Consider the following 57,053-nt stretch of genomic DNA (forward strand, 5'->3'; position numbering starts at 1 on the left):
AATGCAAGCTTTACTTCTCTCATTGCTTCTTTTATATCTTTTTCATTAAGCTTTCCTTTTCCTCTAAGTTTTTTAAAGGTATTTTGAAGCTTTTCTGATAATCCTTCAAAAGCCATATTAAACCTCCTAAATTTTATAAATCTTCTAGTTCTTCTTTAAGCATATCACACTCTACATCATTTATAGAATATTTTTTTCTTAAATTCTCTAAAAGTTTTATAATTTTTTCTTCACGATTTAAGCTCTTTTGAAGTAAGTTTAATTTACTTTCATAGGTTAAAAGTTGTTTTGAACATCTTTTAATCAAATCATGGATTGCTTGCCTACTTGTTTCATTTATCTCTGCAATCTCTGCTAAGGAAAAATCTTCGTTGTAGTACATCTCCATAATATTTTTTTGTTTCTCTGTTAATAATGGTGAATAAAAATCCATTAACATTGAAACTTCAAACCTATCTGTCATAATAATCACCTTACCCACAAAAGAGATTATATATAATATTTCTAAAGGTGTCAAGTATTTTTACTTAACACCTTTGCTTTTTTTAAAATAATGCTTCTGCAAAGCTTTCTGCATCAAATTCTTGAAGGTCGTCAACCCCTTCTCCTACTCCAATATATCTAACTGGTATATCTAATATTTGTTTTATTGAAATAACAACCCCACCTTTTGCAGTTCCATCTAATTTAGTTAATATTATCCCATCAATAGGACATGCTTCCATAAACTGCTTTGCTTGTATTACTGCATTTTGACCTGTTGTTCCATCTAAAACTAAAAGTGTTTCTTTTTTAGCATCTTTATATTCTCTATCTATAATTCTGTTTATTTTTTCTAGTTCATTCATTAAGTTTTTCTTATTATGAAGTCTTCCTGCTGTATCACAGATTAAAATATCAGTATTTCTAGCTTTTGCAGCTGTTACTGCATCAAAAACTACTGCTGCTGGATCTGAACCTTCACCTTGCTTTATTATATCTACGTTAGCTCTTTTGCTCCACACCTCTAATTGATCTATTGCGGCTGCTCTAAAGGTATCTGCTGCTGCAAGTAATACTTTTTTACCCTCAGCCTTGTTCTTAGCTGCAAGCTTTCCTATAGAAGTTGTTTTACCAACTCCATTAACTCCTATAACAAGTATTACTTCTTTCTCTTTTTTCTCATCCTCTTCTTTTTCTTCTGTTCCTTCAAGCATCATGTTCTTTATAACTTCTTTTAATGCCGGCTTTACCATTTGAGGATCATTTATTTTTTCTTCTCTTATTTTCTTTCTAAGTCTTTCTATTATTTCAACAGTTGTATCCATTCCAATATCAGAAGTTATTAACACCTCTTCTAATTCTTCATATAAATCTTCATCAATAGTTACAGCTAGATTTAATGCTTCATTTATCTTGTCTGTAAGTCCATCTCTTGTTTTTGTAAGTCCTGTTTTTAATTTATCAAATAATTTTCCAAACATTTATTATTCCTCCTTATTTTCCATATCAACTGAAACTACTTTAGAAATTCCTTTTTCCTCCATAGTAACTCCATACATTACATCACTTACTTCCATTGTACCTTTTCTATGAGTAATTACTATAAACTGTATTCTTTCTGAGAACTTTCTTAAAAATTCAGCATATCTATTTACATTTGCATCATCTAATGCAGCTTCAATCTCATCAAGTATACAGAATGGTGTAGGCTTCATTTTTAAAATACCAAAAAGCAAAGCAATTGCTGATAATACTTTTTCTCCACCAGACATTAAGTTTATATTTTGAAGTTTCTTTCCTGGTGGTTCTACATTTATTTCAACTCCTGATGTTAATTCATCACCTTCACCTAAAATAAGTTCTGCACTTCCACCTTTAAATAATTCCTTAAAAGTTTCATTAAAGTTTTTATTGATTATTTTGAAATTCTCTTTAAATAAGCCTCTCATTTCTTCAGTCATTTCTTCAATTACCTTTAGAAGTTCTATTTTAGATTTTTCTAAATCATCCCTTTGAGTAGACATAAATTCAAATTTTTCTTTTACCTCTTCAAATTCTTCAATTGCTGCTAAATTTACCATTCCAAGTGCTGATATCCTTCTTTTTAAACCTTGAACCGTATCTCTAAATCCATCAATATTTTCAATTGGTTCAGAAATCTCTATAGCTTCAGCAAATGTTAATTCAATTTCTTCATTAAGTTTTTTATAAAAACTTTCTTTTTCCATATCTTTTTTAGCTTTTTGAATTTGTACTTTATTTAATTCACCTTCATCTTTAGTTATTATTTCTCTAACTTCTAAGATTATAGTATCGATTTTTCTAAATTCATCTTTTAGAATAGCTTTTTTTACTTCATCATCTTTAAATTCTAACTCAAATTTAGCTATTTCTTCTTCATTTTCAAAAATACTATTTTCACTTACTTTAATTTCTTCTTTAAACTTCTCAATATCTAAGCTTGCATTTTCACAAATTTGAGTAAGATTTTTTATTTTATCTTTATTTTCACAATATTCTCTTTCATTTCTTTCAATTTCTCTAATGTTATTATTGTGAGTTTCATCTAGTGTTGCTTTATTTATTTTTAGTTCTACTAAATTTGATTTTAATCTTTCAAGAATTTCTTTATGCTTTTCTAAATTTAAATAAATCTCTTCTTCTTTTTCTTTATTACCCTCTGTAAATTTAGATACTTCTAGAAGCTTTTCTTCTTTTTCTTTTTTACTTCTTGATAATTCCTTTAACTCAGTTTCAATTTCTTTAAATTTACTTTTATTTTGTTGTATACTCTTTTCTACCTTACTTTGTGTGTTCAAGCTATTTGTATACTCATTTTTAGTAGTTGCCATTTGAATTTTCACATTATGCAATTTATCTGTAATATCTAATATATTTTCATCTAAAATACTTCTTTCATTTTTAGATACCTCTAACTCTTCAGTTAAAACTTTTAATTCTTCAGATAATTTAATAATATTTTTTTCAAGCTCTTCAATCTCTCTTTTTCTTCCTAAGACATTTCTAACTTTCCCCTTTATACTTCCACCAGTTAAGGCTCCACCAGCATTTAACACTTCACCTTCTAATGTTACTATTCTAGTTTTATATAAAGTTTCTTTTGCTATTTTAAATGCACTATCCATATCCTTTGCAATTATAGTTCTTCCTAAAGAATATTGGACAATATTTAAATATTTTTCATCAAACCCTACTATCTCAGAAGCTAAACCTATAAATCCATCCATACTAAGGACATTCTTATTTAAATTAAGTTTATTTCCTTTTATTATATCTAAAGGTAATAAAGTTACTCTTCCAAGCTTTTCTCTTTTAAGATAATTTATGATATTTTTTGCATTTACTTCTGTTTCTGTTATAAGATTTGATATCGCATTTCCTAAAGTAGTCTCTATAGCTAATTCATATTCCGGTTTTATAGTTAATATTTCTCCAAGAACCTTAACCTTGCCTTCATTTATTCTCTTGCTATCTACTCTTTCCATCAGGTTTTTAACAGATCTATTATAACCTTCATACTGGTTTTCTAAATCTTTAAGTAAGGCTACATTTGCATTCAATTTACTTATATTTATGTTTTTACCTTTAAGCTCTGTTTCTTTTTTATTTATATCACTTGTTTTCTTTTGAATCTGACCTTTACTTTCTATTAAATCTCCATTTAATTTTTTAAAGTCTTCTTCTAAAGTTTTTATTTTTATACTTAAGCTATTTATAGAGGCCTTATTTATATTAAAGTAATTATTATTTTCTTCTAACTCTTTTAATATTCTTTCTCTTTCTTCTTCCTTCCCTCTATACCTTTCCTTAAATCTTTCTAGCATATTAGTTATATTAGAGTTATTTTCTAATATTTTTATTTCTTCTCTTTTTATTTCTTTAAGAGATTCTTCTAATCTATTTATTTTAGTATTATATTCTCTACTTTCTTTTTCTAATGCTAATATCTCATCTTCTTTTTCTCTTATTAAAGCATTACTATCTAATATTAATTTTTCTAATTTTTCTTTTTGATTTTTAAAATCTTTTATTTTCTCATTTAAGCTATATTCTTCTAATTTATTTTTTTCTATTTCATTTTTTAAATTTTCAATTCTTTCTTTAAGTATTTGAATATTACTTTTAAATTTAGTTATATCTTCTTTTTTCTTGAAATATCTAAACTTTTTATCTGTAGTATTTCTTTCTAATTCTTCTAGTTTTTCTTCTAATTCTCTTAAGCCCTTTATTTTCTCTTCTAATTTTTTTCTTTTTTCTTCAATTCTTTCTTCTTTTTCTCTTAATTCTTCATTTATCTTTTTAAGCTCCACATCAATATCTTTTATGCTATGAACTATTAAAGATACTTCTTTTCCTTTTAATTCTTTTGAAAGGTCTCTAAATTTTAATGCTTTTTCCCTTTCAATTCTTAAAGGCTCTATCCTTTCTTCTATAGTCCCTAATATATCTCTTATACGAACTAAATTATCTTCTGTATTGTTAAGCTTCTTTTCAGCTTCATTTTTTCTATACTTATATTTAACTATTCCAGCAGCCTCTTCTAATAATGCTCTTCTTTCTTCTGGTCTTCCACTAAGTATGGCTTCTATCTTCCCTTGTCCTATTAATGAATATCCTTCTTTCCCTATTCCAGTATCCATAAATAGATTTGTAATGTCCTTTAATCTTGCTTTACTATTATTTATTAAATATTCAGTTTCTCCTGACCTAAATATTCTTCTTGATATTGTAACTTCACTGTAATCTGTACTTAACCTTCCATCTTCATTGCTAAGAGTTAATGATACCTTTGCAAGTCCTACAGGCTTTCTATATTGAGTTCCTGCAAAGATGACATCTTCCATCTTTCCACCTCTTAAGGTTTTAGCGCTCTGTTCTCCTAAAACCCATCTCACTGCGTCTGATATATTACTCTTACCACTTCCATTTGGTCCTACTACTGATGTTACTCCTTTTTTAAACTTTAATTCTGTCTTATCTGCAAAAGATTTAAAGCCTCTTATCTCTAAAGATTTTAAAAACACTAACTCCAACTCCTATCTATGCAAATAACGGTATTAACGTCATAAGAAATATAATCACTAAAAATATTGCTACTACTACCACCATTTTTTTTCTTGTTCTTTCTTTCATAACCTTCACCTCATATTTTCACTTTATTATTTAACAAAACGAGAGTTATTCCCTCTCGTTTTGCATTTTAGTTATTCTCTTTTTCTTCTACTACTAAAAAGCTTCCACGCTTTATTTCGTCATCTATTGTAACTTTAAGCTTATAGCCAGATTCTAAAAGTTTATTAAAATAATTCTTTTTATTTGCATAAAGCTTACTTAAATCTTTAGAATTTATTTTAATTTCACCTTTCTTTTCTTTAGCTAAAGCCTCTTTTATATTCTCATTTATGATAGAACTTTCGACAAGTTCTCTAAAAGCTGGATGAAATGGTCCACTTACCACATCTCCATTAACATTTATAGTGTCTGTTGGCTGAAGACCAACTCTTATTATATTTATATTTTCTTTTTCATATATCTTGTATATTTCTTTAGATACCTCTACAGCTTCTTCTAATGTATATGGAATATATTCTCCTCTTTCATACATCTTTTCCATTGGTGTATCTTTTATTACAAGTGATGGATATATTCTAACTAAATCCGGCTTCATCTGCACTGATTTTTCAGCAGACATTATATCTAACTCTCTATTGCTTCCTGGAAGCCCTGGCATTAATTGATGTCCAAGTGTTATCCCATATTTTTTTATAAGCTTTGATGCAGTATAAACTTCAAAGACCGTATGTCCTCTCCCTGCACTTTTTAATACGTTATCATCTAAAGACTGTACGCCTAACTCTATTATATCTACTTTATAATCTAATAAATAGCTTAAGATATAGTCACTAATAGCATCTGGTCTAGTTGACATTCTTATTTTCTTAACTATCCCTAAATCCTTGAACTCTTTAGCTACACTTAAAAGTTCTCTTTGCTTTTTTTCATTTATTGCTGTAAAAGTTCCCCCAAAAAATGAAACCTCTATCATTGCATCTTTATTTTCTATAGTTTCATAATATTCTTTTATTATTTCTCTAACTTTTTCACCATCAACGCTATCTTTTACACCTGTAATTCTATCTTGATTACAAAATACACACTGATGCGGACATCCTTCAAAAGGAACAAAGATAGGTATTATATAGTGGCTTTTACTCATTTATTACCTCCAGGTTAACTAGAGCTTGTTTTGCAGACTTCTGTTCTGCTTCTTTTTTAGAGTATCCTTCACCTTCACCCATAACTTCGTTATTAATTAACACTCTTGTGTAAAATTTTCTTCTGTGTGGTGGTCCTTCAAACTTAACAAGCTCATATGTTATGTCTACTTCTCCATTCTGTTGTAAGAACTCTTGAAGCTTTGTTTTAAAATCTAGTATTATTTTATTGTGTATAGCTTTATCTATTATGTCGCTAAATTTATTTAATATAAACTCTCTAGCATATTCAAAGCCCTTATCTAGATATATAGCTGCAATTACCGCTTCTATAGCATCCGCTTGTATAGATACACGATTTCTACCACCTGTAAGTTCTTCTCCTCTGCTCATTCTTATATAAGCTCCTATATTCACACCTTTAGCTACTTCATATAAAGAATTTTCACAAACGATTAAACTTCTTATTTTAGTAAGTTCTCCTTCGCTTTTTTCTTTATAATTTTTATATAAATATTCTGTAACACTTAATTGTAATACTGAATCTCCTAAAAATTCTAATCTTTCATTGTACTCTGAATCTTTGTACTGATTTGCAAACGAACTGTGTGTTAGTGCTATTCGCAAGTAACTTAGATTAGTAAATGTAACACCTAATGTGTTCTCCATTTCTTTTAACTTTAATTTGTTCATCTTCCCCTACTCCTCTAAGTTTATTCTTCAATTTCCTCTTAAAAAGGTCAAATTCAAGAATAAACTATTTAATTTTAGTCAATTAAAATCCCGCTTTTTATTGCGGGATTTTTTTACTCTTCTACGTGGTTTTTTACGTAAGTAACTACGTCACCAACTGTTTTGAATCCTTCAACGTCTTCATCAGGTATTTCCATATCTAGCTCGTCTTCTAAAGCCATTATAAGCTCAACTATATCTAAAGAGTCTGCATTTAAATCCTCAAGGAATGATGATTCTAAAGTTATCTCTTCAACATCAACACTTAACTTCTCAGCTATTATATCTCTAATTTTTTCGAACATCTTTTTTCACCTCCTAATCTCTATACAATTAGATAATAGTATATATTAAAATACTAGTCAATATCATAGGTAATAAAAGTTACTTATTTTCATTAATTTCTCTTTTTATTTTCTCTACAACATTAGATTCATGGAATATTCTTGTTTGTTTTATTGCATTTTTAAATGCTTTTCCATCTGAACTTCCATGTGCTTTTATACAAATTCCATTTACTCCAACAAAAGGTGCTCCACCAACTTCTTTGTAATCGAATTTTACTTTTAATTTATTAAAGACTGGTTTTAAAAGCATAGCTCCAACTTTAGGCATAAATGATGCACCCATTATTTCATCTTTTATTATTCCTAGAAGATTTTTTGCTGCTCCTTCATAAAGTTTAAGAACTGTATTTCCTACAAAACCATCACATACCAATACATCAACTTCACCTTTAGGAATTTCTCTTGGTTCAACATTCCCTATAAAGTTTATATGCTTTTCTTTTTTTAATAATTGATGAGTTTCTTTTGTTAAATCATCACCTTTTTCTTCTTCTGCTCCAATGTTAACTAATCCTACTGTTGGATTTTCTTTATTGAATACACTTCCATAATAAATTGATCCCATATTTGCAAACTGAACTAAATATTCTGGTTTACAATCTACATTAGCTCCTGAATCGATCACCATAAAGTTTCCATTTCTTCCTGGCATAATTGGTGCTAAAGCCGGTCTTTCAACTCCTTTTATTCTTCCAACTATTAAAGTACATCCTGCTAAAAATGCTCCTGTACTTCCTGCTGATATTATAGCATCGCATTCACCTGTCTTAACAAGATTTAATGCCTTTACTATACTAGAGTCTTTCTTTCTTCTTACTGCCATAACAGGATGTTCGTTTGTTCCTATTACTTCTTTGGCATCTACTACTTTTATTCTATCTATATTTAAACTTCTTTTTTTAAGTTCTTCATTTATTTCATCTTCTGGACCTGTAATATATATCTCTATATCATTATATAGCTTAATAGCTTCTGCTACACCATCAATAACAGCTCCTGGTGCGTTGTCTCCACCCATTCCATCAATTACTATTTTCATACTTACACCTCACTACCACTAATTTTTCTTTATATTTATCTGGATATAAAGAAAAGAAAGTCAAAAGACTTTCTTTTATTCTGCTGAAGCTACTACTTCTTTACCTTTATAGAATCCACAGTTCTTGCAAACTCTGTGAGCAAGTTTCATTTCATGACATTGTGGACATTCAACTATTCCTGGTAAGCTCGCCTTAAAAGTTTGAGCTCTTCTTGAATCTCTTTTAGCTCTATATGTTTTTCTCGCTGGATTTCCCATGCTTACACCTCCTTATTTTCTAGTAGCGCCTTAAGTCCTGCAAATCTAACGTCTATATTCCCATCATCATTGCATGTGCACGATGACTTGTTTAAGTTTTCTCCGCATTCTTGACATAAGCCTTTACAATTGCTACTACAAATTCTCTTAATCGGTAAGGTTGAAATTATTTCACTTTCAACTATATCTGTGATATTTATCGTATCACCATCTACAAATGAAACATCTTCACTTTCGATTTCAGTATCATTTGTAAACCTTTCTTCTATATCAATATCTATTGGATAGATAAAGGTCTCTAAACATCTTGAACATACTAATTTTAATTTAGTTTTTATGTTTAAGTCAAGTAAAACTTCACCATTATTAGAAATAATGTTTCCTTTTACTATTGCCTTTTCTACTGGAACTATATCTTCACCCGAAAAAGTAAAGTTTTCCATATTAAACTCATAATTTATTTCTTTTTTTCTTTCTTTCTTTGAAATTAAATCTGAAAATAATATTTGCATATTCTTTAGCTCCTATTTTTTTAAATTAAGCCTACTTACAAAATAAATTATTAAGTAAATACACAAGTTGCCCCTTAATAATAAATTATTTTATAAACAAACACAACTTATTATATAAAGGGGCAAGATAAAAGTCAAGATTTTTCGTGTTTTTTCTCTATTTTATTAATTCTAAAGTATCTCTTGCTATAACTAACTCTTCATTTGTTGGTATAACATAAGCTTCTACTCTTGAATTTTCTGTAGATATTTTTGCAATCTTTCCTCTTACATTATTCTTTTCAGTGTCTATTGTAACACCTAAATAATCTAAATCTTTTAATATAGCTTCTCTACAAGTTACTGAATTTTCACCAACTCCTGCAGTAAATACTATTGCATCAGCACCATTTAATGCTGCCATGTATGCACCAATTTGCTTTTTAACAGAATATCTAAATAATTCTAATGCAAGTTTTGCTCTTTTATTTCCTGCATTTGCAGCTTCTTCTATATCTCTAAAGTCTGAACTTACACCTGAAACTCCAAAAACACCTGATTTTTTATTTAAGATAGTGTTTATTTCATCTACTGAATATCCTAAATCAGTAGCCATATATACAACTACAGCCGGGTCTATACTTCCTGTTCTAGTTCCCATTACAATACCATCTAATGGTGTGAATCCCATACTTGTATCTATACACTCTCCACCTTTTATAGCCGCAACTGATGAACCATTACCTAAATGACAAGTTATTATTTTTAAATCTTTTATGTCTTTATTCATAACTCTAGCCACTTCTGCTGAAACAAATTTATGCGAAGTTCCATGGAAACCATATTTTCTTACAGCATGGTCTTCATATATTTCATATGGTAATGCATACATATATGCTCTCTCAGGCATAGTTTGATGGAATGCAGTATCAAATACAGCAACCATTTTTGTATTTGGCATAAGTGCAGTACACGCTTCAATCCCTATTATGTTAGGTGGATTGTGTAATGGTGCAAGTTTAACACAGTCTTCTAATTCTTTCATAACTTCTTCAGTTATTATTACTGATTTAGAATATTTTTCTCCACCATGTACCACTCTATGTCCTACAGCATTTATTTCATCCATTGATTTTATAACGCCATTTTTTTCATCAACTAATGCATTTAAAACTAATCCAATAGCATCTTTGTGATCTTTCATTTCAGTTTCGATTACATATTTGTCTCTACCTTCTACCTTTTGTGTTAAGATAGATCCTTGTATTCCTATTCTTTCTACTAATCCTTGTGCTAAAGCTTCTTCATTTCTCATATCTATTAACTGATACTTTAACGATGAACTTCCACAATTTATTACTAAAATTTTCATAACCTTAATACCTCCGTTACTAGCTTTACTACTTTTCTATTTTTGTGCTTGCGCTTGAACAGCAGTTAGTGCTACAACGTTAACTATATCATCTGAACTACATCCTCTTGATAAATCGTTTATTGGTTTTGCAAATCCTTGACATACTGGTCCTATTGCTTCTGCATTTGCAAATCTTTGAACTAATTTATATCCTATATTTCCTGCTTGTAAGTCTGGGAATACTAATACGTTAGCATTTCCTGCAACTTTACTGTTTGGAGCCTTTTGATCAGCTACTTTTTTAACTATAGCAGCATCTAATTGTAATTCACCATCTATTAAAAGATCTGGTCTTAATTCTTTAGCTTTTTCAGTTGCTGTTCTTACTTTATCAACTAATTCGTGATCTGCACTTCCCATAGTTGAGAATGAAAGCATAGCTACCTTTGGCTCTACTTGACAAAGATTTTTAGCTGTTTCTGCAGTTGCTATTGCTATTGCAGCAAGTTGATCAGCATTTGGATTTGGATTAACAGCACAGTCTGAGAATAATAACATTCCCTCTTCTCCATACTTTGATCCTGGTACAAGCATAATGAAGAAGCTTGATACTACTGAAACTCCTGGAGCTGTTTTTATTATTTGAAGACCTGGTCTTAAAAGGTCACCTGTTGTATGTACGGCACCTGATACCATTCCATCTGCATCATCTAATTTAACCATCATAGTTGCAAAGTATAATGGATCTCTAACTATTTTATCTGCTTTTTCTATAGTCATTCCTTTATTTTTTCTTAACTCATAAAATGCATTTATATATGCTTCTAAGTTTTCAGATGTTTCTGGATCTATTATTTCTACTCCCTCTAAATCAACACCTTGCTCTTTTGAAGCCTTTAATATACTTTCTTTATTTCCTACTAGTATCGGATGTGCTAATCCTTCCTCTACTATTTTTTGTGCTGCAACGATAGTTCTTTGCTCGTCACCTTCTGGAAGAACGATCTTCTTTTTATCACCTTTTGCAGCTTCCCAAATTTTATTCATAAGTTCCATGTTCATTTCTCCTTTCAAGATACGGTAGTATTCTTAGTTAATACTATACTCCTATTTTACTATTTTTCAACAATATTTAAAGACATTTCATTGAAGTTTTTAGATTTGCAATACTACGAATTTTCAGAATATTAACCTCTATTTATTATATTTCCTATTTTGTGCTATACTATCCTTAACAAATTTTAAGAGAGGATGTTTTTAATAGTGAATATTACAGGTATAGTTACTGAATATAATCCCTTCCACTTAGGGCATAAATTACATTTAGAAAGTTCAAAAGAAAATACAAATTCTACTCATACCATTTGTATAATGAGTGGACATTTTATGCAAAGAGGTGTTCCCTCTTTTATCGATAAATGGTCTCGTGCAAAAATGGCAGTTTTAAATGGAGTTGACTTAGTCATTGAACTTCCTTTAATCTATTCGCTTTCATCAGCTGAAGGCTTTTCTTTTGGTGCTATGAAAATTTTAAATGCAACTAACATTGTTAATTCTATCTACTTTGGAAGTGAACATGGAAGTATCGAAAATTTATCAGTTATTTCTGATGTACTTTCTAAAGAGCCCTTAGAATACAAAAGTCTTTTAAAAGAAAACTTAAATTTAGGGCTTCCATTTCACAAAGCTCGTGAAATAGCCTTAACTTCTTATTTAAAGGATGATTCGATCTCTGAAATACTTAAAAATTCAAACAACATTTTAGGTATTGAATATATGAAGGCATTAAAAAGACTCCATAGCAAAATGATTCCTATAACTTTAAAAAGAGAAGGTTCTCTTTATAATGATAAATCTTTATCAAAGACATTTTCTTCTGCAACTTCAATCCGCGAATCATTTTTCAAGGATTCTTCTTTAGAAAATATACAAAAAGATTTACCACCACAGACTTTCCAGTTAATCAAATCATTACAAGACTCTAATTATAATTTTCCTAAAGAAGAAGATATATTTCCATTTTTAAAATATAAAATTTTAACTTCTCCAAATATATTTTCTAATATTCCTACTTTAAGCGAAGGTCTAGATAAAAAAATTTTAAAAGAAATTTCTTCTTCAAATTCTTTATCAGAGCTTATAGAAAAGGTTAAAAGTAAAAGATATACTTATACTAGAATTTCTCGTGTACTTCTGTATATTTTTCTTTCTTTAAATGATTATGATTTAGAAAAGGCCTATGCCGATGCCCTTTACATAAGACCTTTAGCCTTTAATTTAAAAGGAGCTGAAATTCTTAAGCACATAAAAGAGCATTCTGAAATAGATATTTTCACAAAATTACCTAAAAAGATTTGTAACGCTTCTCTAGAGTTAGATATCTTAGGTACAAAAGCTTACTCACTTTTAACAAACTCTATTTCTCCAATGGATGATTATAAAAAATCTCCATTTATCTTAAAAGAGATGTAATATAAGTTATGGTTTAAAACATATAATTTACTATGATTGGAGGTATTTTTATGATTAGTATTTTTGTTTTAGCCATACTTATTTTCTTTTTATTATGTTATTTACTTAAGAGATTCAAAGTAAATAACACTTTTTTAATATGTTTTTTTATTACCATTTTTTCTATCTTATTTTTTTTAGATATCAATACTTCACTTCAAGGTATAAAAAACGGATTCTACCTTTGTTTTAATTCTATCATTCCAAGTATTTTTTCATTCTCTGTAATATGCAATCTTTTAATCTCTTACGATGGGATTTCTATATATGCCAAATTACTCGGTCCACTTATTTGCAAACCTCTTAGGTTAAGCTTAAACTGTTCGTTCATTCTAATTTCTAGCTTTTTATGTGGATATCCTTTAGGTGCAAAATATGCAACTGAAGCCTATAACTCTAATTCTATTTCTAAAGAAGAATACTTTAGAGTATTAAACTTAGCTTCAAATGCAAGTCCTATTTTTATTATAGGTGTTTTAGGTTCTTCCATGCTTGGCAATATCCAACTAGGTTATATTTTACTTTTATCTTCCTTTTTATCAATTTTATTTTTATCTTTTTTTATAAAGCCTAGTAAAACTGATTATCCAAAAGCTTTTATCTACACTAATCATACACCACCTAAATTTGGTTTTGCTTTACAGTCTGCTATTGAAAATGGAATTAAAACCACCTTAAATGTTTGTGGCTATGTAGTTTTATTTTCCCTAGTTTTATCTATTTTAAAGAATCTTACTCTTTTTAGCTCATTATTCTTCACTTTAGAAGAGCTACTTTCCTTACCTAAAAATTTACTTTATGGAATTTTTCTAGGTAGCTTTGAGATAACTAATGGTTGTAATTTAATTTCTTCCATTAATCTTTCCATTCATCTAAAGCTATCTATACTTAGTTTTTTCATATGTTTTGGTGGTATGTCAATTTTTTGTCAAACAGCCTCCTTCTTTAATGAGATTGTTTCTATCAAAAAATATTTCTTTTTCAAATTTATCCAAGGAATTCTTGGCTTTTTAATTACTTTTATTTTATCCTCTACTTTTTTAACATATACAACAGCTTCTCAAGGCTTATATAAAACACCTTCTATTTCTTTATATGTACTTTTTTCAAGCTTAATTTTAATTTTAATTTTTATTATTTCAAAACTTAAAAAAATGTTAGGTAGCTAAAATCTACCTAACATTTTTACTTAAAGCTTCTTAATTCTTTTACGTTTTCTTTTATAGTTGAACATGCACCAACTAAATTGTCATCTATTTCACTTGCAGCTCTTTCAAATGAGATCTGTAAGGATTTGATAAGCTCTATTCGCTTTCTTTCAATCTCTTTTTCCAAATCACTTAAAACACTTTCTGAATACTCTCTTGACCCAATTCTTATAGCTTTAGCTTCTCTTTGAGCTGCCCCTACAATTTCACCGGCTCTTAGCTTAGCTTCTCTAACAAAATCATGATTTTCTACACCATCTCTTTTTATTTTTTCCGCTTCTGCCTTTATTTCTACACTTTCTTTTCTTGCATCATTTATAATTTTATCCCTATTTTCCTCTACCCATCTAGCTTTTTTAAACTCACTTGGAAAATAATTTATTATTTCATCTATTGTATCATGCATTTCACGCCTATCCACCATAACTTTCCCACTCATAGGAACCTTAGCCGCCTTATCAATAGTTTCTTGAAGAAATTCTAAAAGTTCTAATACACCTGTTTCTTTTTTCATTTATTCCACCCCTAATCTTTTATCCTTACTTTTCTCTCAATATCCTCTTTAATGCATGGAGGAACCATAAATGATATATCCCCATTAAACTTACATATTTGTCTTACCGCTGATGAACTAACACATATATTTTTTTCACTACTTATTAGGTATACCGTTTCTATATTTTTATTTAGTATCCTATTTATCGCTTCCATATTTCTTTCATATTCAAAGTCTATTGTATTTCTAAGTCCTTTTAAGACATAGCCAACATTCTTTTCTTTAAGTAAATCTACAAGCATCCCATCAAAACTTATGACTTCTACATTTCCTAAATCTTTTGTGCATTCTCTAATTAATTTAATTCTTTCATCTATTGAAAATAAGCCTTTTTTATCTACATTTATTAATACAGCTACAATAACTTTATCAAAAATTTTCGTTCCTCTTTTTATAATTTCTAAATGTCCATTTGTAATAGGATCAAAACTTCCTGGATAAACTGCAACTTTCATTTTTATTCCACCTCTTCGTATTTATAGAAACAAACTGTTGTATTTCCATATCTTTTGTTTCTAACTAATTTCAAGCTTTCATAACCTTCATAAATTTCTTCCATTGAATCTATTTTAGTTACTATTATTCCATCTTCTTTTAATAAACCATTTTCATAAGTTATTTTTAACGCTTCTGGAATCATTTCCTTGCAATAAGGTGGATCTATAAACATTAGATCAAATTTCTTATTTTTTTTCGCTAGTGTTTTTAAAACTACATAAGAGTCACTATTGTAAGTAAAGCATGTATCCTCAAATTTAAGATTTTGTACATTTTTTCTTAATATAGGATACGTTTGTGAGCTTTTATCTATTAAATGAACTTCTTTTGCTCCTCTACTTGCTGCTTCTAAACCTAAACTTCCTGTTCCTGCAAATACATCTATAACTAAAGCATTTGGGATATATCCTTGTACTATGCTAAACATAGCTTCCTTTACCCTGTCTAATGTTGGTCTTGTTTCATATGTTTCTGGAGACAATAACTTTCTCCCTCTTGCTTTTCCTGCTATAATTCTCACTTTACTTCCTCCCTAGAGTTTTATTATCTAATATTCTATCATATTCCCTATTTTTTCTCAATTTATATCATTTCTTTTTAATTAAAACAGATATATCTTCCTGTATTTTCAATATTTCTTTCTGTTTCTTCTATAAGTTTATTATAATTTGGATTTTTCACTATCCCTTCAGCATCACTTTTAGCTTTAATTAATATTTTCATATCATCATATATATTAGCTAAGATGAAACTTTCATCTCCACTTTGTCTTCTGCCAAACATTTCACCTGACCCTCTTATTTTAAGGTCTTGTTCTGAAATATAAAATCCATCAGTAGATTCCACTAAAATTTCCATTCTTTTTTTAGTTTTATCACTTTTTGCTTTTGCTATTAATATACAATAGGATTCATGGCTACCTCTTCCAACTCTTCCTCTTAATTGGTGAAGTTGTGCTAATCCAAACCTTTCGGCATTTTCAACTATCATAACAGTTGCATTTGGAACATTTACTCCAACCTCGATTACCGTTGTAGATATAATTACTTTGGTTTCTCCATCTTTAAATCTACCTATTATTTCATCTTTTTCTTTAGGCTTCATTTTTCCATGAAGGAATTCAATATCAACACCTCTAAATACACCATATTTAAGTTCTTCATATATTTTTTCTACTGAATTCAGTTCTAGCTTTTCATTTTCTTCTATTAATGGACAAACGATATAAACTTGCCTTCCCTTATCTACTTCACTTCTCGCAAGATTATATCCTGCATCTCTATTATTCTGCTCATAGAACCTTGTATCTACCTTTTTTCTTCCTGGTGGCAATTCATCAATTACAGATACATCCAAGTCTGAATACACATACAAAGCTAATGTTCTTGGAATAGGTGTTGCTGTCATAACTAATACATCAGCTTTTTTTCCTTTTCCAACAAGCCTTGCTCTTTGCTCTACTCCAAATCTATGTTGCTCATCTGTAACTACTAAACCTAGATTGTTTATTTCTACATCTTCTTGTATAAGCGCATGGGTTCCAATCAAAATTAAAGGCTTTTCTTCTCTTGCTCTTTCTTTTATTCTTTTCTTTTCCTTATCTTTTGTACTTCCCGTTAAAAGCTCTACATCTATATCAAAACCATCATATATTTTTTTAGCTTCTTCATAATGCTGACTTGCTAATATTTCTGTCGGTGCCATAAGGACACCTTTATATCCGTTTGTATAAGCATTAAAAAGCCCTATAAGCGCTACTATAGTCTTTCCACTACCAACATCCCCTTGAACTAATCTATTCATTGGATATGTTGAATTTTGATCTCTTAATATGTTTCTTACAACTTCTGTTTGTGCTCCTGTTAAGGGAAATGGTAAACTATCTTTTAGTTCTTTTAATCTGTCAGTCCATTTATATTTTATTCCTACTTCTTTTTTTATACTATCCTTTAAAAGAAGTAACTTCATTGAATATGTAAAAAGTTCTTGAAACTTAAGCCTTGTAATAGCCATTTCTAATCCATTTTTTGTTTTAGGATAGTGTATTTCCCTTATTGCCTTATCTAAAGATATAAACTTATACTTTTCTATAATCTCTTTTGGGAATGTTTCTTTTATTTCTACATTATCTAGAATATCTCCTATAAGCTTAACTAAAAAATTATTTGTAAGGTCTCCCCTTAATGCATACTTAGGAATTATTTCACTTTCTAAAGAATGATTTGAACTTACAATTGGATTAATTACCTCTAATTTATTTCCAACACTTTTAAACTTTCCGAGTAAATTGTACTTTTCATTAAAATTAAACTTACTCCTAATATAAGGTTGATTAAACCACTTACCTTCTATTATATGACCATCATACTCAAATTCTAAAGTTGTTATAGTTTTCCTATTCTTAGTTTGCATATTCCCTTTAAATCTTTTAAAAGTACATGTTAATATTTTTCTTTCACTTTCATCTATTTCTTTAAAAGCTTCATTACCATTTACAAATTCATAATCTCTTGGAAAATATAACAGTAAATCTAAAAGGGTAAAAATCCCTGCCTTATTTAACCTTTCTTTTGACTTTGGCCCAATCCCTTTAATATTTTCAACACCTAAAAATATATCCAAAATGCTATACCCTCCTTTTATTTAGATATTTTTTATCTTAATTAAATAAAAGCACCAAAAGGTGCTTTTATTTCCATTCTATTCTACTGACATTAATAAATAATATAATGGTTGATCACCCTTATATAATTGAACATCACAGTCTTCGTATTTTTCTTCTATTTTAGAAACAAAGCTATTCGCTTCTTCTTCTGTTACATCTTCACCATAGAAGATAGTTATAAGCTCACTATCATCAGTTACAAGGTTTTCTAGTACCTTTTCTCCAACTTCTAGCTTATCACTTCCAACTTCTTTTATCTTTCCTTCAACAAGACCTAACATATTACCTTCTTTAATTTCAATACCATCCATTTCAGTATCTCTTACAGCATATGTCACTGATCCTACCTTAACAGCTTCTAAAAGTTCATTTAACTCTTCTAAGTTTTCTTCAAGCTCAGCATCTTTGTTAAACATTGATAAAAGTGTTATTCCTTGTTGTATGCTTGTAGTTTTAATAACTACAACATTTTTCTCTGAGATTTCAGCTGCTTGGTCTGCTGCCATTATAATATTTTTATTATTTGGGAATATTACAATATTTTCTGCATTTATTTTTTCAACGCAGTCTAATATATCTTGTGTTGATGGGTTCATAGTTTGGCCACCCTCTATAACACTATTAACACCTAAGTCTTTAAATATATTTGCAATTCCATTTCCCATAGCTACAGTTATGAAGCCATACTTTTCTGGTTCCTCTTGCTTCTTTGCATCTTCTCTCATTTTATCGTTAGCTATAAGCTCTCTATGTTCTTCTCTCATATTATCAATTTTAATTTTTGATAATTCTCCAACCTGAACTGCTTTAGCTAAAACTGCACCTGGATCATTAGTATGAATATGAACTTTTATTACATCTTCGTATCCAACAACAATCATAGAGTCTCCCATAGACTCTATATTATCTTGGAACTCTTTTGCTTTTTTAGCATCTCCAAGTATTATAAATTCAGTACAATATCCAAATTTAATGCTATCTGCATCAATAGTTGCACCTGCACCAGTAGCATCTCCACCACCAGCACCTATTTTTATATCTTTAATTTCTGCTTGTATTCCTTCTTTTAAAGCTTCTGTCATTCCTGCAAGAATGATATATAATCCCATTCCACCTGAATCAACAACCTTAGCTTTCTTTAAAGCTGGTAACATTTCTGGTGTCTTATCAAGCATCACTTTAGCTTCTGCCGTTATTTTTTCCATAAATGCTACAATTTCTTGCTCTTCTAATTTTACTGCTTCTTCTGCTGTTGCTCTTATTACTGAAAGTATTGTTCCTTCAGTTGGTCTCATAACTGCTCTATATGCAGCCTTTGACCCTTCTTCAAATGCGTGTGCAAGCCCTTTATAATCTACTGTATCTTTTCCTTCAAGTCCTTTTGAAAGTCCTCTTAGTATTTGTGAAAGAATTACTCCTGAATTCCCTCTTGCCCCCATTAAAGCTCCTTTTGCAAGCTTTTTAGAGACTTCCCCTATTGACTCTGACTGAATATTTTCTATTTCTTTAACAGCCGCTTTGAAAGTCATTGACATGTTTGTTCCTGTATCTCCATCTGGTACTGGGAAAACATTTAGTGCGTTTACAAAATCGCTTTGTTCTGCCAATCTATTACTACCATTTACAACCATATTATAAAAATCACGGCCATTTATTTTTTTAAATTCCATTAGTTTACCTCCTAGACTCTTACCGCTTGAACATTTACTGATATAGACGATACTTTTAATCCTGTATAGTTTTCTATATTATAACGAACCTTTTGAATTATATTATTAGCTATAACAGATATTTTCATCCCATATTCTACCATAATGAAAAGCTCAATATTCAATTTTTCATCTTCAGTTACAGTTATTTTTACACCTTTACTAAAGTTTTCTATTCTTATTAATTCCCAAAGACCTTCTGCGGCACTTTTTGACACCATTCCAACTACTCCATAACATTCCATTGTTGATAGCCCAACAATTTTAGCTATTACTTCTTCTGAGTAATGTACTTTTCCGTTTTCTCTTGAAAATCCAACCATTACTTTTTCCTCCTATACTATACTATATCATATCTATATTTTATCTTAGAAAGCTATTAAATTCAAGATTTATCTTAATTTATAAGTAATATTCTATATTTTTTTATAAAATTCACTTGCAAATTATAATTATATTATGATACAATGAATTCTGTCCTATTGAAGAGATTTTATCTTCACTAACAAGGAGGTGTTTTCAAGTGGCAAGAAGATGCGAAATTTGTAATAAAGGCGTTGTTGCAGGTGTACAATACAGTCACTCACATCGTCAATCAAAGAGAACTTGGGCTCCTAACTTAAAGAAAGTTAAAGCTTTAGTTAACGGAACACCAAAAAGAGTTCACGTTTGTACTAGATGTTTAAGATCTGGTAAGGTTGAAAGAGCAATATAGTTCAAATAAAAAAATGCTTTGCATATTTGCAAAAGCATTTTTTTTATTTTTCACATAACTTCTTATGTATTTATTTACTTTTTCTAAAGAATCTAACTATCTTAGATAAAAATTTTGGTAATTTTATTGCTACTATTTTCATAAACAATCCTCCTAAAAGTATAAAATAATTTATTTCTATATATGTATATGCAACAAAAATAAATTATTTCCACTTTTATTTAGTCATTTGTAATTAATATCAATATTTTTCCTTCTTTAAAATCTATAGTTACATCTTTATCTTCTAAAAATTCGTTACTTATTGCTCTTGGCTCTAATAATTTTAAATCATAATCTTCTAATTCATATTTTGCATTTTTTATAGTAAATCCTTTTACAACATCAGACAATGCATGAAAAGAAAGATATTTTCCTTCTTCCCTTTTTATCACTTCATTTTTTTTACCTAAATAAATTTTGTTGTTATCATCTTCTATAATAAGCTTTATATTATCTTCTATGCTAGTTAAAAATAATCCTAGATTCCCAAGTGTATGATCTAATCTACTTCCTATTCCACCTAAGATATAAATTTCTGTAGCCTTCATTTCTTTCCCTATATTATATCCTAAATGAGTATCTGTATAATCCTTTTCTGTACTATACCCTTTTGTTTCAATCCCCATACGCTTAAAATATTCTAAAGCTTCTTTTTTCCCTGAATCAAAATCTCCAACTACTAGATTTGGTTTTATATTATGCTCATACAATGTATTTATTCCACCATCTACTCCAATGATATACTCTGAATACCCTACATACTTCTCTAATAATCTATAACTTGGCTTATTCCCACCTGTTACAATAAGAACTTTCATTACTTTGTCTTCCCTATTAAAGTATCTATATTATTAAAAATATCCCCATTATATACGGCTGAACCTGCCACTGCTATATCTACTCCAGCATCATACACGATCTTTATATTATCTTCTTTTATTCCACCATCTATTTCTATTAAAAGCTCTTTATTATATTTATCTTTAAGTTCTTTAAGTTCTCTTACTTTATCAATAGAATACTCTATAAAGCTTTGTCCTCCAAACCCTGGATTAACACTCATTATTAACACCATATCTAAGTTCTTAACTAAATCTTTTAATACCCCTACTGGTGTCCCAGGATTTAAAACAACTCCTGCTTTCACACCTTTTGATTTTATATATCCTATAGTTCTATCTATATGTCTGTCTGCTTCATAATGAACTGTAATTATATCTGCTCCTGCATCAATAAAGTCATCTACAAACTTTCCTGGATTTTCTATCATTAAATGTACATCAAATACTTTATTTGTATATTTTCTTATAGCTTTTACAACTGGTGCTCCAAATGTTATATTTGGTACAAAGCTTCCATCCATAACATCTATATGAATATACTCTGCATTAGATTTATCTAATAATTTTATTTCCTCTCCTAATTTTGCAAAATCTGCTGATAAAATTGATGGTGCTATACTAATCATTATTTATACTTCCTTCCACTTAAAATTTCTTCTAAAGTTCTTATGTAGAACTCATATCTAAATTTATTTATTTTCCCTTCTTCTACAGCTTCCTTTACTGCACAATTTGGTTCCTTATAATGAATACATCCTCTATATTTGCAAGAATTATTATACTCATAAAAATCTGGAAAATATTCTTTTAAATCTTCTTTATCTATAAATGTTATATCTAAAGTTGAAAATCCCGGTGTATCTACAATATACCCGTCTTCAACCTCTATAAGCTCGCTATGCCTTGTTGTATGCTTTCCACGACCTAGCTTCTCACTTACTTCCCCTGTCTCCATATGCTCTCTTTCAGTAAGCTTATTTATAAGGGTAGATTTCCCCGCCCCTGACGGTCCACATAAAACAGTAATATTACCTTTTATTTCTTCTTTTAAACTTTCTAATCCAAAGCCTTCCTTTGCTCCTATAAATAAAACATCATATCCAATTTCATTTATTTTTTCTTTTAACTCATTTTTTTCTTCTTCACTTACTAAATCAACCTTATTTAAACATACAATTGCTCTTATGTTATTACTTTCACATAAAACTAAAAATCTATTTAGTAAATCAAAGTTCAAATCAGGATTCTTAACTGCAAAAACTACAAATGCTAAATTTACATTAGAAACCGTTGGTCTTATAAGCTCTGAACTTCTCTCATAAATCTTTTCTATTCTTCCCTTACCTTTTTCAATTGCAATTTCTACTTCATCACCAACCATTGGCTTTAGTCCTTTATATCTAAAATTCCCTCTTGCTTTACACTCTATTATTTCATCTTCTGTTTTTATGTAATAGAAGCCGCCTATTCCTTTTAATATTCTTCCCTTCATGCTACCTCCAAAATATCTTATTCATTTATAATATACCCCTTTTAGAAAAATTTTTCTAGTTTTTTAAAAAATAAAAGACAATTGAATAAACTCAATTGTCTTTTAAAACTTTAATTTTCTTTTTTCGCAGTGTCTTGTTGTGGTTTAACTGCATTTGGAGTTACAGTTGGTGTTGTACCATCTCCTGATGCTGGTGGTTTTGTACCATCACCTTCACCCTCTGGTTTTACATCTTTAGGTCCTGTACTAACAACTATAGTTACGCTACTTCCTTTATTAACAGTTGCGCCTACTCCCGGAGTAACACTTATTACATTTCCTTTGGCTACAGTTTCACTTGAAGCTTCCTGTTCATTAACAGTTAAACCTAAGTTTTCTAAAGCTGATGCTGCACTACTCCCTGCATTACCAACAACGTTTGGTATTGTAACTGTTGTTGGCGGTGTGTATTTTGCAACAGTTATTGTAACTGTTGTTCCTTCATTTACACTTGATCCTGCCCCTGGATTTACACTAAGTACTTTTCCGTCTTGACTTTGATCTTCTGTATTTTTTGTTACAACATTTACCTTTAAATTAACATTAGAAAGAGCTTCTTCTGCTTGCCCTTGGCTCATTCCTACAACGTTTGGTACATTTTGTTTTACAATCTTAGGACCTATGCTTATTGTTAAAGTTATAGGTGTTGTCTTTTGTGCTTTTGAACCGATTTGTGGTGTCACTGCTATAACATCACCCTTTGGTACATTATCATTATTTTCTTGGCTAATTAAAATAGTAGTAAATCCTAAACTTTTTAGTTGACTTTGTGCCTCTTGTTGAGATAATCCATTTAAATCTGGTATTTCAATTCCGGCTTCACCTTTACTTATAGTAACCTGTACTGTGCTACCTTTTTGAACTTCTGCACCTACTGATGGATTACAGCTTAAAACAGTACCTGCTTTTGCTGGATCTTCAACTTCTTTAAATTGTGCAACTAATCCTTGATTTTCTAAAGTTGTTTGTGCTTCTGATTCAGTCATTCCAATAACATTAGAAATTTTAACATTTTCTACTTTCTGCTTTGGCTTTGAATTAAGGAACATAAACATTGATCCAGCACCAACAACAATAATTATTACTGCTACTGCTATCCCAATAAGAAGATTTCTTGTAGTCTTCTTTTCTTTACGACTACTTTTTTCGTTTCTTTCATCCTCTTCTTCTTCCTCTTCATCCTCTTCTTCATCATAATATCCGTCTAATTCATCTTCATCATAATATTCTTTATTTTTCTCTTCTGCTTCTTTTATCTCATCTTCTTTAATAGGTGCCATTATAATAGTTTCACTACCTACTTTAGAATAAGTTTTTTCTTCACCTAATGTTGCATTAGGATTATTTTTAATCTTTTTTAAATCTTCTATAAGTTCTTTTGTATTTGAATATCTTTTATTTACATCCTTCTCAATACATTTAAGTATTATAGTTGCGTAAGCTTCTGGCATACTTCTATTTAATTCTTTTGGATTCATTGGTGCTTCTTGTATATGTTTAAGTGCTATTGTAACTGGTGAATCTGCATCAAAAGGAACTTTCCCAGTTATCATTTCATACATCACTATACCTAATGAATATATATCACTTCTATAGTCTACTAAACCACCCTTTGCTTGCTCTGGTGAAAAATAATGAGCAGAACCTAATATAGTGCTTGTGTTTGTAAGTGTTGCAGAATCTACTGATTTAGCTATTCCAAAATCAGTAACTTTAGCTACACCTTCACTTGTTACAAGAATATTTTGTGGTTTAATATCTCTATGAACTATCCCATTTTTATGTGCACATTCTAATGCTTTAGCTATTTGTAATGAAATAGTTATAGCTGTATCATAACTTAGTCTTCCAAATTGATCTACAAGCTCTTTTAAAGTTTTCCCATTCACATATTCCATAACAATATAATTTTCATTTTCATCTGTACCTACATCTAATACATTTACTATGTTCATATCTGATAATTTTGCAACTGCCATAGCTTCATCTTTAAACTTATCTACAATTTCCTTATTATCAGCATATTCTTTTTTTAGAATTTTCACTGCAACAAATCTATTTAACTTATTACATCTAGCTTTATATACAATAGCCATTCCGCCTTCGCCAACTTTTTCTAAAAGCTCATATCTATTGCCTAACACTTCCCCATTCATATTATCTATCTCCTCCAAACAACATCACAGTTATATTATCCTTGCCTCCATGTTCTTTTGCTTTTTCTACTAATTTATTGCAAGGATTGTCTTTTTCTTCTATGAGTATTTTGTTTATCTCTTCATCGCTTACTTCATTTGTAAGCCCGTCTGTACAAAGTAAATATCTTTCATATTCACATTCATCAAATACAAACGTATCTACTTCTAGATCTAAGTCAGTTCCTAGTGCTCTTGTTATTATATTTCTATTTGGATGTTTTTTTGCTTGTTCATAAGAAATGCTTCCTATATCAACTAATTGTTGTACAAGAGAATGATCTTTTGTTAGTTTAATCATTCTTCCTTCAGTAAATCCAAAACAAGAACTATCTCCTACATTTGCAATTACTATTTTTTTACCTAATCTTAACAACGCTGTTATAGTAGTTCCCATTCCTTGCAATTCATCAGTTTGTTTAGCATAATTATAAATTTCTTCATTTGCTTTTTCAATTGCTATTTTCAAGCTTTTTTCTAAATGTACATCTATTGTATCTCTAATAAATTCAATAACTTTTTCTACTGCCATCTTGCTTGCAATCTCTCCCGCATTATGTCCACCCATGCCATCTGCCACAACATACACTCCATAATTTTCGACCTCATACAAGCCACAATAGTCTTCGTTTAAACTTCTAGTACATCCCACATCACTTTTATACTCTATCATAACACTTACTCCTTAAGCTTTATTTTTCATATAGCTTCTTCTAAGTTGCCCACAAGCTGCATTTATATCAGTTCCCATTTCCCTTCTAACAGTGGCTTCTATTCCTGCATCTTTTAAGATTTTTGCAAACTCACTTATAGTCTTTTCTGAAGATCTCTTAAATGTATTTTCTTTTATTTCATTTACAGGGATTAAGTTAACATGACATAAAATTCCTTTTAAAAGTTTACCTAAAGCCTTTGCATCTTCTTTCCCATCATTAACATCTTTTACTAATGAATATTCAAATGTTACTCTTCTATTTGTTTCGAGTATATAATTTTTACACTCTTCTAAAATTTCATCTATTGAATATTTGTTTGCAATAGGCATTATTACTCTTCTTTTTTCATCACTAGTTGCATGTAATGATATTGCAAGAGTTACATTTAACCCTTCTTTTGAAAGTTCTCGTATCTTAGGCACTAATCCACAAGTTGATAATGTTATATGTCTTTGACCTATATTAAGTCCATACTCACTATTAACCTCTTTTAAAAATTTAATTACATTCTCATAATTATCTAGTGGTTCCCCACTTCCCATTAATACTATATTAGAAATCCTTTCGCCTTCTACCTCAGTAGCTCTTAAAACTTGCCCTAATATTTCACCTGACGTTAAGTTTCTAACTCTTCCATCTATTGTAGATGCACAAAACTTACATCCCATTCTACATCCAACTTGTGTTGAAACGCAAATAGTATTTCCATGCTTATACTTCATGATTACTGATTCAATTAAATTTTCATCATCTAATTTTAGTAACATTTTCTTTGTTCCATCTACATTAGAATTAAAAACTTCTACTACTTCAGGTATGTAAATAACAAATTCTTCTTTTAATTTTTCTTTTAATGATTTTGGTATATTTTTCATTTCATCAAATGAAAATACCCCATTATATATCCAAGAAAAAATTTGTTTTGCTCTAAATGCACTTTCTCCATTTTGAGTAAGGAAGGTTTTTAATTCTTCCATATTATAATCTAATAAATTCTTCATGTTTTTTCCTCTTTACATCTTTTTTATCTTTGCTATGAAAAATCCATCCATGTTTTTATTTGGTAATATTGTTACCATTCCATCTCTAGTATATTCTATATTTTCCATTTTTCCAACATTTAATAATTCTAACTCTGCATCTTTAAAGTTTTCTAAAAACCATCTTACATTCTCTTCATTTTCTTTTTTATTTATTGTACATGTTGAATATACCATTGTACCGCCTGACTTTAAATATTCCCATGAATTTTTCATTATTCTTCTTTGGATTTTTGTTATTAATCCCATTGTATTTTCTCTTTTATTCCATTTTATTTCCGGCTTTCTACTTATTATTCCAAAACCAGTACATGGAACATCTATAAGCACTTTATCTGCTTTATTTATAAGCTCTTCATTTAAAACTGTTGCATCCATTTGAGAGACTTCTACATTTGTAATTCCAAGTCTAGTACAGTTTTCTTTTATTAAGTTTAACTTATTTTCATGAATATCAAAAGCTAATATTTTTCCTGTATTCTCTAAAATCTCACCTATATGAGTTGTTTTTCCTCCTGGCGCGCTACATATATCTAATACAGTATCTCCTTTTTCCGGATTTAGTACATAACTTGCAAGCATTGCACTTTGATCTTGAACTGTACATTTCCCTTCAACAAATAATTTATTGCTTTCAATTGAACTTCCATTTTTAATTAAGATAGCATCTTTAGCTAAATCGCCTTTTTCTATGTTATACCCTAATTCTTCAAGTTCATTATACGCTTCTCCAAAACTATTTTTAAGTTTGTTTACTCTTATAGTTATTCCTGGAGTTTTATTTAAACCTCTCATTATCACTTTTGCTTTTTCTTCTCCATACTGCTCTATAAATAGCTTTACAAGCCATGGCTCAAAAGAATATTCAAATGATATTTTTTCAATTTCATTTGGAAACTTTATTCTTACTTTCCCTTCTTTTTTAAGATAATTTCTTAAAATACCATTTACAAGCTTTGAATCCTTAAGTGATATTTTTTTAGCAGCCTCTACTGCTTCATTACAAGCTGCATAGCTTGGAATTTTATCTAAAAACCTTAATTGATATATAGCCGCTCTTAATATATTAAGTATTCTTTTATCCATCATACTTAAATCTCTTACAAATGAACCTATAACAATATCTAAAGTTCTTTTACGTCTCAGCGTTCCATATACAATTTCTGTTGCTAATGCCTTATCCTTACTATTTAAATCACTTTCATTTAACTCTTTAGATAAGGCTATGTTTGAATATGCCCCCTCTAGTAAAACTCTATTTAATACCTTTATAGCTATGCTTCTGCTATTCATAAAATACCTCTTCTTTCACTTTTATCCTAAAATTTCTGAAATTTCTATACTATGTCCATTGATATATTGCTCTATTGTTAATGGTTTTCCATTTGGAAACTGTATTTTTTTAATTAAAATTTTTCCCTTTTTAGCTTTTACTAAAATACCCTCTTTTGATACTTTTTCTATCTTACCAAAGTCTTCATTATTCCCATCTTCTGCGAAAACTTCTGTTTCATAAACCTTCATATTCATTTCTTTATAAGTTGTATGCGCTATTGGCCATGGATTTAATCCTCTAACCTTATTATGAATTTCCGTTGCGCTTTTTGAGAAATCAATTATTCCAGTATCTTTATTTAACATTTTAGCATAAAAAGTTTCACCTTCTTGCTTTTCTGGTGTTATACTTCCATCTACTAACCCATTAATAGTCTGTACTAAAGTATCTGCACCTCTCTCTTTTAAAATGTTATAAAGTTCACCTGCTGTCATATCTTCAGGAATCTCTACCTCATCTTTTATAAGCATATCTCCTGTATCTAGTCCTACATCCATAAGCATTGTTGTATTTCCTGATACTTTTTCACCATTCATTATTGCCCAGTTTATAGGTGCTGCTCCTCTATACATAGGTAAGATTGAACCATGTAAGTTTATGCATCCATATTTAGGAATATCTAAAACCTCTTTTGTTAAGATTTGCCCAAAAGCAACTACTATAATAAAGTCTGGCTCCATAGCTTTAAGTTCTTCAATCATCTCTCTGTCATCTTTTAGTTTAATTGGTTGAAAAACTTTAATATCATGCTTTACTGCAACTTCTTTAACTTCTGAAAAACCTAGCTTTTTTCCTCTTCCTTTTTTCTTGTCTGGTTGAGTAAATACCCCCATTACTCCAAATTCTTCTATTAATCTTTCTAAAGAGGGAACAGCAAAATCTGGTGTCCCCATAAAAACTATCTTCAATTTTTTATCCCCCTAATCTATAACCTTATCTAAGAATAAAGTTCCTTCTAAATGATCATACTCGTGACAAATTGCTCTAGCTAAGAATTCTGTTGCTTCTAAAGTAAATTGTTCACCTTTTTCATTTAACGCTTTAACCTTAACATAGTTTGGTCTATCTACATCACCAAATTCTCCCGGTGCACTAAGACATCCTTCTTCACCAACTTGGCTTCCTTTAACGTCTAATATTTCTGGATTTATAAATATTCTTGGTCCAAAATCATCATAGATATCTACTACAAAAATTCTTTTTAATACTCCAACTTGAGGTGCTGCAAGTCCTACACCATCTGCCTCATACATTGTATCTATCATATCTTCAATTAAAACTAATGTTCTATTATCTATTTTATCTACAACTTTACTTTTCTTTCTTAATACATCGTCACCGTTTTTTCTTATATTTCTTATTGCCATCTTTCTTCCTCCTATAATAAACTATTTGGATTAATATCTATACTTATTCTTATATCATTATAAACACTCTTATTTAATTTATAAAGTTTATCTTTTAAATTAAGTATTTCCTCATAATTTATTTTTCCTTTTATTATTATACTATATCGATAATATTCACGTATTTTACCAATTATACATTTAGTTGGACCTAATACTACAATTTTATCTAAATTTTCTTTTTCAATTTCATTGTATAGGTATTTCATAAACTCCCTTAACTTTTCTTCATCCTTTGAAATACCTTTTATATATATTATTTTACCAAAGGGTGGATAATTCATCAATTTTCTAATAGAGAGTTCTTCTTTAAACATCCCTTTATAATTTCCATCTCTTGCATATTTAATATAATTATTATCTGGGTCATAAGTTTGAACTACAACTTGGCCTCTATCCTCTGCCCTTCCTGCTCTTCCTGCTACCTGTGTTATTAAATCAAAGGTTCTTTCCCCAGATCTATAATCTGGTATGTTCACAGAAGTATCTGCAGCTATGATTCCTACTAAATGAACATTTTTAAAATCATGTCCCTTGGTTATCATTTGAGTTCCTATTAAAATATCTGCTTCTCCATTTTTGAATGTATTATATATTTCCTCATAGGAATTTTTCCCTTTAGTTGTATCCTTATCCATCCTTAATATTCTTGCATCTTTAAAATATTTTTTCGTTTCTTCTTCAACCTTTTCTGTTCCTGCTCCAAAAAATTTTACATACTTACTATTACACTTTGGGCATACCTTCACATCATTTTTTCGTTTTCCACAATAGTTACAAGTTAAATATCCTTCTTTATGATATACCATCGATATATCGCATTTATCACATTTAAATACATATCCACAACTTCTACAAGAAATAAAAGTTGAGAATCCTTTTCTATTTAAAAATAAAATAACTTGCTTTTTATTGTCTAAGGCCTCTTTTATTTCTTTATATAATTTTCTACTAAACATAGAAAGATTTTTCACTTTTAATTCTTCCCTCATATCAACTATATCAATTTTAGGCATTTCTCTTTTAAATACCCTATTTTTCAATTCTACAAGCTCTATCTTTTGCACTAATGCATCTGCATAGCTTTCTATAGATGGTGTAGCTGTTCCTAATATATATTTAATATTTTTTGTTTGACTTAAATATTCACAAACCTCTTTAGTATCATACTTAGGATTTGTTTCTGATTTATATGTGCTTTCATGTTCTTCATCTACAATTACTAATCCAAGATTTACAACTGGCATAAAAATAGCACTTCTTGCTCCTACTATTAGCCTTGTCTTTCCATCTTTTGCTCTATTCCATTCATCATATCTTTCACCTTCTGAAAGCTTACTATGATAAACTCCTACAACATCTTTAAACCTTCTCTTAAACCTCTCTATCATTTGAGGTGTTAGTGATATTTCTGGTACTAGTACTATTGCAGACTCTCCTTTTTCTAAAGCTTCCTTCACTAGATTCATATATATTTCTGTTTTACCTGAACCTGTTACTCCATGAAGCAGAACTCCCCTCTTAGAAGTTTCTCTTATTTTTTTCAATGCTTCTTTTTGTTCTATTGTTAATTTTTTTTCTTCATCATGTCCATAATATTTATCGTTATATCTATAAATAGTTTCTTCTTCAACCTTTAAAAATTCATTTTTTATAAGCGTATTTACAAGGTATATTGAATATCCCATTTTAGATATTTCAGCTTTACTTAGCCCCTTATTATCTTTTATAAATTGGAATACTTCCTTGTAATTTTCCTTTTTTGAAAATTCTTCTGTAAGTTCTTTATTTATGTTTACAACATTCTTTGTTTTTTCCTTTATACCTCTTGTTATACCTGTTGGAACTAATGCTCTTATTGCATCTATATACTTACATAATGTTCTTTCTCTTAAAAAATTTATCATATCTAAATTTTCTCTTGTAAGTATGGGTTCTTTATCTAATATTTTATTTATTGATTTCAACCTATAGTTACCTTCAAACTCTGTTTTTAATCCTATTACATAACCTTGAAGAAATCCTTTCATGCTTCCAAAAGAAATGCGCACCCTATGTCCAACTTCTATCTCATCTCTCATTTCTTCTTTTACTTTATATGTAAATGGTCTATCTATTTCTATTGCTTCACTATTTATTATTATTTCTGCATAAAGCTCCATTTAAAATAAACCACCCTTCTAATATAATAAGAAAGCGCTACAAAGCGCTTTCTTTTAACTTAATTAAATATACTATCAAATATATTCATTGCAACTTCTCTCTTAGACATAGTTTCAAGCTCCTTTAGACTTCCATCTTTTTTAATAATAAACACCTTATTATCATCTGAACCAAACCCTGTATCTTTAGCTTTAATATCATTTGCTACTATAAAATCTAAATTTTTCTTTTCTAGCTTTCTTTTAGCATTTTCTATTAGAGAATTACTTTCTGCTGCAAATCCTACCAAAATCTGATTTTTCTTTAAACCTCCAAGTTCTAATAATATATCTCTATCACTAGTTAACTCTAAGCTTAAATCATCACCATTTTTCTTAATCTTTTCTGTATTATAATCTTTAACCTTAAAATCCGCAACTGCAGCTGACTTTATAACTATATCTGCATCTCCAAAGTTTTCTAAAACCTTTTCTCGCATTTCGCTATTAGTTTCCACATTTATTACATTAATCCCATTTGGAGCTTCTAAATTCTTAGTTCCCGATATTAAAGTAACATTTGCACCTCTGTCTCTTGCTTCTAAAGCTATTGCATATCCCATTTTTCCTGTAGAATTATTTGTAATAAATCGTACAGGATCAATATTAGCTTTTGTAGGTCCTGCTGTAACTACAACATTTTTCCCAACTAAATCTTTTTTAGGATATAGTTCCTTAAGGACATGGTCAACTATAACCTCTGGTTTTGGTAATTTACCCTTTCCTATATCTCCACATGCAAGTCTTCCTGCATCTGGTTCAATAAATTCATAACCAAAGCTTTTTAGCTTTTCTATATTTTCTCTAACAATTGGATTTTCATACATATTTGTATTCATTGCTGGAGCAAATATAACCTTTGCTTTTGTTGCCATAATTGTAGTTGTTAACATATCATCCCCTATACCATTTGCTACCTTACCTATTACATTTGCAGTAGCTGGTGCTATAAGCATAATATCTGCCTCTTGTGCTAAACTTATATGTTGAATCTCCCATGCTTTAGGTTCAGCAAACATATCTGTTATAACCATATTTTGGCTTATCGATTGAAATGTTAATGGTGCTACAAATTTAGTTGCAGACTCAGTCATAATAACTTTTGTTTTTATGTCCTTCTTTCTTAAAGCACTTACTATATCTAATGCTTTATAAACTGCAATCCCACCTGTAACTCCAACTACAACACATTTCCCCTTAAACATTTTTTACTTCTCCTCTGGAAGTTCAAATTCAAATGCATCTTCATTAACTTCATTTATTGCTATTGTTAATGGTTTATTTGATTTCACATCACTTAATGGTGTGCTTCCTGCTATTATTTGTCTCGCTCTTTTTGAAGTTAAAGTTACTAATGTGTATCTTTCCTCCACCTTTTTTAATAAATCATCTACTGATGGATTAATCATAGAATTGCTCATGTATAAAACCCTCCTTGGAATCTAATATTTTATCTTTTATTCTATCTACTCTGCATTTTTCTGTTGTTATTATAGCTTCGATTTTATCTACTGCTAAATCAACTTGATCATTTACAACAGCGTAATTATACTTTGAAATATAATTTATTTCTTTATAAGCTGCCTTAAATCTAGTCATTAATGATTCTGGTGTTTCACTTCCTCTATTAATGATTCTTTGTTTTAACTCTTCCATTGATGGTGGAAGTATAAATATAAATATACCGTCTTCACTATTTTCTTTTACCTTTAGCGCTCCTTGTATATCTATTTCTAAAATTACATTTTTTCCACTATCTAACAGTTTTTGAACATCCGTCTTAGGAGTTCCATAGAAATTTCCGTATACTTCTGCATACTCTAGAAATTCATTGTTTTGTATTTTCTCTTTAAAAGTCTCTCTAGTTAAGAAATGATAATTTATACCATCAACTTCCCCTTCTCTTGGACTTCTAGTAGTTGCAGAAACTGAAATATGTAAATCATCACGTTTTTCTAATAACGCCTTACATATAGTCCCTTTCCCTGCACCTGACGGGCCAGATATAACTAATAAAACGCCTCTTTTCATTATTCATCTACCTCATCATCATGATCATCTTTATTTGATAGTCTGTGTGCTACTGTTTCTGGTTGAACTGCTGATAAAATAACATGATCACTATCAGTTATTATAACAGCTCTTGTTCTTCTTCCATAAGTGGCATCTATAAGCATTCCTCTATCTCTTGCTTCTTGAATTATTCTTTTTATAGGTGCTGATTCTGGACTTACAATAGCTACTAATCTATTTGCAGAAACTATATTCCCAAATCCAATGTTTATTAACTTTATACCCATTATTTTCCTCCTATTATTCAATATTTTGAACCTGTTCTCTAATTTTTTCAATTATATTTTTTATATCAATAACTATATTAGTCATTTCTATATCACTTGATTTTGAAGCAATCGTATTTGCCTCCCTATTCATTTCTTGAACAATAAAATCTAATTTTCTACCAATAGATTCATTAAGGTCTAATGTACTTCTCATTTGTATTATATGACTCCTAAGTCTTATAATCTCCTCATCTACAGTAGCCTTATCTGCTAAGATTGCAATTTCCATAGCTAATCTATTTTCATCTACTTCCTTAGCCTCTGTAAGTTCTCTTATTCTTTCACTAAGCTTTTCTTTATAAACCTTTGGAACTCTATCACCTATAGCTTCTATTTTGAAGGAACCTTCTTCAATATACTCTAATTTAGAAAGTATATCCTCTTTTAATTTATTTCCCTCTTTTTCTCTCATATCTATCATTAAACCTAAAGATTTATTTATTAAATCGTTTATTTCTAAATATGTTTCTTCTAAGTCTTCATCTTTTTCTACTATACTTAAGACTTCAGGGAATTTTGAAATCTTTGAAACCGTAATATCATTTTCAATTTCTAAAAACTCTGCCATTTCATTTAACGCTTCATAATAACTTTTAGCCAGTTCTTTATCAAGTTTAACTTCATTGCTTGATTTAGAGTAACTTTTGAAATTTATAAAAACATCAACTTTTCCTCTACTTAAACGACTACTGATTATTCCACGTATTTTTTCTTCTAATGGAAACATAAATTTAGGCATTCTAATATTCATATCTAAATACCTGTGATTTACACTTTTCATTTCTATTGAAAAAACTCTTCCACTACCTTCTTTACTACTAGCTCTTCCAAAGCTAGTCATACTTCTAGCCAAACCTCTCCCCTCCTTCTTTTTTAAAGTATAATCCTATATTACTTTGTACTTATCTATAAAGTCAATGGTTTGTTCACACAAAATTAACATTTGAATTTTATTTTTAATAAAAAAAATGATGTTCTAAACAAAGTCTTTCAACTTTCTCTAGAACATCATATATTTCTTTTTTTATAATAAGAATAGTTTTATTATAAATATTATAGCTAAAACTATCATTACCCCTGATACTTTTATTTTTTCTTCTTCATTTTTTGCAAAGAACATATTGTAAATAAGATTTATAAATACATATGCTAATACCCCTATTGTTAATCCATCTCCAATACTATACATAAGAGGCATACCTGCTATTGTTAGGAATGCTGGGAAGCCTTCTCTAATTTCATCAAAATCAATATTTTTAACTGCCCCAAGCATTAAAAATCCAACATAAATTAAAGCTGGTGCTGTTGCACATGCTGGTATTGCTATAAATATTGGTGAGAAGAACATAGCTACTATAAATAATACTCCTGTAGTTATAGCAGTCCATCCTGTTCTTCCTCCTGCTGCAACCCCTGTTGAGCTCTCAACAAAAGTTGTTACTGTTGAAACTCCCATAACTGCTCCAGCAGTTGTCCCAATTGCATCCACCATTAATGCTTTCCCTGCATTTGGAACATTTCCTTCTTCATCAAGCATACCTGCTCTTGATGAAACTCCTACAAGTGTTCCTATCGTATCAAAGAAATCAACAAATAAGAAAGTAAATACAATTGTTATTATTGGTCCTATAGCCTCTGGTCTTAATAAATAATCTAATCTTAATTGCCCTGCAATAGGTGCAATACTTTCAAATTTTATTATTCCTTCTGGAAGATAAATTCCAAGGGCAGCTGCGTAAGCTGGGTCATATAAAGCATACGCCCATGCCCCTAATGTAGATGCTACTATCCCTATAAGAATTGCACCCTTTATACCTTTTCTATCTAAAATTGCTATAATTATAAGTCCAAGTAATGCTACTAACACAGTTGGTCTTGTAAAATCTCCAATTGATACAAGTGTTGCTGAATTTTGTACTACCATTCCACCACCTGTAAATCCAATAAATGCAATAAATAATCCTATTCCTGCTGTAACTGCAAATTTCATGTTCATAGGAATGGCTTTTACAACTGCTTCCCTCATTTTAAATGCAGACATTAACATAAATATAATACCCTCAATAAATACTGCTGTTAGTGCTACTTGCCAAGGAATCTGATCTTTTAATACAACCGTATATGCAAAGAATGCATTAAGTCCCATTCCTGATGCTAATGCAAATGGTAAGTTTGCAAATGCTCCCATTAAAATAGTTGCAAATCCAGCTGCTAAACATGTAGCTGTAACAAGTGCCCCCTTGTCCATTCCCGTATCACCTAAAATATTAGGATTTACAGCAATAATGTACGCCATAGTTAAAAATGTTGTTACCCCTGCAATAATTTCCTTTTTAAAATCTACATTTTTATTGTCTAAGATTTCAAAAAATGATTTTTTCTCATTCATTCTCTTTTCCCCCTTAAAATACAAAAAGCCATTACAATTAAAATACTAATCGTAACAGCTTTAGAAGTTATTCTATCCTTGTTGCTCATAGTTAGATATTTAAAGGTATCTAGTAGAAACGGCAAACCGTATTATTGCCATATATGAGTTATCTCGTTAACATTATATTAACAACTTTAACGAATGATGTCAACTTCTTTTTTATTATTATTTTGTTTATTTCGAATATTCTTCCTATCTCTTCTCTATTTTATTCGTTTATATACTATGTTCATATAACCCTTGCTCAAAAATATCCATAATTTCTTCTTTTTTAACCTTTGAATTTATGGCTATAAGCAACTTTATTCTAGCCTTTTGTCCTGGCATATTATCTCCAAAGATTACACCCATATCTCTTAAATGTTTCCCACCACCTTCATAACCGTAGGATTCAAACACTCTTCCTTCAAAGCATCTTGAAACAATTACTACCGGAATCTCTTTATCTAATGCTTTTTTAACCCCTTCAACCATTTTAGGTGGAATATTCCCTCTTCCCATACCTTCAATTACAATTCCGCCAATTCCCTTCTCTACTATGTAATTTAAATAATCTGACTCCATCCCCGCTACACATTTAACTAATGCAACATCTTTTTCTAAGCTTTCTGGGCACATTTTTATTCCTTTTTTTCCTTTTCTATAGAAAATAACTTTATTATTATCTACTATACCTACCGGTCCAAAATTTGGTGTCCTAAAGGCATTTAATGCCATAGAGTTTGCTTTAGTAACTTCTCTTGCATCATTTAATTCCCCATTAAAACAAACTATTACTCCTCTTGATTTAGCTTCATCCGATATTGCCGTACATATAGAAGTAGCTAAATTAAAAGGTCCATCATATCCAAGTTCTGAACTACTTCTCATAGCACCTGTAACTACAATTGGTTTTTTTGTTTTTACTGTAATATCTAAGAAATATGCTGTTTCTTCAAGAGTATCTGTTCCATGAGTTATAACTACTCCATCTATATCATCTCTATCAACTATTTTTTGTGTATATTTTGCAAGTTCTAACATAATTTTTGGTGTAATATGTGGTGAAGGCAGACTTGAAAAACTATGATTTTCCACCTCAGCATGTCCTTCTATTCCTGTCACCATGGCCATTATTTCTTCCCCACTAAGACTTGGAACTGCTGCTTGTATTCTTTCATCTACCTTCATTGAAATAGTTCCACCATTAAATATAACCGCTACCTTTTTCATTATTATTTCCTCCTTTTTCTTTTGTTTCTTTTTAAGATATATAAGAAGCCTCTCTATCTTAAAATTAAACTTCTGTTTTTATTATATATTTTTTCAAATTTTTTATCCACTAATCTTTAAAACATCCCCACTCTCAACCTTTGATTCAAATCTTTTCTTTATAAGAGGATACATAGTTGCAATATATATATATCCTTCTTCAAAATCAAAATTTAATACTACGACAATTTGAATATCTACTTTTTTCATAAATTTTAAAGAAATATTATTTTCATTTTTACTTATACCTACATATTCTGGAGCTTTAATAACTTTTTCAATTACTGTACTTATATTTTTTATGATATTTTTTGTTAATTGTTTTTTATGTCTTTTTTTTATATGGTTTAAGACACTTTTATCAATATACACCTCATTGTTAAAGTCTATTCCTAAATCTTTTAATAGTTTTTTATCTATCTTTCCAATTTTTTTATATGCATTATACTTTTTTTCCATAAACTTCACCAAGCCTTAGATTTTTTGTATAAAATAATATTTCTTACTTTTAATATATTACTAAAGTTTATTTTTGATTATATTATGTACAAAAAAAGAAACTACAAATGCAGTTTCTTTTAATCTCTTATAGAATTATACAGATTAAACCACCATTTCCTTCATTGATGATTTTTTGTAATGTCTTTTGAATTTTATTTTGAACATCTTCTGGCATTTTATAAAGTTTCTTTTGTAAGCCCTCTTTTACTAAGACTTCTAATGACTTACCAAGCATATTGCTTTGCCAAAGTGTTGCAGGATCATTTTCAAATTGCTCTAATAAAGATTTTACTAGCTCTTCTGATTCTTTCTCAGTTCCCATAATAGGACTAATCTCAGTTTGAATATTTGCTTTTATGAAATGTAGTGATGGTGCACTTGCTTTTAACTTAACCCCATATTGTCCACCATGTTTCACTATTTCCGGCTCTTCAAACTTCATTTCTTTAAGTTGTGGCGCTACTAAACCGTATCCACTTTCATTTACATCTTTTAAAGCATCCTTAACTTTATCATATTCTTTTTTAGCAGTATTTAATTCTTTAACTATGCTTAAAAGATTAGTTTCTGAATCTACCTCTAATTCACACATTTCACTTAAAACTTTATAAAATATTCCATCTTTAGGTTTCATTACCACATTTGCTGTTCCTACACCTAAATCTATCTCTTTTATTAAAGTTTCTCCTAAATTATCTTCTTCTTTCATAAAATCTAAAGATAATTTAATATCTCTTACTTTTGATATGTTTTTGCTCATTCCCTTTATTATGTTAAAGAAATTCATTTTTAACCAGTGATCTGATTCTAAATTTTCTAGCCATTCTGGAATATCAATATTAACTTCTTTTACTGGGAACTCTCTAAGTACTTGGCTAAACAATTCTTCTATATCACCTTCATCCATATTAGATATATCCATTGGTTTTACAGATACATTATATTTCTTTTCCATTTCTGCCTTTATATCTAATGTTTCTGGTGAACTTGCTCTAGAACTATTTAATATTACTACAAAAGGTTTGTCTATGGCTTGAAGTTCTGCTATAACTCTTTCTTCCGCCTCAACATAATCCTCTCTTTCAAGACCTGTTATACTTCCATCTGTTGTAATTACTAATCCAATTGTTGAATGATCAGTTATAACTTTTCTTGTCCCTATTTCTGCTGCATCTTCAAATGGTATCTCGTAATCATACCATGGAGTATTAACCATTTTAGCATCTTCTCCATCTAAGTATCCTAATGCTTCTTTCACTATATAACCTACACAGTCTACCATTCTTACTTTGAATTTTACATCTTCATCAATTTCAATTTCTACTGCCTCATTAGGCACAAATTTAGGTTCTGTTGTGTGTATCATTTTTCCTGATCCACTTTGTGGAAGCTCATCCTTTGCTCTTTCCTTTTTAAATGAGTTGTCTATCTTTGGTATTACCATAAGATCCATAAATTTTTTAATAAAAGTTGACTTTCCTGTTCTAACTGGCCCAACAACTCCTACATATATGTCTCCTTGGGTTCTTTCAGCTATGTCTTTATAAATTGTAAAGCTATCCAAGAGTCCTTACCTCCTAAGTATTTTTGATAATATATATATATTCTAACTTTTTCATTTATATACTACTTTTTATATTTAAATGAATCTTTTAAAATAAATATTTTTCATACTCTATTAATATGTTTGATTTAGGAATAAATACCTGTTTTTTCTCTTTTAATTCAAAAAAAATAAAGCTATGTATAAATTAATTTACATAGCTTTACTATCTATTCTAATGAACTTCGTTTTTCTTTTCTCTTCCCATCAACTCTAGAACTACATCATCTGGCTTTTTACCTTTAAATAACACATTATATAGTCCTTCTGTTATTGGCATACTTACGTTTATCTTACTATTTAACTCATGGAAAGCCTTACAAGCTTTTACACCTTCAACTATCATTCCAACTTCTTCAAGAGCCTCATCTAAAGTTTTTCCTTTTCCTATTAAAATACCAGCTCTTCTATTTCTTGAATGAAGTGATGTACATGTAACTATTAAATCACCCATTCCTGTAAGTCCATAAAATGTTTCTGCTTTTCCTCCAAGAGCTATTCCAACTCTTGAAATTTCTTTCATTCCTCTTGTCATAAGAGCGGCCTTTGAGTTATCTCCATAACCTACACCATCCCCTACTCCTGCTGCAAGTGCAATTATATTTTTAATCGCACCTCCAATCTCTACACCAATAATATCATCATTAGTGTATATTCTTAGAGAACTTGTCATAAATAATTCTTGAACTTTTTCTGCATACTCCATTTTATTAGATGTTGAAACTAATGTAGTTGGAAGTCCTATTGCAACTTCCTCTGCATGACTTGGTCCTGAAAGTATTACTATTGGATTTTCTAGTTCTTCTTCTAATACTTCTGATAATCTTTTGTTTGTTTCTGCTTCTATTCCTTTTGCAATAGATATAACTACTGTATTTTTATCAATCGTTCCTTTTATCTCTTTCGCTATACTTCTTATAACATGAGATGGAACTGCAATTACAAGGTAATCCATACCTAAAATAGCTTCATCCATTACCGTAGTTGCTTTAACATTTTCAGGAATAGAAAGACCTTTTATATATTTATCATTTTTTCTATTCACATTTATATCAGTGCAAACATCTAGATTTCTATCGTATATTACTACACTTTCACCTTTGTTTGCTAATTGTACTCCTAAGGCAGTTCCAAAACTACCTCCCCCTATAAATCCAATTTTTTTCATTTTTATAACTTCCTTTCCCTATATTCTATTTGAATACCTGTTCCTTCAAAGTCAAAACTGTCTCTTAATTGGTTCTCTAAGTATCTTTGATATGAGAAGTGTGTTGCACTTGGATCATTTACAAAGAATATAAACTTAGGTGGCTTTGTTGCAACTTGAGTTGCATAGTAAATTTTCATTCTCTTTATTCCTACAACTGGTGGCTCTTTCATAAGAACTGCTCTACTTATAACATCATTTAATATACCTGTTGATATTCTCTTTGAGTAGTTGTCATAACATTTTTTAGCTACTTCTAAAACTTTATGACTTCTTTGCCCTGTTAATGCTGAAATAAATAAGTATTGTGCATATCCTAAGAATTTCAATTTACTTTGTAAGTCTTTTTTATACTTATCTAAAGTCTTATCATCTTTTTCTATAAGATCCCACTTATTAACTACTACCATAATTGCTTTTCTCATTTCATGAGCATATCCAATTATTTTTTCATCTTGTTCTGTTATTCCATCTTCTGCATCTATCATTAAGATACATACATCAGCTCTTTCAATAGCTGTATAAGTTCTAACAACACTATATCTTTCAATCTCTTCTTTTACTTTACTTTTTCTTCTGATTCCAGCTGTATCTATTAATATAAATTTACCTTCTTCAGTTTCTAAGTAACTATCAATAGCATCTCTTGTAGTTCCAGGAACATTTGATACTATTACTCTATCTTCACCTAATAATCTATTTACAAGTGATGATTTACCTACGTTTGGTTTACCAATCATAGCGATTCTGATATATTCATCATCCTCTTCTTCACCTGCATTTTTATCAAATCCATCTACAACTCTATCTAACATATCTCCAAGACCTAAACCTTGTGATGCCGATATAGTTATAGGCTCACCTATACCTAAATTATAGAATTCCCAAGCATTTTCTTCTTCTTTTAAAGAATCAACCTTGTTAACAACTAAAACTACTGGTTTTTTACTTTTTCTAAGCATTGTAGCAACTTCTTCATCTGCTGCTGTTATACCTTCTTTTCCATCAACTATAAATACTATAACATCTGCTGTTTCAATAGCTATGTTTGCTTGTCTTCTCATCTGCTTTACTATGATATCGTCTCTTTCAGGCTCTATACCACCTGTATCTATCATTGTAAAATTATAATTTAACCATTCTGCTTGTGCATATACTCTATCTCTAGTAACTCCTGGAGTATCTTCAACTATTGAGATTCTCTTTCCAGCTAATCTATTAAATAAAGTAGATTTCCCTACATTCGGTCTTCCTACTATGGCAACTATTTGCTTACCCATTTTTTATTCCTCCTCGTTGTGTTTATTTAACAGTGATATTAAATCATCACCACTATAATCGCATACTATTACTTCTACATTTAAAGCTTTTTCTATGTCAGCTATAACTGTATCATCTAACATAACAGGTACTTCAGAACTTCCTAGTTCATATCCTCTTCTAAACATATTATCAGGCATTATTAAATATTTAGTTTCTATATTACCTTTAAGTTGTTCTATTATATCTTTTCCTGTTATAAGTCCTGAAACTGTTATTGTGTCCCCATAAAAATTATTTGTTATAGGTCTAACATCTATTTTAACCTTAGGATTTTTTTCTGTTATTTTATCCATAACAGATTTTACTTCTTCATATGCAAGTGTACCTGTAACACTTGTATAATTTCCACCCTTAGTTAAATCTAAATCTTTAAGATCTTCCATAATTCTATTTCTAAAATATCTTATAGATCCTACACCATCTTCAATTTGTGAATATCCATCATAAAATTCTGCATCTGGAACATCAATACCTGCAACAACATAAAATTCATCTGAAAGTCTTACAAATGGTTCTTCTACTTCTTTATAAAACTTTTCTTGCATTTCTTTTATAAAGTTTATTGTTTCAATAGATTCTTCCTTTGTAAATCTTCTAAGCTTTTTAAGATTTTCTCTAAATTTAGTCATTCCAATCGGTACAATTGCAACATTATTTACATATGGATAAAGCTTATATAAATCATTTATTGTTCTCTTAAGCTCTTCTCCATTATTTATATCTGGTATGCATACTATTTGAGCATGCATATGTATGCCTTCTTTAGCTAGTCTTTCCATTCTTTCATAAACTTCGCCTGCAAATCTATTATTAAGCATTTCTCGTCTAAGTTCTGGATTCGTTGTATGTACTGATATATTGATTGGACTTATATGATATTTTATAATTCTATCAATGTCCTCATCCTTCATATTTGTTAAAGTAACAAAATTTCCTTGAAGGAAAGATAATCTTGAATCATCATCTTTAAAATAGATAGTTTCTCTCATTCCTTTTGGATTTTGGTCTATAAAACAAAAAATACACTTATTTGTGCAACTTTTAGCTTTATCCATTATTCCGCCACCAAATTCAAGTCCAAGTTCTTCACCTGGCTCTTTTTCTATTTCTATATCCCAGACTTCACCATCTGCTTTTTCAATTTGTAATGTTAACTCATCATCAACAGACAGGAATCTATAATCAATAATATCATCAATATCTTTATCATTTATAGATAGTAGAAAATCTCCTACTTCAATTCCAACTTCTTCTGCAATACTTTCAGGAAGGACTTCTTTAATCATATTTTTCATATTTCTTCACTCCCTTTAATAAAACTAGTGTTTCTTAGTTATATTACATTAATATATATATATAGTCAACAAATTACGCCTAGTTTTACTTAACTATTCCCTTCATTTATAGTATAAAAATATACCGCTCTATTATCGAGGCGGTATATTTTATTATTTATATTTTAAATTTTGAAAGTCCATTCAATAAATTATCATTTAAAATTACAATTTCATCCTTTAATTGTAATAATTTTTTTATTAAAACTAGCTGTTCGTCTGTAAATGATGAAACCTCTTCAGTAGATGTTGATGTTTCTTCTATTCCAGATGATAATGCTTGTGCTGCATCATAAATAGCCTCTTTCTTATGCAGCATTCCTTTATTTAAGCTATCAATTTCTCCAAGCTTTGATGTTAATTCAGTTATTTGATACACAATGTCTTTAAATACTTCTTCTGTATCTCCTACATCTTTTGTTTGCTTATTTATAACTTTATCCACATCTTCTATTTTTAATACTGCATCTTCTATTTTTTCTTGCATTCCACTTATTATTTTTTCTATCTTCTCTGTAGCTTCTGTACTTTGCTCTGCTAAATTTCTTATTTCATCTGCAACTACTGCAAACCCTTTTCCATATTCCCCTGCCCTTGCTGCTTCTATAGCTGCATTTAATGCAAGTAAATTTGTTTGCTCTGCAATATAGTTTATTAAGTCTATTATATCTTTTATTTCATTTGAACTTATATTTATATTTGTAATACTTTTTTCTATTTTCTTAGTTACACTTCTAGTATCTACAGAACTTTCTACTAAGTTTTTCATTATGTTTAATCCATTCCCACTTACCTTTTGCATGTTTTCAAATCCGCTATAAGTTTTTTGAACTGAATTTGCAATATTGTCTATAGCCTCTGATAAGTCTTCAATTTCCCTTACAACATTTTCTGTTTCTTCTGCTTGGTCATTTGTAACTTCTGAAACTTGCCCTATCGATGATGCTATTTGTGTAGTTGCATTTGCAATTTCATCAAAGGATTTATCTAATATATCATTTTTTTCACCTAAAACTTTTGAAGTATTTTTAGTTTCTTCTATCATTCCCTTGAAGTTTTCAACCATTAAATTACAAGAGCTTGCTATATCCTGTATTTCATCATTTCCATCTACAACTATTTTTTCTTGTAAATCTCCATCACCAATAATTTTCATTCCATCTCGTATGCTCTCGATTCTATTTTTTATATTATTTGATATTTTTACTATTACCCAAATACTTATAAGTACCACTAAGATAAGTATACCTATTTGAACCATCATCATGCTTACTCTTTCAGCTTTATATTCATTAGTTGAAATCATACTTACCATTTTCCAGTCTGTCTTTTCTATATCCTTAGATTTATAAAAATATTTTTCTCCATATAAATCTATACTACCACTACCATCACCACTACTTTGTGCAATTTCTTTTAATACACTGTTTTCTGTAATCTTCATATGTTCATCTTCATTTTTTCTATTAGATAATATAGTTCCATCTCTGTCCATCATTATTGAAAATCCTGATTTACTAAAGCTTAATTCTAAGAAATACACTTGTATATCTTTAAAATCTATATTCATAGCCATAACCCCAATTGGCTTATCTTTATCTTTAACAGTCTTATAAATAGATAAAATATCTCTTCCTGTAAGCTTGTCCTTATGAGGACCTACCCAAATATAATCTTCTTTTATTGCTCTATCATAATGTTCATCATCAATTACCTTTTTAAGTCCCTTTTTCTTTATATCTATATTAGGACTTATTAAATTTATATCATCACCACTTCTAAATGTTGTACTTATTATTACATCATTTAAACTATTTGACCCTTTTAATCCATTTAATAATAATTGAGTATTTTCAAATTTCTTTTCTTTAACTTCCTTTTGTATTACCCCTGATCTTTGAATTGTTTCCATTCTAAATTCTATTCCCCAAAAGTAATCATCTAAAGCTCTTCCTGCTCTATCTGTCCCATTTTCTAAATCTCTTTCTAATACATGCTCTGAAAGATTATAAATATTCATAATTCCAATACCATTAGATAAAATTGCACTTATTATTATTACTGGTAACAATAATAACAACTTATTTTTTATAGATTTTTTCTTTCCCATAATCTCTTACCTTCCCTTTTTATACTAAGGATATATTAACAAATTGTTATTATTTTGTAAATAAAAATCATTTTTTGTAGTTTTTTGGTTTTTATGCAAAAGAAAAAAGATAGGTTTCAATTCCCTATCCTTAGTCATTTAAATCAATATATTCTCCATTTTTTATAAATATTATACATTCACATATATTTGTTATATGATCTCCCATTCTTTCTAAATACTTTGAAACAAACATAAGCTTAGTTCCAATAGATATTTTACTATCATCTTTTTTGATAAGTGCTAGTATATTATCAAAAACCTCATTATACATCCTATCTATTTCATCATCTAATCTACAAATCTTATATGCAAAATCAAAATCTCTTTCTACATATGCTTTTATTGAGAGTCTTATCATACTTATTATTTTTTCTTCCATAATCCAAAGCTTTTTAGCTTCTTCAATGTAGCTATCTCTCTTGTTTGATAATACTATCTTGCTAATATCTACTGTATGATCTGACATTCTTTCTATATCTGTTACGATTTTAGTTGCTGTAAATACTCTTCTTAAATCTTTTGCTACAGGCTGCTCTGTTGCTATAAACTTTATACATTCTTCTTCTATTTCTTTTTGAAGCAAATCAATTTTATCATCATATTCTATTACTCTTTTAGCTAACTCTAAATCATTTTTCTTTAATGCTTCCATTGTCATTTCAAATTGTTCTATAAATCCATTTGCCATTTTATAAATTTTTTTATTAATATCAGTTATTTTTGTGTGTTGTCCCTCTCTTGTCATAAATTCATCTCCTTATCCAAATCTTCCTGTAATATAATCCTCTGTTCTCTTATCCTTTGGTTTATAAAATATGTCTTCTGTTTTACCATATTCTATTACTTCTCCATTTAAAAAGAATGCTGTTTTATCTGCAATTCTTCCTGCTTGTTGCATATTATGAGTTACTATTATTACTGTATAATCCTTCTTAAGTGTTTCTATTAACTCCTCTACCTTATTTGTAGATATTGGATCTAATGCCGATGTTGGTTCATCCATAAGAATAATTTCTGGAGATACTGCAAGTGTTCTTGCTATACATAACCTTTGTTGTTGACCTCCTGAAAGTCCCATTGCTGATTTTTTAAGTCTATCCTTAGTTTCCTCCCAAAGTGCCGCTCCTCTTAAGCTTTTTTCTACTATTTTGTCTAATATCTTTTTATCCTTTACCCCGTGTATTCTTGGCCCATATGCTACATTTTCGTAAATTGACATTGGAAATGGATTTGGCTTTTGAAATACCATTCCAATTCTTTTTCTAAGGGCTATTTCATCATATTCAGCAAAAATATTTTCACCTTCAAACAAAACTTCTCCTTCAATTTTCACACTATCAATAAGGTCATTCATCCTATTTATAGTTCTTAAAAATGTACTTTTACCACATCCTGAAGGTCCAATTAATGCTGTTACTTCATTTTTATTTATTTTTATATTTATATCTCTTAAAGCTTTATTTGTTCCATAATATAATTCTAAATTTTTAGTTTCTATTATACATTTATTCTCCATTGTATCTCTTCTCCAATCTATTTCCTATTAACTTAGCTATAATATTAAATAAAAGTACCATTATTATAAGAACTGCTGCTGTTCCATTTGCTATTTGAGCTGCATCTGGAACTACTCCCTCTGAATTCAATTTCCATATATGAACTGCTAAAGTTTCAGCTGGTCTAAATAACGAAAAAGCTGATGTATTGTCTGTAAGACTTATTGAGCTAAAATCTAAGCTTCCTGAGCTTAAGCCTGCTGTGTATAAAAAGGCTGCTGCTTCTCCAAAAATTCTTCCTGATGAAAGGATAATCCCTGTCAATATTTCTTTCATTGCAGTTGGTAATATTACTCTTCTTATAGTTTGCCATCTACTTGCTCCAAGCCCTAATGAGGCTTCTTTAACTTTCTTTGATGCTACTCTTATTGCACTTTCTGAAATTCTTGTCATCCCAGGAATGTTTAATATACTTACTGATAATGCACCTGCTATTATTGAATATCCAAATCCACACATATTAACAAAAATAAGTAATCCAAACATTCCTATTACAATTGAAGGTAAGCTTGACATAGTTTCTAAACAAAGTCTTATTGATCTTAATATAAATCCTTCTTTTGCATATTCTGCTAAATATATACCTGCCCCAATTCCTATTGGAACTGTTATAAGAAGAGAAATTATTAACATATAAACTGAGTTGAAAATTTGTGGTCCTATTCCCCCACCTTTTGATGTCATATTTGGTTTACTAGTTAAAAAGTCAATAGATATCATTCCTATTCCTTCTTTTAGTACATATATAAGAAAGGCGGCTAAAATAAATACTACTGCCATACTGATTGTATAAAATACACCTGTTGCTATTTTATCTTTTATTTTTGCATTCATTTATTTTTCACCCTTTCTTTCAAACTTTCTAATTATTAATATAAATGTAAATGAAACTATTAAAAGTATTAAAGCCATAGACCAAAGTGAATTATTCCAAGCTGTTCCTGATACTGTATTCGCCATATCCATCGTTAAAATACTTGTTAATGTTGTTGCTGAATTTGTTAAACCATCTGGAAGTCTTACTGCATTTCCAATTACCATTTGAACTGCAAGTGCCTCTCCAAAAGCTCTTGCCACTCCAAGAACTACTCCTGTAAGAATCCCACCTTTTGCTTCTCTTACTATTACATTTTTTATAGTTTGCCACCTTGTTGCTCCAAGACCATAAGATCCTTCTATATGCTCTTTTGGTACTGCTTTAATAGCATCTATCGAAAGAGTTGCTATTGTCGGAAGTATCATTATTGATAAAACTATTATTCCTGCTAAAAGCGAGAAGCCTGTCCCACCAAATATCTCTTTAATTTTAGGTACTATAACAGATACTCCTACCCATCCATATACTACTGAAGGAATCCCAACTAATATTTCTAATGATGGCTTTATCACTTTTTCTCCAAGTTTTTTAGATATAACATTTGAAAATATACCAAGTGCTACTCCAATAGGTGCACTTATAAGTACCGCACCTATTGAAACCACTATTGATCCTAATATAAATGATAATGCTCCGAAGCTTCTAGTGCTTCCTCCTGGATTCCAGTTATCTGTGAATAGAAAATCTAAAACATGTATTCCATTTTCTGTGAATAATTTTATTCCTTTTGCACCTATAAAAAATATAATTAATAATGTTATTAATACTATTCCTAACGCACAAACTGATGAAAACCCTTTTCCTAAATAATCATTTATAAGTTTTTCTTTAAAGCTTCTTTTTTTCATTTACCTCACCTATTATTCTTTTATTTCACTACCTTGTATAAGTCCTAACTCTTCTATAGTATCTGCATTCTTTTCTCCGCCAACAAAATCAATAAATTCTTTTACTTCTGGTGTTGCTTCTCCTTTTGTATACATGTGTCCCCATGACCAGAACTTATATTTTCCAGCTTTGATATTATCGCTTGTTGGCTCAACTCCATCAATTGAAACTAATTGAAGTGCATTTTTTGCTTCATCAGTTTTCATATATGTCATTGCTACATAACTTATACTTCCTGGGTGATTTTTCATTGTATTTAAAACTGCTCCATTACTATCTTGAGTTGCCCCTATTGAATCATTTTCTATTTCTTTATCTCCATCTAATATTGTTTCTGTGAAGGTTGCTCTTGTTCCTGATGATTCTGGTCTGTGAATAACCATTATTTCAGAATCTTTTCCACCAACCTCTTTCCAATTTTTAACCTTTCCTGAGAATATATCTTTAATTTGTGCCTTAGTTAAATTTGTAACTCCAGCTTCTTTACTTGCAACTACTGCAAACCCTTGTGCTACTACTTTATGATCTACTAACTCTTTTGCATCTTTTTCATCTAACTTCTTTTCAGCAAATACATCTGAATTTCCTATATTAACTGTTCCTTCTAGCACTTGCGAAAGCCCTGTTCCTGATCCTCCTGCTTGCGCATTTATAACTACTTCTGAGTTCTCTTGTCCATATTTCTCAATTGAAGTTTCCATTAAAGGAAGCATTGCTGACGATCCACTAATTGTTATACTTTTTTTTCCTTCTCCTTCAGTTTTTGCACCACACCCTAAAAAGGCTCCTACTGATAATGTTAAAACTCCTGCTAAACATAATAATCTCAAATTTCTTTTTTTCATTTTATATATCCCCTTTTTTTAATTTTCTTTTCTTGTCCCTATGTCTATATAATATTCCATCAATATTAAACTCATATTATCTTTAAATTAAGCTAATATTATCTCTAAGTTAAAAAATTTTAACAAAACTATTTTTAAATAGAAAAGAAGAGGCAGTCTTTTAAAAACTACCTCTTCTTCATAAATATTATATATGCTTTACTTTAAATATAAATGTTGATCCTTTTCCATATTCTGATTCTACAAAAATATCTCCACCGAAGCTTTTTGATATATGTTTTACAATGGCAAGCCCAAGTCCTGTTCCATTTCCTTTTCTTGATTTATCTACTCTATAGAACCTTTCAAAAATCCTTGGCAGGTCTTCTTTTGGTATTCCATATCCATTGTCTATAACTTTTAGAATATAATATTCTCCTTCTGTATAACTTTTTATTTTTAAAGTTTTTTCTGTATCCGAGTATTTTATACCATTTTCAACTAAGTTTATTACTATCTGTAGAAACTTATCTTTATGACCCAATATTTTTTCACTATTTTCACTTATATATTCTAGCTTTATATCTTTTTTCTTTCCATGTTCATTAAGCAATTGCATTGAGTCTTCAATTACTTCATCTGGATAAAATTCCACCAAATCCTCACTGCTTCTACTTTCTAAATTAGAAAGTATCAATATATCATCTATTAAAATTCTTAATCTATCTGATTCTTTATCAATAATATTTAAGAATTTTTCCTTTGTTTCAGCATCTTCAACATATTTTAATGTTTCTGCAAATCCTTTTATTGATGTTAATGGTGTTTTAAGCTCATGAGATACATTTGCAACGAATTGACTTCTCATATTTTCAAGCCTTTTCATTTCAGTAATATCTTGTATCGATATTACTAACCCGATTTTATCATATGCATTCATAATAGAGCTTTTCTTTACCCTCACTATCTTTCTAATAGGATTTTTTATTTTTACCTCTTTTTCTTTTTCATATTCTTCTAAAACAAGCTTATCATATAACTCTATATCTATAATATCTTTTATTTTACTTCCTACAACATTTTCATTTATCCCTAATATTTTCTTTGCATAAGGATTAATTAAAATAACTTCTTCTTTTTTCCCTAAAGCTATAACTCCACTTTGCATACTTCTTAAAATTGATTCTAACTTTGTTTGCTTGTCCACAACTTCATTTATCTTTCCTTGAAGTTGCTCTGCCATATTGTTAAAGCTTCTTCCTAAATGCCCTAGTTCATCATTAGATATAACCTCTATTCTTGTTTGTAAATCTCCATTTGCTATTTTAGATGAAACATAGTCTAAATTTTTTATTGGGTCTATTATTATCCTTACAAGCTTTAACGCTAATGCAATAGATAAAGCTAATACAATTGCTAAAACTAAAAGATAATAACTAATATCTTTTGTATGCAATATTTCTAAGCTTCCTATAGGAACACCACTTCTTATAATATTTCCATCATCTAATTTTAATGTTGCAAATATCATATCATTATTATAGTAAGGACTGTACCCTTCATAAAATCCAGTGTCTCCAGCCCCCATATTAATATATTCCCTATTTCTAAAATTCACTTTTTCATTAGATGTCTTATTATCAAATAAAACTTTTCCATCTGAATTACAAACAGTTACGCTTATTATATTGTTATTTACTTTAAATAAATCTACATTTGCCTTATCCATAGTTGTCCATTTTGACATTATAAGATTATAATTAGCTAGTATATCTTTTGTATTACTAACTTCTTGCATACTAACTAATGCGAAAAATGATGTTGTTATTATTGCAAGTGCAAATATAACAGTTATTATTACTGATGTTAAAATCTTTTTCTTCATTTATCCATTAAACCTATATCCAAGGCCTCTTATTGTTTGAATTAACTTTGGATTTTTATCATCTTCCTCAATTTTTTTTCTTATGTATCTTATATGGACATCTATAGTTCTTGTATCGCCAATAAATTCATATCCCCAAATTTTATCTAGAATAGTTTCTCTATTTAAAATTCGCCCTTTATTTTTTACTAAAAACTCTAAAACTTCAAATTCCTTTAATGTAAATTCTACTTTTTCATTATCTATAATAACTTCACGTCTAAAATAATCTATTTTTATTCTTCCATTATCATAAACTTCTTCAAAGCCAACTTCTTTTCTTCCACTTCTTCTAAGGACAGCCTTTACTCTAGCTAAAAGTTCTCTTACTGAAAATGGTTTTGTTATATAATCATCAGCTCCAAGTTCTAATCCTAGTATTTTATCTAACTCCTCACCTTTAGCAGTAACCATTATTATAGATGTATCTATTAGGTCTTCATCTCTTTTTATTTGTTTACAAACATCTAATCCATCTATCTTAGGAATCATTAAATCTAAAAGCATTAAATTTGGCTTTATTTCCTTTGCAAGCTTTAAGGCATCTTCTCCATTATTTGCTGTATAAACTTCATACCCCTCATTTTTAAAATTAAATCTTAAAAGTTCTAATATGTTTTCCTCATCATCTACTATTAATACCTTTTCCTTAGACAAAATTGTATCCCCCTTATTTTATGATTGCAAATGAGAATAATCTTCCATAAGCACCACTTGATTTTCTATATGAATGTAATTTTATTTCATCTGTACAATATGTACATAAATCTAAATTAAATATCTTATTTTCTTTTACTCCAAATTTAAGACAATCTCTCTCTATAACTTTTTCCATACTTAAGTTTCTTCCATCAAATAATTCTTTTTCCACTATATTAGTTTCTACTAAGAATTTTTCCTTAAGTTCTTCTGATATTTCATAACAACACTTCTTTATGTGTGGTCCTATATATACTTCCACCTCTTCTTTTATCATTCCAAAGTTTTCTTCTATTTTTAAAAGGGTTTCATATACAATCCCCTTTATAGTTCCCTTCCACCCACTATGTATTGCTGCTATAACATCTCCACTTTTTATAATTATAGGAACACAGTCTGCTGTAAAAACTCCTATCATAGCATTTTTTTCAGCTGTTATTATTCCATCTCCTTCTTGTTCATTGAAATCTTCTTCTTTATTACAAACATACACTATGTCCGAATGTATTTGCTTTAAATAAAAAATTTCTTCACATTCAAATTCATCTTTTAAATTATTTAAGCACTCTATTCCTTCTTCTGTATTCCTATTAAAGCTTCTTTCCTCTTCTGCTGTAGAAAAACCAATTATTATATTGCCCTTTTTTAATATTAAACAATCTTTTTTTCTTTCTAAATCTTCTATTCTTAAATTTATCATACTTCCTCCTAATACACTTTCCTCAAGTATATATTTTTTACTAATATTCAGTAATCTAAAATTCTTCTCATAAAATTTAATCTCATTTATAATTTTAGCATTTTATTAACAGTTTATCTATATAAAAAAGGTTAAGTATTTTTAACAAAAAAGCACTCAAGTAATGAGTGCTTTGTTTACTCTTTAATTAAATTGTTTATCTCTTCCATAAAAGTGTTTATATCTTTAAACTGTCTATACACCGATGCAAATCGAACATATGAAATCTCATCAATCTCTTTTAACATTTCCATAACCATTTCGCCTATGCGCTCTGATTGTATTTCTGTTATCATTTTATTAGAGATTCTCTTTTCTATATCAATAGCTATTTTTTCAATTTGATCTCTTGATACTGGTCTTTTTTGGCATGCTATTATAAGACCATTTACTATTTTTTCTTTATTGAAGTTTTCTCGTGTTGAATCTTTCTTTACAACTAACATTGGAATATCTTCAATTTTTTCATATGTAGTATATCTCTTGCCACAACTTGTGCATTCTCTTCTTCTTCTAATCGTAGAATTATCATCTGTTGATCTTGAATCTACAACCTTACTTTCATTATAAGAACAAAAAGGACATCTCATAATTTATTCACTACCTTTCTGTAGATTTTTTAATTCTTTAGTCTTATTATACATATTTTTATCTATTCTGACTAGATTTATCTCTTTTCTTATCTATATCTTGTATTTTCCATATTCATAATGTTTAAATTTTCTAAGGAAACTAATATAACATCCACTCCTATTTTTTTAACATTTTCCCATGGAATTTCAATTTCATCTTCTCTTTGAAACCATCCTTTAGTTTCTCCTGGTAATATCAAAGCTTCAACTTTATCATTTTCACAATCTATTTTTATATCTGAAATCATTCCAAGTCTTTGCCCTGTTGTTATTTCAATTACCTCCATACTCCTCATAGAATTAATTGAATGTAAATTTTCTTCCATTTTTTCTTCCCCCTCTTTTTATAAAAAAATTTAAAATTCCCTTCTATATTTTATGCAATAAAAAAGAAAAAAGAACTCTCTTAGAGTTCTTTTATATATGTTTTCTCATATGCTTTAATGCAGTTTTTTCAAGTCTTGATACTTGTGCTTGAGATATTCCTATTTCATCAGCAACTTCCATCTGTGTTCTTCCTCTGAAAAATCTTAAATTTAAAATAAGCTTTTCTCTGTCAGTTAGCTTTTTCATTGCCTCATTTATCGAAATATTTTCAAGCCATGTTTCATCAGTATTTTTAACATCACTTATTTGATCCATTACATATATAGCATCTCCACCATCATGATATATTGGTTCAAATAAGGAAACAGGGTCTTGTATCGCATCTAATGCAAAAACAACCTCTTCTCTTGGAATGTTTAGTTCTTTTGATATCTGTGATATATTTGGTTCCTTATTATTTTCTTTTATTAATCTATCCCTAACTAAAAGTGCTTTATATGCAATATCACGTAAAGATCTACTTACTCTTATTGAGTTGTTATCTCTTAAATAACGTCTAATTTCTCCGATTATCATAGGTACAGCATATGTAGAAAATTTAACATTTTGTGATAAGTCAAAGTTATCTATTGCTTTCATAAGCCCTATACAACCAACCTGAAACAAATCATCTACATTTTCCCCTCTATTATTAAATCTTTGTATTACACTTAAAACTAGTCTTAAATTCCCTTTTATGAATGTTTCTCTTGCATTAGGATCTCCATTTTGCATATTTTGTAGAAGTTCTCTTTTCTCTTTCTCTTTTAATACCGGTAGTTTAGCAGTATTTACACCACATATCTCAACTTTATTAATTATCAATTTTGTCAACTCCTTTAGAAGTAATATCACCATAATAAACATTATTTCCGATAGAGTTAACTTTTATACTAAAGACAAACTTTAAACCATCTTACTAATTTCTTTTTTTAATCTACTTATTATTTTTTTCTCTAGTCTTGATATATATGATTGTGATATTCCTAGCATATCTGCAACCTCTTTTTGTGTTTTTTCTTCTATTCCATTAAGCCCAAATCTTAATTTAACTATTTCTTTTTCTCTTTCATTTAAATTTGTTAATGCAATAAACAATAATTGCTTATCTACTTCATCTTCTATCATATTGTATACAGTATCATTTTCTGTTCCTAAAATATCGGATAATAATAATTCATTTCCATCCCAATCAATGTTTAAAGGCTCGTAGAAAGAAATCTCTGCTTTTATTTTACTATTTCTTCTAAGATACATTAGAATTTCATTCTCAATACATCTTGATGCATATGTTGCAAGCTTTATTTTTTTTTCTGTGTTAAATGTATTTACAGCCTTAATTAGTCCAATTGTTCCAACTGAGATTAAATCTTCTACATACACACCTGTATTTTCAAACTTTCTTGCTATATACACTACTAATCTTAGATTTCTTTCAATTAATGTACTTCTTACATTCTCTTCTCCACTTCCAAGCTTTTCTAAAAGCTCTTCTTCTTCATCCTTAGAAAGTGGTGGTGGTAAAGCATCACTCCCTCCAACATAATGTAAGTTTCCCCCTTTTGCTCCAAATATATTTACTAACTTATTCAAAATTACATTAAAATTAAATCCATTTCTTTTTTCATCAATCTTTATCCCTGAATCTTCTTTTAATAAATGAATTGCCTTCATCTTATATTCTTCAAACTCCACCCTATCTATATTTTTCATAATTCCTCCTTATATAACCCCTCTTGATATTAGTCCATTAAACTCATCATCTTTACTTAATTTATCATCACAAGGGCATACTATGCCCTCTATTTCTCTCCATAAGTCCCCATCTTTAAGTATCTTTATCTTCTTTACCTTAAACCCATACAAGCCTCCTGAGTATCCAATTGCTTTATATGGAATTTTATACATTTCATTTCTATTTACACTTATATCTTGCAACTTATTTTTTTCAATTAAAATACAAGGTAAATTTGTTACTGGTTCTCTTAGCTCATTTCCAGAGTCTAAGAAGCCTCTTATACTTATTTCTTTATTATTTATTTCAATCTTCATTTCATATATAAAATTTGAAACAATATTTCTTTCTCTAATTAAAGTTGTTACCCTGTCTAATCCTATATAGACTATACAAACACCTAATATTAAATATTTAACATTAAAATCTTTTATTATAACTCCATCAATTAATGTATATTTTTGTGTACTTATAATAAACTTAAATAGTAGGCCACTTAACAAAAATGAGATAGCCATAAAAGATACAAAACTTTTAATCAATCTTCTTCCTTCCCTTTTTGCACTTGGTATATATATCATTAAAAAAGCTACTATAATTTGTATATAAATTGCTTTTAAAAAGCTTAAGCTCTCTAAGACCATACACAGGCTATAAAGACCGCCTAAAAAACTTATACATAATGCCTTTTTAAATGAATATTCATATTTTAAGACCCTAAATGTTATAATTATAATAAATAAATTCACTATAAAATTTTCTATTACTAAGACATCTAAATATAATTTCATAAGCTTTCCCCCTCTTATAGAATTATATAACTAACCCTCTTAAAATTTTGTCATAAATTATATCTTATTTAAAAATTTCTTTCTTTTTTTTTTTACATAATAACCTATTTAACCTCATGTTTAATATTTAAAATATTTTTATCTTTTAAATCCCCAATTTTTTTATACAAATAAAATTTATATATATTATGCTATAATTTTAAAAGAACCTATATATTTCTATATAGATTTAATTAGAAAGGATTTTATATTAATGAGAATAAATAAA

Annotated in this window: 57 protein-coding genes and 1 riboswitch; of the genes, 3 read left to right on the forward strand and 54 right to left on the reverse strand. The window is 29.3% G+C overall.

Features of this window, described 5'->3' with window-relative positions; all coding sequences use genetic code 11:
* From ACRC28_RS03215 to pta, 12 genes are all read right to left on the reverse strand, one after another.
* Positions 1-116, reverse strand: a 116-nt coding sequence (locus tag ACRC28_RS03215) for a signal recognition particle receptor subunit alpha (protein WP_438542069.1), incomplete at its 3' end; no start/stop codon positions are given.
* 17 nt (positions 117-133) lie between these two features.
* A complete protein-coding gene (locus ACRC28_RS03220; RefSeq protein ID WP_438542015.1) occupies positions 134-463 on the reverse strand; it encodes a putative DNA-binding protein in 330 nt (109 codons plus the stop codon).
* Between the two features lie 82 nt (positions 464-545).
* A complete protein-coding gene (gene ftsY, locus ACRC28_RS03225) occupies positions 546-1,463 on the reverse strand; it encodes a signal recognition particle-docking protein FtsY (protein ID WP_438542016.1) in 918 nt (305 codons plus the stop codon).
* Between the two features lie 3 nt (positions 1,464-1,466).
* Entirely contained in the window at positions 1,467-5,027 is a 3,561-nt protein-coding gene (gene smc, locus ACRC28_RS03230) for a chromosome segregation protein SMC (RefSeq protein WP_438542017.1), read from the reverse strand.
* A 176-nt stretch (positions 5,028-5,203) separates the two neighbouring features.
* On the reverse strand, positions 5,204-6,220 hold the full coding sequence (locus ACRC28_RS03235) for an elongator complex protein 3 (RefSeq protein ID WP_438542018.1): 1,017 nt from the start codon (positions 6,218-6,220) through the stop codon (positions 5,204-5,206).
* Entirely contained in the window at positions 6,213-6,911 is a 699-nt protein-coding gene (gene rnc, locus ACRC28_RS03240) for a ribonuclease III (protein WP_438542019.1), read from the reverse strand. The genes ACRC28_RS03235 and rnc overlap by 8 nt, the downstream gene beginning before the upstream one ends.
* A gap of 113 nt (positions 6,912-7,024) precedes the next feature.
* Positions 7,025-7,255 carry an acyl carrier protein gene (gene acpP, locus ACRC28_RS03245; RefSeq protein ID WP_438542020.1) on the reverse strand — a complete coding sequence of 77 codons (231 nt, stop codon included), beginning with the start codon at positions 7,253-7,255 and terminating at the stop codon, positions 7,025-7,027.
* Positions 7,256-7,334: 79 nt separating this feature from the next.
* Positions 7,335-8,336: a phosphate acyltransferase PlsX gene (gene plsX / locus ACRC28_RS03250; protein WP_438542021.1), complete on the reverse strand. Its 1,002-nt coding sequence runs from the start codon at positions 8,334-8,336 to the stop codon at positions 7,335-7,337.
* 75 nt (positions 8,337-8,411) lie between these two features.
* A complete protein-coding gene (gene rpmF / locus ACRC28_RS03255; RefSeq protein WP_002597493.1) occupies positions 8,412-8,594 on the reverse strand; it encodes a 50S ribosomal protein L32 in 183 nt (60 codons plus the stop codon).
* A gap of 2 nt (positions 8,595-8,596) precedes the next feature.
* Positions 8,597-9,106 (reverse strand): YceD family protein, encoded by a 510-nt coding sequence (locus ACRC28_RS03260; protein ID WP_438542022.1) that lies wholly within the window; start codon positions 9,104-9,106, stop codon positions 8,597-8,599.
* Between the two features lie 157 nt (positions 9,107-9,263).
* Positions 9,264-10,457, reverse strand: a complete 1,194-nt coding sequence (locus ACRC28_RS03265; RefSeq protein WP_438542023.1) for an acetate kinase — start codon at positions 10,455-10,457, stop codon at positions 9,264-9,266.
* Between the two features lie 36 nt (positions 10,458-10,493).
* Positions 10,494-11,495, reverse strand: coding sequence for a phosphate acetyltransferase (gene pta, locus ACRC28_RS03270; RefSeq protein ID WP_438542024.1), 1,002 nt, complete (start codon positions 11,493-11,495; stop codon positions 10,494-10,496).
* Positions 11,496-11,690: 195 nt separating this feature from the next.
* On the opposite strand from pta, the gene ACRC28_RS03275 reads away from it, so the two are divergent.
* The gene (locus tag ACRC28_RS03275) at positions 11,691-12,911 is read left to right on the forward strand and encodes a nucleotidyltransferase (RefSeq protein ID WP_438542025.1); all 1,221 of its coding nucleotides are present in this window, start codon (positions 11,691-11,693) and stop codon (positions 12,909-12,911) included.
* A 50-nt stretch (positions 12,912-12,961) separates the two neighbouring features.
* A complete protein-coding gene (locus ACRC28_RS03280; RefSeq protein ID WP_438542026.1) occupies positions 12,962-14,119 on the forward strand; it encodes a sporulation integral membrane protein YlbJ in 1,158 nt (385 codons plus the stop codon).
* Between the two features lie 16 nt (positions 14,120-14,135).
* On the opposite strand, the gene ACRC28_RS03285 is transcribed toward ACRC28_RS03280, so the two are convergent.
* The 6 genes from ACRC28_RS03285 to ACRC28_RS03310 form a co-directional block, all read right to left on the reverse strand.
* Positions 14,136-14,672 carry an ATPase gene (locus tag ACRC28_RS03285; RefSeq protein WP_438542027.1) on the reverse strand — a complete coding sequence of 179 codons (537 nt, stop codon included), beginning with the start codon at positions 14,670-14,672 and terminating at the stop codon, positions 14,136-14,138.
* A gap of 11 nt (positions 14,673-14,683) precedes the next feature.
* Positions 14,684-15,169: a pantetheine-phosphate adenylyltransferase gene (coaD, locus tag ACRC28_RS03290; RefSeq protein ID WP_438542028.1), complete on the reverse strand. Its 486-nt coding sequence runs from the start codon at positions 15,167-15,169 to the stop codon at positions 14,684-14,686.
* 2 nt (positions 15,170-15,171) lie between these two features.
* Positions 15,172-15,732, reverse strand: coding sequence for a 16S rRNA (guanine(966)-N(2))-methyltransferase RsmD (gene rsmD, locus ACRC28_RS03295; RefSeq protein ID WP_438542029.1), 561 nt, complete (start codon positions 15,730-15,732; stop codon positions 15,172-15,174).
* Positions 15,733-15,809: 77 nt separating this feature from the next.
* Positions 15,810-17,834, reverse strand: coding sequence for an ATP-dependent DNA helicase RecG (recG, locus tag ACRC28_RS03300; protein ID WP_438542030.1), 2,025 nt, complete (start codon positions 17,832-17,834; stop codon positions 15,810-15,812).
* A 78-nt stretch (positions 17,835-17,912) separates the two neighbouring features.
* The gene (locus tag ACRC28_RS03305) at positions 17,913-19,547 is read right to left on the reverse strand and encodes a DAK2 domain-containing protein (RefSeq protein WP_438542031.1); all 1,635 of its coding nucleotides are present in this window, start codon (positions 19,545-19,547) and stop codon (positions 17,913-17,915) included.
* 11 nt (positions 19,548-19,558) lie between these two features.
* Positions 19,559-19,909 (reverse strand): Asp23/Gls24 family envelope stress response protein, encoded by a 351-nt coding sequence (locus ACRC28_RS03310; RefSeq protein WP_438542032.1) that lies wholly within the window; start codon positions 19,907-19,909, stop codon positions 19,559-19,561.
* Positions 19,910-20,109: 200 nt separating this feature from the next.
* Between ACRC28_RS03310 and rpmB the strand changes: the two genes are divergently transcribed.
* Positions 20,110-20,301, forward strand: a complete 192-nt coding sequence (rpmB, locus tag ACRC28_RS03315; RefSeq protein ID WP_438542033.1) for a 50S ribosomal protein L28 — start codon at positions 20,110-20,112, stop codon at positions 20,299-20,301.
* Between the two features lie 221 nt (positions 20,302-20,522).
* Here the strand turns inward: rpmB and ACRC28_RS03320 are convergent, their stop codons facing one another.
* From ACRC28_RS03320 to ACRC28_RS03495, 36 genes are all read right to left on the reverse strand, one after another.
* On the reverse strand, positions 20,523-21,161 hold the full coding sequence (locus tag ACRC28_RS03320; RefSeq protein ID WP_438542034.1) for a thiamine diphosphokinase: 639 nt from the start codon (positions 21,159-21,161) through the stop codon (positions 20,523-20,525).
* Positions 21,161-21,811 carry a ribulose-phosphate 3-epimerase gene (rpe, locus tag ACRC28_RS03325; protein WP_438542035.1) on the reverse strand — a complete coding sequence of 217 codons (651 nt, stop codon included), beginning with the start codon at positions 21,809-21,811 and terminating at the stop codon, positions 21,161-21,163. The genes ACRC28_RS03320 and rpe overlap by 1 nt, the downstream gene beginning before the upstream one ends.
* A complete protein-coding gene (gene rsgA / locus ACRC28_RS03330; protein WP_438542036.1) occupies positions 21,811-22,677 on the reverse strand; it encodes a ribosome small subunit-dependent GTPase A in 867 nt (288 codons plus the stop codon). The genes rpe and rsgA overlap by 1 nt, the downstream gene beginning before the upstream one ends.
* A gap of 110 nt (positions 22,678-22,787) precedes the next feature.
* Positions 22,788-24,872, reverse strand: coding sequence for a Stk1 family PASTA domain-containing Ser/Thr kinase (gene pknB / locus ACRC28_RS03335; protein ID WP_438542037.1), 2,085 nt, complete (start codon positions 24,870-24,872; stop codon positions 22,788-22,790).
* Position 24,873: 1 nt separating this feature from the next.
* Positions 24,874-25,584, reverse strand: a complete 711-nt coding sequence (locus ACRC28_RS03340) for a Stp1/IreP family PP2C-type Ser/Thr phosphatase (protein ID WP_438542038.1) — start codon at positions 25,582-25,584, stop codon at positions 24,874-24,876.
* Positions 25,585-25,596: 12 nt separating this feature from the next.
* Positions 25,597-26,628, reverse strand: a complete 1,032-nt coding sequence (rlmN, locus tag ACRC28_RS03345; RefSeq protein WP_438542039.1) for a 23S rRNA (adenine(2503)-C(2))-methyltransferase RlmN — start codon at positions 26,626-26,628, stop codon at positions 25,597-25,599.
* Positions 26,629-26,640: 12 nt separating this feature from the next.
* Positions 26,641-27,960 (reverse strand): 16S rRNA (cytosine(967)-C(5))-methyltransferase RsmB, encoded by a 1,320-nt coding sequence (rsmB, locus tag ACRC28_RS03350; RefSeq protein ID WP_438542040.1) that lies wholly within the window; start codon positions 27,958-27,960, stop codon positions 26,641-26,643.
* Between the two features lie 21 nt (positions 27,961-27,981).
* Positions 27,982-28,911 carry a methionyl-tRNA formyltransferase gene (fmt, locus tag ACRC28_RS03355; protein ID WP_438542041.1) on the reverse strand — a complete coding sequence of 310 codons (930 nt, stop codon included), beginning with the start codon at positions 28,909-28,911 and terminating at the stop codon, positions 27,982-27,984.
* Between the two features lie 12 nt (positions 28,912-28,923).
* The gene (gene def, locus ACRC28_RS03360) at positions 28,924-29,370 is read right to left on the reverse strand and encodes a peptide deformylase (protein ID WP_438542042.1); all 447 of its coding nucleotides are present in this window, start codon (positions 29,368-29,370) and stop codon (positions 28,924-28,926) included.
* A gap of 11 nt (positions 29,371-29,381) precedes the next feature.
* Entirely contained in the window at positions 29,382-31,571 is a 2,190-nt protein-coding gene (priA, locus tag ACRC28_RS03365) for a primosomal protein N' (RefSeq protein ID WP_438542043.1), read from the reverse strand.
* A 59-nt stretch (positions 31,572-31,630) separates the two neighbouring features.
* On the reverse strand, positions 31,631-32,815 hold the full coding sequence (gene coaBC, locus ACRC28_RS03370; protein ID WP_438542044.1) for a bifunctional phosphopantothenoylcysteine decarboxylase/phosphopantothenate--cysteine ligase CoaBC: 1,185 nt from the start codon (positions 32,813-32,815) through the stop codon (positions 31,631-31,633).
* 3 nt (positions 32,816-32,818) lie between these two features.
* A complete protein-coding gene (gene rpoZ, locus ACRC28_RS03375; protein WP_438542045.1) occupies positions 32,819-33,031 on the reverse strand; it encodes a DNA-directed RNA polymerase subunit omega in 213 nt (70 codons plus the stop codon).
* On the reverse strand, positions 33,012-33,641 hold the full coding sequence (gene gmk, locus ACRC28_RS03380; RefSeq protein WP_438542046.1) for a guanylate kinase: 630 nt from the start codon (positions 33,639-33,641) through the stop codon (positions 33,012-33,014). The genes rpoZ and gmk overlap by 20 nt, the downstream gene beginning before the upstream one ends.
* Positions 33,641-33,910, reverse strand: coding sequence for an extracellular matrix/biofilm regulator RemA (gene remA / locus ACRC28_RS03385; RefSeq protein ID WP_024614595.1), 270 nt, complete (start codon positions 33,908-33,910; stop codon positions 33,641-33,643). The genes gmk and remA overlap by 1 nt, the downstream gene beginning before the upstream one ends.
* Positions 33,911-33,923: 13 nt before the next feature.
* The gene (locus ACRC28_RS03390; RefSeq protein ID WP_438542047.1) at positions 33,924-34,805 is read right to left on the reverse strand and encodes a YicC/YloC family endoribonuclease; all 882 of its coding nucleotides are present in this window, start codon (positions 34,803-34,805) and stop codon (positions 33,924-33,926) included.
* Between the two features lie 171 nt (positions 34,806-34,976).
* Positions 34,977-36,341, reverse strand: a complete 1,365-nt coding sequence (locus tag ACRC28_RS03395; protein WP_438542048.1) for an NCS2 family permease — start codon at positions 36,339-36,341, stop codon at positions 34,977-34,979.
* A gap of 68 nt (positions 36,342-36,409) precedes the next feature.
* A riboswitch (purine riboswitch) is annotated at positions 36,410-36,508 on the reverse strand.
* A 91-nt stretch (positions 36,509-36,599) separates the two neighbouring features.
* Positions 36,600-37,595 carry an asparaginase gene (locus ACRC28_RS03400; RefSeq protein ID WP_438542049.1) on the reverse strand — a complete coding sequence of 332 codons (996 nt, stop codon included), beginning with the start codon at positions 37,593-37,595 and terminating at the stop codon, positions 36,600-36,602.
* 102 nt (positions 37,596-37,697) lie between these two features.
* Positions 37,698-38,093 (reverse strand): PBECR2 nuclease fold domain-containing protein, encoded by a 396-nt coding sequence (locus ACRC28_RS03405; RefSeq protein ID WP_438542050.1) that lies wholly within the window; start codon positions 38,091-38,093, stop codon positions 37,698-37,700.
* 127 nt (positions 38,094-38,220) lie between these two features.
* Positions 38,221-39,699, reverse strand: coding sequence for a stage IV sporulation protein A (gene spoIVA, locus ACRC28_RS03410; RefSeq protein ID WP_438542051.1), 1,479 nt, complete (start codon positions 39,697-39,699; stop codon positions 38,221-38,223).
* 214 nt (positions 39,700-39,913) lie between these two features.
* The gene (locus tag ACRC28_RS03415) at positions 39,914-40,906 is read right to left on the reverse strand and encodes an NAD(P)H-dependent glycerol-3-phosphate dehydrogenase (protein ID WP_438542052.1); all 993 of its coding nucleotides are present in this window, start codon (positions 40,904-40,906) and stop codon (positions 39,914-39,916) included.
* A gap of 2 nt (positions 40,907-40,908) precedes the next feature.
* Entirely contained in the window at positions 40,909-42,225 is a 1,317-nt protein-coding gene (der, locus tag ACRC28_RS03420; protein WP_438542053.1) for a ribosome biogenesis GTPase Der, read from the reverse strand.
* Positions 42,226-42,228: 3 nt separating this feature from the next.
* Positions 42,229-43,563: a DUF512 domain-containing protein gene (locus tag ACRC28_RS03425; RefSeq protein ID WP_438542054.1), complete on the reverse strand. Its 1,335-nt coding sequence runs from the start codon at positions 43,561-43,563 to the stop codon at positions 42,229-42,231.
* A gap of 157 nt (positions 43,564-43,720) precedes the next feature.
* Positions 43,721-45,712 carry a methyl-accepting chemotaxis protein gene (locus ACRC28_RS03430; RefSeq protein WP_438542055.1) on the reverse strand — a complete coding sequence of 664 codons (1,992 nt, stop codon included), beginning with the start codon at positions 45,710-45,712 and terminating at the stop codon, positions 43,721-43,723.
* A 130-nt stretch (positions 45,713-45,842) separates the two neighbouring features.
* The gene (gene phoU / locus ACRC28_RS03435; protein ID WP_438542056.1) at positions 45,843-46,499 is read right to left on the reverse strand and encodes a phosphate signaling complex protein PhoU; all 657 of its coding nucleotides are present in this window, start codon (positions 46,497-46,499) and stop codon (positions 45,843-45,845) included.
* Positions 46,500-46,511: 12 nt separating this feature from the next.
* Positions 46,512-47,270 (reverse strand): phosphate ABC transporter ATP-binding protein PstB, encoded by a 759-nt coding sequence (gene pstB, locus ACRC28_RS03440; protein ID WP_438542057.1) that lies wholly within the window; start codon positions 47,268-47,270, stop codon positions 46,512-46,514.
* A complete protein-coding gene (gene pstA / locus ACRC28_RS03445) occupies positions 47,260-48,144 on the reverse strand; it encodes a phosphate ABC transporter permease PstA (protein WP_438542058.1) in 885 nt (294 codons plus the stop codon). The genes pstB and pstA overlap by 11 nt, the downstream gene beginning before the upstream one ends.
* Positions 48,145-49,035, reverse strand: a complete 891-nt coding sequence (gene pstC / locus ACRC28_RS03450) for a phosphate ABC transporter permease subunit PstC (RefSeq protein WP_438542059.1) — start codon at positions 49,033-49,035, stop codon at positions 48,145-48,147.
* 12 nt (positions 49,036-49,047) lie between these two features.
* The gene (locus ACRC28_RS03455) at positions 49,048-49,920 is read right to left on the reverse strand and encodes a phosphate ABC transporter substrate-binding protein (protein WP_438542060.1); all 873 of its coding nucleotides are present in this window, start codon (positions 49,918-49,920) and stop codon (positions 49,048-49,050) included.
* Positions 49,921-50,107: 187 nt separating this feature from the next.
* Positions 50,108-51,784: an ATP-binding protein gene (locus tag ACRC28_RS03460; protein ID WP_438542061.1), complete on the reverse strand. Its 1,677-nt coding sequence runs from the start codon at positions 51,782-51,784 to the stop codon at positions 50,108-50,110.
* A complete protein-coding gene (locus ACRC28_RS03465; protein WP_438542062.1) occupies positions 51,785-52,480 on the reverse strand; it encodes a response regulator transcription factor in 696 nt (231 codons plus the stop codon).
* Positions 52,481-52,493: 13 nt separating this feature from the next.
* On the reverse strand, positions 52,494-53,222 hold the full coding sequence (gene pgeF, locus ACRC28_RS03470; RefSeq protein WP_438542063.1) for a peptidoglycan editing factor PgeF: 729 nt from the start codon (positions 53,220-53,222) through the stop codon (positions 52,494-52,496).
* Between the two features lie 176 nt (positions 53,223-53,398).
* Positions 53,399-53,851: a transcriptional regulator NrdR gene (nrdR, locus tag ACRC28_RS03475; RefSeq protein WP_438542064.1), complete on the reverse strand. Its 453-nt coding sequence runs from the start codon at positions 53,849-53,851 to the stop codon at positions 53,399-53,401.
* A gap of 89 nt (positions 53,852-53,940) precedes the next feature.
* On the reverse strand, positions 53,941-54,219 hold the full coding sequence (locus tag ACRC28_RS03480) for a YlmC/YmxH family sporulation protein (RefSeq protein ID WP_438542065.1): 279 nt from the start codon (positions 54,217-54,219) through the stop codon (positions 53,941-53,943).
* A 91-nt stretch (positions 54,220-54,310) separates the two neighbouring features.
* Positions 54,311-55,084: an RNA polymerase sporulation sigma factor SigG gene (gene sigG, locus ACRC28_RS03485; protein ID WP_438542066.1), complete on the reverse strand. Its 774-nt coding sequence runs from the start codon at positions 55,082-55,084 to the stop codon at positions 54,311-54,313.
* Positions 55,085-55,165: 81 nt separating this feature from the next.
* A complete protein-coding gene (gene sigE, locus ACRC28_RS03490; RefSeq protein ID WP_438542067.1) occupies positions 55,166-55,972 on the reverse strand; it encodes an RNA polymerase sporulation sigma factor SigE in 807 nt (268 codons plus the stop codon).
* A 9-nt stretch (positions 55,973-55,981) separates the two neighbouring features.
* Complete coding sequence (locus tag ACRC28_RS03495) at positions 55,982-56,785, reverse strand: sigma-E processing peptidase SpoIIGA (protein ID WP_438542068.1); 804 nt, start codon at positions 56,783-56,785, stop codon at positions 55,982-55,984.
* Between the last annotated feature and the right edge of the window lie 268 nt (positions 56,786-57,053).

Source organism: Clostridium sp., assembly GCF_051650885.1.
In the GTDB taxonomy this organism is placed as follows: Bacteria; Bacillota; Clostridia; order Clostridiales; family Clostridiaceae; genus Clostridium.

Excerpts from the sequence above, each read along its gene's own strand:
- ACRC28_RS03480 (WP_438542065.1), bottom strand. The coding sequence starts at position 54,219 with ATGGAAGAAAATTTACATTCAATTAATTCTATGAGGAGTATGGAGGTA.
- ACRC28_RS03285 (WP_438542027.1), bottom strand. The coding sequence starts at position 14,672 with ATGAAAAAAGAAACAGGTGTATTAGAACTTTTAGAATTTCTTCAAGAA.
- pknB (WP_438542037.1), bottom strand. The coding sequence starts at position 24,872 with ATGAATGGGGAAGTGTTAGGCAATAGATATGAGCTTTTAGAAAAAGTT.
- ACRC28_RS03320 (WP_438542034.1), bottom strand. The coding sequence starts at position 21,161 with ATGAAAGTTCTTATTGTAACAGGTGGGAATAAGCCAAGTTATAGATTA.
- rnc (WP_438542019.1), bottom strand. The coding sequence starts at position 6,911 with ATGAACAAATTAAAGTTAAAAGAAATGGAGAACACATTAGGTGTTACA.
- nrdR (WP_438542064.1), bottom strand. The coding sequence starts at position 53,851 with ATGAGATGTCCTTTTTGTTCTTATAATGAAAGTAAGGTTGTAGATTCA.
- ACRC28_RS03460 (WP_438542061.1), bottom strand. The coding sequence starts at position 51,784 with ATGAAGAAAAAGATTTTAACATCAGTAATAATAACTGTTATATTTGCA.
- pta (WP_438542024.1), bottom strand. The coding sequence starts at position 11,495 with ATGGAACTTATGAATAAAATTTGGGAAGCTGCAAAAGGTGATAAAAAG.
- ACRC28_RS03400 (WP_438542049.1), bottom strand. The coding sequence starts at position 37,595 with ATGAAAAAGGTAGCGGTTATATTTAATGGTGGAACTATTTCAATGAAG.
- rpe (WP_438542035.1), bottom strand. The coding sequence starts at position 21,811 with ATGATTAGTATAGCACCATCAATTTTATCAGCAGATTTTGCAAAATTA.
- pstB (WP_438542057.1), bottom strand. The coding sequence starts at position 47,270 with ATGGAGAATAAATGTATAATAGAAACTAAAAATTTAGAATTATATTAT.
- sigE (WP_438542067.1), bottom strand. The coding sequence starts at position 55,972 with ATGAAAAATATAGATAGGGTGGAGTTTGAAGAATATAAGATGAAGGCA.
- rpmF (WP_002597493.1), bottom strand. The coding sequence starts at position 8,594 with ATGGGAAATCCAGCGAGAAAAACATATAGAGCTAAAAGAGATTCAAGA.
- gmk (WP_438542046.1), bottom strand. The coding sequence starts at position 33,641 with ATGAAAAGAGGCGTTTTATTAGTTATATCTGGCCCGTCAGGTGCAGGG.
- acpP (WP_438542020.1), bottom strand. The coding sequence starts at position 7,255 with ATGTTCGAAAAAATTAGAGATATAATAGCTGAGAAGTTAAGTGTTGAT.
- priA (WP_438542043.1), bottom strand. The coding sequence starts at position 31,571 with ATGGAGCTTTATGCAGAAATAATAATAAATAGTGAAGCAATAGAAATA.
- rsgA (WP_438542036.1), bottom strand. The coding sequence starts at position 22,677 with ATGAAGGGAAGAATATTAAAAGGAATAGGCGGCTTCTATTACATAAAA.
- ACRC28_RS03310 (WP_438542032.1), bottom strand. The coding sequence starts at position 19,909 with ATGGTTGGATTTTCAAGAGAAAACGGAAAAGTACATTACTCAGAAGAA.
- pgeF (WP_438542063.1), bottom strand. The coding sequence starts at position 53,222 with ATGATAAATTTAAGAATAGAAGATTTAGAAAGAAAAAAAGATTGTTTA.
- ACRC28_RS03415 (WP_438542052.1), bottom strand. The coding sequence starts at position 40,906 with ATGAAAAAAATTGGATTTATAGGGGGAGGTAGTTTTGGAACTGCCTTA.
- ACRC28_RS03280 (WP_438542026.1), top strand. The coding sequence starts at position 12,962 with ATGATTAGTATTTTTGTTTTAGCCATACTTATTTTCTTTTTATTATGT.
- ACRC28_RS03260 (WP_438542022.1), bottom strand. The coding sequence starts at position 9,106 with ATGCAAATATTATTTTCAGATTTAATTTCAAAGAAAGAAAGAAAAAAA.
- der (WP_438542053.1), bottom strand. The coding sequence starts at position 42,225 with ATGGGTAAGCAAATAGTTGCCATAGTAGGAAGACCGAATGTAGGGAAA.
- coaBC (WP_438542044.1), bottom strand. The coding sequence starts at position 32,815 with ATGTTTAAGGGGAAATGTGTTGTAGTTGGAGTTACAGGTGGGATTGCA.
- ACRC28_RS03430 (WP_438542055.1), bottom strand. The coding sequence starts at position 45,712 with ATGGGAAAGAAAAAATCTATAAAAAATAAGTTGTTATTATTGTTACCA.
- pstA (WP_438542058.1), bottom strand. The coding sequence starts at position 48,144 with ATGAATGCAAAAATAAAAGATAAAATAGCAACAGGTGTATTTTATACA.
- rlmN (WP_438542039.1), bottom strand. The coding sequence starts at position 26,628 with ATGAAGAATTTATTAGATTATAATATGGAAGAATTAAAAACCTTCCTT.
- ACRC28_RS03405 (WP_438542050.1), bottom strand. The coding sequence starts at position 38,093 with ATGGAAAAAAAGTATAATGCATATAAAAAAATTGGAAAGATAGATAAA.
- plsX (WP_438542021.1), bottom strand. The coding sequence starts at position 8,336 with ATGAAAATAGTAATTGATGGAATGGGTGGAGACAACGCACCAGGAGCT.
- ACRC28_RS03235 (WP_438542018.1), bottom strand. The coding sequence starts at position 6,220 with ATGAGTAAAAGCCACTATATAATACCTATCTTTGTTCCTTTTGAAGGA.
- phoU (WP_438542056.1), bottom strand. The coding sequence starts at position 46,499 with ATGACAAGAGAGGGACAACACACAAAAATAACTGATATTAATAAAAAA.
- ACRC28_RS03265 (WP_438542023.1), bottom strand. The coding sequence starts at position 10,457 with ATGAAAATTTTAGTAATAAATTGTGGAAGTTCATCGTTAAAGTATCAG.
- def (WP_438542042.1), bottom strand. The coding sequence starts at position 29,370 with ATGGCAATAAGAAATATAAGAAAAAACGGTGACGATGTATTAAGAAAG.
- ACRC28_RS03395 (WP_438542048.1), bottom strand. The coding sequence starts at position 36,341 with ATGAATGAGAAAAAATCATTTTTTGAAATCTTAGACAATAAAAATGTA.
- ACRC28_RS03425 (WP_438542054.1), bottom strand. The coding sequence starts at position 43,563 with ATGAAAAATATGATTAAAGAAGTCCTTCCTGAAAGTATTGCAGAAGAA.
- ACRC28_RS03305 (WP_438542031.1), bottom strand. The coding sequence starts at position 19,547 with ATGGAATTTAAAAAAATAAATGGCCGTGATTTTTATAATATGGTTGTA.
- ACRC28_RS03340 (WP_438542038.1), bottom strand. The coding sequence starts at position 25,584 with ATGATAGAGTATAAAAGTGATGTGGGATGTACTAGAAGTTTAAACGAA.
- coaD (WP_438542028.1), bottom strand. The coding sequence starts at position 15,169 with ATGAAAGTTGCAGTTTATCCAGGAAGTTTTGATCCTATTACAAATGGA.
- pstC (WP_438542059.1), bottom strand. The coding sequence starts at position 49,035 with ATGAAAAAAAGAAGCTTTAAAGAAAAACTTATAAATGATTATTTAGGA.
- ACRC28_RS03455 (WP_438542060.1), bottom strand. The coding sequence starts at position 49,920 with ATGAAAAAAAGAAATTTGAGATTATTATGTTTAGCAGGAGTTTTAACA.
- remA (WP_024614595.1), bottom strand. The coding sequence starts at position 33,910 with ATGGGTATAAAGTTAATAAACATTGGATTTGGGAATATAGTTTCTGCA.
- ftsY (WP_438542016.1), bottom strand. The coding sequence starts at position 1,463 with ATGTTTGGAAAATTATTTGATAAATTAAAAACAGGACTTACAAAAACA.
- ACRC28_RS03495 (WP_438542068.1), bottom strand. The coding sequence starts at position 56,785 with ATGAAATTATATTTAGATGTCTTAGTAATAGAAAATTTTATAGTGAAT.
- rpoZ (WP_438542045.1), bottom strand. The coding sequence starts at position 33,031 with ATGAGCAATTCTATGATTAATCCATCAGTAGATGATTTATTAAAAAAG.
- rsmB (WP_438542040.1), bottom strand. The coding sequence starts at position 27,960 with ATGAATAGCAGAAGCATAGCTATAAAGGTATTAAATAGAGTTTTACTA.
- ACRC28_RS03275 (WP_438542025.1), top strand. The coding sequence starts at position 11,691 with ATGTTTTTAATAGTGAATATTACAGGTATAGTTACTGAATATAATCCC.
- ACRC28_RS03220 (WP_438542015.1), bottom strand. The coding sequence starts at position 463 with ATGACAGATAGGTTTGAAGTTTCAATGTTAATGGATTTTTATTCACCA.